47 protein-coding genes and 1 pseudogene are annotated in these 57,671 nt (G+C 41.8%); 22 read left to right on the top strand and 26 right to left on the bottom strand.

Annotation, left to right across the window (positions count from 1 at the left end):
- The first annotated feature begins 246 nt into the window (after positions 1-246).
- Together RMY64_RS08660 and RMY64_RS08655 are read left to right on the top strand one after the other, a co-directional pair.
- Complete coding sequence (locus tag RMY64_RS08660; protein WP_322699821.1) at positions 247-1,281, top strand: terpene synthase family protein; 1,035 nt, start codon at positions 247-249, stop codon at positions 1,279-1,281.
- A gap of 157 nt (positions 1,282-1,438) precedes the next feature.
- On the top strand, positions 1,439-2,836 hold the full coding sequence (locus RMY64_RS08655; RefSeq protein WP_322672062.1) for a cytochrome P450: 1,398 nt from the start codon (positions 1,439-1,441) through the stop codon (positions 2,834-2,836).
- Between the two features lie 98 nt (positions 2,837-2,934).
- Here the strand turns inward: RMY64_RS08655 and RMY64_RS08650 are convergent, their stop codons facing one another.
- Both RMY64_RS08650 and RMY64_RS08645 read right to left on the bottom strand, forming a co-directional pair.
- Positions 2,935-8,613 carry an AAA family ATPase gene (locus RMY64_RS08650; protein ID WP_322672004.1) on the bottom strand — a complete coding sequence of 1,893 codons (5,679 nt, stop codon included), beginning with the start codon at positions 8,611-8,613 and terminating at the stop codon, positions 2,935-2,937.
- A 386-nt stretch (positions 8,614-8,999) separates the two neighbouring features.
- The gene (locus tag RMY64_RS08645; RefSeq protein ID WP_322672005.1) at positions 9,000-9,647 is read right to left on the bottom strand and encodes a response regulator; all 648 of its coding nucleotides are present in this window, start codon (positions 9,645-9,647) and stop codon (positions 9,000-9,002) included.
- Between the two features lie 234 nt (positions 9,648-9,881).
- On the opposite strand from RMY64_RS08645, the gene lipA reads away from it, so the two are divergent.
- Both lipA and RMY64_RS08635 read left to right on the top strand, forming a co-directional pair.
- A complete protein-coding gene (gene lipA / locus RMY64_RS08640; protein ID WP_322672006.1) occupies positions 9,882-10,802 on the top strand; it encodes a lipoyl synthase in 921 nt (306 codons plus the stop codon).
- A 225-nt stretch (positions 10,803-11,027) separates the two neighbouring features.
- Positions 11,028-11,177: a photosystem I protein PsaX gene (locus RMY64_RS08635; protein WP_322669294.1), complete on the top strand. Its 150-nt coding sequence runs from the start codon at positions 11,028-11,030 to the stop codon at positions 11,175-11,177.
- A gap of 21 nt (positions 11,178-11,198) precedes the next feature.
- On the opposite strand, the gene RMY64_RS08630 is transcribed toward RMY64_RS08635, so the two are convergent.
- Entirely contained in the window at positions 11,199-12,065 is an 867-nt protein-coding gene (locus RMY64_RS08630) for a branched-chain amino acid ABC transporter permease (RefSeq protein WP_322672007.1), read from the bottom strand.
- A gap of 206 nt (positions 12,066-12,271) precedes the next feature.
- Between RMY64_RS08630 and hrmK the strand changes: the two genes are divergently transcribed.
- Together hrmK and larE are read left to right on the top strand one after the other, a co-directional pair.
- Positions 12,272-14,098 (top strand): hybrid histidine kinase/response regulator HrmK, encoded by a 1,827-nt coding sequence (gene hrmK / locus RMY64_RS08625; protein ID WP_322672008.1) that lies wholly within the window; start codon positions 12,272-12,274, stop codon positions 14,096-14,098.
- 240 nt (positions 14,099-14,338) lie between these two features.
- The gene (gene larE, locus RMY64_RS08620) at positions 14,339-15,169 is read left to right on the top strand and encodes an ATP-dependent sacrificial sulfur transferase LarE (RefSeq protein WP_322699820.1); all 831 of its coding nucleotides are present in this window, start codon (positions 14,339-14,341) and stop codon (positions 15,167-15,169) included.
- Positions 15,170-15,194: 25 nt separating this feature from the next.
- Here larE and RMY64_RS08615 read toward each other — a convergent pair whose 3' ends face one another.
- Both RMY64_RS08615 and RMY64_RS08610 read right to left on the bottom strand, forming a co-directional pair.
- Positions 15,195-15,551: a DUF4864 domain-containing protein gene (locus tag RMY64_RS08615; protein WP_322699819.1), complete on the bottom strand. Its 357-nt coding sequence runs from the start codon at positions 15,549-15,551 to the stop codon at positions 15,195-15,197.
- A 66-nt stretch (positions 15,552-15,617) separates the two neighbouring features.
- On the bottom strand, positions 15,618-16,673 hold the full coding sequence (locus tag RMY64_RS08610) for an SGNH/GDSL hydrolase family protein (protein WP_322699818.1): 1,056 nt from the start codon (positions 16,671-16,673) through the stop codon (positions 15,618-15,620).
- Positions 16,674-17,548: 875 nt separating this feature from the next.
- Between RMY64_RS08610 and RMY64_RS08605 the strand changes: the two genes are divergently transcribed.
- Complete coding sequence (locus tag RMY64_RS08605) at positions 17,549-17,743, top strand: hypothetical protein (protein ID WP_094342069.1); 195 nt, start codon at positions 17,549-17,551, stop codon at positions 17,741-17,743.
- 97 nt (positions 17,744-17,840) lie between these two features.
- Here the strand turns inward: RMY64_RS08605 and RMY64_RS08600 are convergent, their stop codons facing one another.
- Positions 17,841-18,728, bottom strand: a complete 888-nt coding sequence (locus tag RMY64_RS08600; protein ID WP_322672010.1) for a site-specific DNA-methyltransferase — start codon at positions 18,726-18,728, stop codon at positions 17,841-17,843.
- A 357-nt stretch (positions 18,729-19,085) separates the two neighbouring features.
- Between RMY64_RS08600 and RMY64_RS08595 the strand changes: the two genes are divergently transcribed.
- Positions 19,086-19,619, top strand: a complete 534-nt coding sequence (locus tag RMY64_RS08595; RefSeq protein WP_322699817.1) for a tetratricopeptide repeat protein — start codon at positions 19,086-19,088, stop codon at positions 19,617-19,619.
- Positions 19,620-19,781: 162 nt separating this feature from the next.
- Here RMY64_RS08595 and RMY64_RS08590 read toward each other — a convergent pair whose 3' ends face one another.
- The 3 genes from RMY64_RS08590 to psaA all read right to left on the bottom strand — a co-directional run bounded on the left by RMY64_RS08590 (position 19,782) and on the right by psaA (position 25,034).
- Positions 19,782-20,252 carry an REP-associated tyrosine transposase gene (locus RMY64_RS08590; protein ID WP_322672011.1) on the bottom strand — a complete coding sequence of 157 codons (471 nt, stop codon included), beginning with the start codon at positions 20,250-20,252 and terminating at the stop codon, positions 19,782-19,784.
- Positions 20,253-20,423: 171 nt separating this feature from the next.
- Positions 20,424-22,655, bottom strand: coding sequence for a photosystem I core protein PsaB (psaB, locus tag RMY64_RS08585; protein WP_322672012.1), 2,232 nt, complete (start codon positions 22,653-22,655; stop codon positions 20,424-20,426).
- A 120-nt stretch (positions 22,656-22,775) separates the two neighbouring features.
- Positions 22,776-25,034, bottom strand: a complete 2,259-nt coding sequence (psaA, locus tag RMY64_RS08580; protein ID WP_322699816.1) for a photosystem I core protein PsaA — start codon at positions 25,032-25,034, stop codon at positions 22,776-22,778.
- 533 nt (positions 25,035-25,567) lie between these two features.
- On the opposite strand from psaA, the gene RMY64_RS08575 reads away from it, so the two are divergent.
- Entirely contained in the window at positions 25,568-27,238 is a 1,671-nt protein-coding gene (locus RMY64_RS08575) for a hypothetical protein (RefSeq protein ID WP_322690118.1), read from the top strand.
- 363 nt (positions 27,239-27,601) lie between these two features.
- Here RMY64_RS08575 and glsA read toward each other — a convergent pair whose 3' ends face one another.
- The 4 genes from glsA to RMY64_RS08555 form a co-directional block, all read right to left on the bottom strand.
- Positions 27,602-28,516 (bottom strand): glutaminase A, encoded by a 915-nt coding sequence (glsA, locus tag RMY64_RS08570; RefSeq protein WP_322699815.1) that lies wholly within the window; start codon positions 28,514-28,516, stop codon positions 27,602-27,604.
- 196 nt (positions 28,517-28,712) lie between these two features.
- Positions 28,713-28,901 carry a hypothetical protein gene (locus tag RMY64_RS08565; RefSeq protein WP_322672015.1) on the bottom strand — a complete coding sequence of 63 codons (189 nt, stop codon included), beginning with the start codon at positions 28,899-28,901 and terminating at the stop codon, positions 28,713-28,715.
- Positions 28,898-29,098, bottom strand: a complete 201-nt coding sequence (locus tag RMY64_RS08560; RefSeq protein WP_322699814.1) for a hypothetical protein — start codon at positions 29,096-29,098, stop codon at positions 28,898-28,900. The genes RMY64_RS08565 and RMY64_RS08560 overlap by 4 nt, the downstream gene beginning before the upstream one ends.
- A 9-nt stretch (positions 29,099-29,107) precedes the next feature.
- Positions 29,108-29,263: a hypothetical protein gene (locus RMY64_RS08555; protein WP_322672017.1), complete on the bottom strand. Its 156-nt coding sequence runs from the start codon at positions 29,261-29,263 to the stop codon at positions 29,108-29,110.
- Between the two features lie 135 nt (positions 29,264-29,398).
- Between RMY64_RS08555 and RMY64_RS08550 the strand changes: the two genes are divergently transcribed.
- The 4 genes and pseudogenes from RMY64_RS08550 to RMY64_RS08535 all read left to right on the top strand — a co-directional run bounded on the left by RMY64_RS08550 (position 29,399) and on the right by RMY64_RS08535 (position 33,206).
- Positions 29,399-30,913: a thioredoxin-like domain-containing protein gene (locus RMY64_RS08550; RefSeq protein WP_322699813.1), complete on the top strand. Its 1,515-nt coding sequence runs from the start codon at positions 29,399-29,401 to the stop codon at positions 30,911-30,913.
- Between the two features lie 92 nt (positions 30,914-31,005).
- Positions 31,006-31,575, top strand: a pseudogene (locus RMY64_RS08545) (HAD family hydrolase); the annotation flags it as partial.
- Between the two features lie 120 nt (positions 31,576-31,695).
- On the top strand, positions 31,696-32,046 hold the full coding sequence (locus RMY64_RS08540; protein ID WP_322699839.1) for a DUF952 domain-containing protein: 351 nt from the start codon (positions 31,696-31,698) through the stop codon (positions 32,044-32,046).
- A 242-nt stretch (positions 32,047-32,288) separates the two neighbouring features.
- Entirely contained in the window at positions 32,289-33,206 is a 918-nt protein-coding gene (locus tag RMY64_RS08535) for an RluA family pseudouridine synthase (RefSeq protein WP_322699838.1), read from the top strand.
- Positions 33,207-33,402: 196 nt separating this feature from the next.
- Here the strand turns inward: RMY64_RS08535 and RMY64_RS08530 are convergent, their stop codons facing one another.
- The 3 genes from RMY64_RS08530 to RMY64_RS08520 form a co-directional block, all read right to left on the bottom strand.
- The gene (locus RMY64_RS08530; protein WP_322672019.1) at positions 33,403-34,170 is read right to left on the bottom strand and encodes a phycobilisome rod-core linker polypeptide; all 768 of its coding nucleotides are present in this window, start codon (positions 34,168-34,170) and stop codon (positions 33,403-33,405) included.
- A 459-nt stretch (positions 34,171-34,629) separates the two neighbouring features.
- Complete coding sequence (locus RMY64_RS08525) at positions 34,630-35,172, bottom strand: hypothetical protein (protein ID WP_322672020.1); 543 nt, start codon at positions 35,170-35,172, stop codon at positions 34,630-34,632.
- The gene (locus RMY64_RS08520) at positions 35,173-35,778 is read right to left on the bottom strand and encodes a phycobiliprotein lyase (RefSeq protein ID WP_409882169.1); all 606 of its coding nucleotides are present in this window, start codon (positions 35,776-35,778) and stop codon (positions 35,173-35,175) included.
- Positions 35,779-36,080: 302 nt separating this feature from the next.
- Between RMY64_RS08520 and RMY64_RS08515 the strand changes: the two genes are divergently transcribed.
- The 4 genes from RMY64_RS08515 to RMY64_RS08500 all read left to right on the top strand — a co-directional run bounded on the left by RMY64_RS08515 (position 36,081) and on the right by RMY64_RS08500 (position 38,453).
- Positions 36,081-36,251 carry an NblA/ycf18 family protein gene (locus tag RMY64_RS08515; RefSeq protein WP_242060871.1) on the top strand — a complete coding sequence of 57 codons (171 nt, stop codon included), beginning with the start codon at positions 36,081-36,083 and terminating at the stop codon, positions 36,249-36,251.
- A gap of 278 nt (positions 36,252-36,529) precedes the next feature.
- Positions 36,530-37,087 carry a bleomycin hydrolase gene (locus tag RMY64_RS08510; RefSeq protein ID WP_322672021.1) on the top strand — a complete coding sequence of 186 codons (558 nt, stop codon included), beginning with the start codon at positions 36,530-36,532 and terminating at the stop codon, positions 37,085-37,087.
- A 78-nt stretch (positions 37,088-37,165) separates the two neighbouring features.
- Entirely contained in the window at positions 37,166-37,660 is a 495-nt protein-coding gene (locus tag RMY64_RS08505) for a bleomycin hydrolase (protein WP_322672022.1), read from the top strand.
- Between the two features lie 190 nt (positions 37,661-37,850).
- On the top strand, positions 37,851-38,453 hold the full coding sequence (locus RMY64_RS08500) for a HEAT repeat domain-containing protein (protein WP_322672023.1): 603 nt from the start codon (positions 37,851-37,853) through the stop codon (positions 38,451-38,453).
- Between the two features lie 47 nt (positions 38,454-38,500).
- On the opposite strand, the gene RMY64_RS08495 is transcribed toward RMY64_RS08500, so the two are convergent.
- Together RMY64_RS08495 and RMY64_RS08490 are read right to left on the bottom strand one after the other, a co-directional pair.
- The gene (locus tag RMY64_RS08495; protein WP_322672024.1) at positions 38,501-39,409 is read right to left on the bottom strand and encodes a HEAT repeat domain-containing protein; all 909 of its coding nucleotides are present in this window, start codon (positions 39,407-39,409) and stop codon (positions 38,501-38,503) included.
- Positions 39,410-39,441: 32 nt separating this feature from the next.
- Positions 39,442-39,681 (bottom strand): hypothetical protein, encoded by a 240-nt coding sequence (locus RMY64_RS08490; protein WP_322672025.1) that lies wholly within the window; start codon positions 39,679-39,681, stop codon positions 39,442-39,444.
- Positions 39,682-39,967: 286 nt separating this feature from the next.
- Here RMY64_RS08490 and RMY64_RS08485 point away from each other — a divergent pair, with 286 nt between their 5' ends.
- Entirely contained in the window at positions 39,968-41,239 is a 1,272-nt protein-coding gene (locus RMY64_RS08485; RefSeq protein WP_322699812.1) for a HEAT repeat domain-containing protein, read from the top strand.
- Between the two features lie 32 nt (positions 41,240-41,271).
- Here the strand turns inward: RMY64_RS08485 and RMY64_RS08480 are convergent, their stop codons facing one another.
- The 4 genes from RMY64_RS08480 to RMY64_RS08465 all read right to left on the bottom strand — a co-directional run bounded on the left by RMY64_RS08480 (position 41,272) and on the right by RMY64_RS08465 (position 45,751).
- The gene (locus RMY64_RS08480; RefSeq protein WP_322684928.1) at positions 41,272-41,832 is read right to left on the bottom strand and encodes a sugar O-acetyltransferase; all 561 of its coding nucleotides are present in this window, start codon (positions 41,830-41,832) and stop codon (positions 41,272-41,274) included.
- A gap of 257 nt (positions 41,833-42,089) precedes the next feature.
- Entirely contained in the window at positions 42,090-43,532 is a 1,443-nt protein-coding gene (gene glgA, locus RMY64_RS08475) for a glycogen synthase GlgA (protein WP_322699811.1), read from the bottom strand.
- Positions 43,533-43,666: 134 nt separating this feature from the next.
- Positions 43,667-44,638: a hydroxymethylbilane synthase gene (gene hemC / locus RMY64_RS08470; RefSeq protein WP_322672029.1), complete on the bottom strand. Its 972-nt coding sequence runs from the start codon at positions 44,636-44,638 to the stop codon at positions 43,667-43,669.
- A gap of 378 nt (positions 44,639-45,016) precedes the next feature.
- Positions 45,017-45,751, bottom strand: a complete 735-nt coding sequence (locus RMY64_RS08465; RefSeq protein ID WP_322699810.1) for a phycobilisome rod-core linker polypeptide — start codon at positions 45,749-45,751, stop codon at positions 45,017-45,019.
- An 804-nt stretch (positions 45,752-46,555) separates the two neighbouring features.
- On the opposite strand from RMY64_RS08465, the gene RMY64_RS08460 reads away from it, so the two are divergent.
- Positions 46,556-47,527, top strand: coding sequence for a YegS/Rv2252/BmrU family lipid kinase (locus tag RMY64_RS08460; protein ID WP_322684931.1), 972 nt, complete (start codon positions 46,556-46,558; stop codon positions 47,525-47,527).
- Between the two features lie 107 nt (positions 47,528-47,634).
- Complete coding sequence (locus RMY64_RS08455) at positions 47,635-49,200, top strand: metallophosphoesterase (protein ID WP_322699809.1); 1,566 nt, start codon at positions 47,635-47,637, stop codon at positions 49,198-49,200.
- 88 nt (positions 49,201-49,288) lie between these two features.
- On the opposite strand, the gene RMY64_RS08450 is transcribed toward RMY64_RS08455, so the two are convergent.
- From RMY64_RS08450 to RMY64_RS08435, 4 genes are all read right to left on the bottom strand, one after another.
- Positions 49,289-49,696, bottom strand: coding sequence for a hypothetical protein (locus tag RMY64_RS08450; RefSeq protein WP_322672032.1), 408 nt, complete (start codon positions 49,694-49,696; stop codon positions 49,289-49,291).
- A 344-nt stretch (positions 49,697-50,040) separates the two neighbouring features.
- Positions 50,041-50,475, bottom strand: coding sequence for a CAAD domain-containing protein (locus tag RMY64_RS08445; protein WP_322691797.1), 435 nt, complete (start codon positions 50,473-50,475; stop codon positions 50,041-50,043).
- 184 nt (positions 50,476-50,659) lie between these two features.
- The gene (locus RMY64_RS08440) at positions 50,660-51,121 is read right to left on the bottom strand and encodes a BON domain-containing protein (protein ID WP_292741746.1); all 462 of its coding nucleotides are present in this window, start codon (positions 51,119-51,121) and stop codon (positions 50,660-50,662) included.
- Positions 51,122-51,263: 142 nt separating this feature from the next.
- Positions 51,264-52,544 carry a general stress protein gene (locus tag RMY64_RS08435; protein WP_322699808.1) on the bottom strand — a complete coding sequence of 427 codons (1,281 nt, stop codon included), beginning with the start codon at positions 52,542-52,544 and terminating at the stop codon, positions 51,264-51,266.
- Positions 52,545-53,074: 530 nt separating this feature from the next.
- Between RMY64_RS08435 and RMY64_RS08430 the strand changes: the two genes are divergently transcribed.
- Together RMY64_RS08430 and RMY64_RS08425 are read left to right on the top strand one after the other, a co-directional pair.
- Positions 53,075-56,197, top strand: a complete 3,123-nt coding sequence (locus RMY64_RS08430; RefSeq protein WP_416212136.1) for an MFS transporter — start codon at positions 53,075-53,077, stop codon at positions 56,195-56,197.
- Between the two features lie 474 nt (positions 56,198-56,671).
- A partial coding sequence (locus tag RMY64_RS08425) for a calcium-binding protein (protein ID WP_322699806.1) occupies positions 56,672-57,671 on the top strand: 1,000 nt, incomplete at its 3' end.

The following is a 57,671-nucleotide window of genomic DNA, read 5'->3' as shown; positions in this document are numbered from 1 at the left end:
TTTTAGACAATTACGGTATATTTACGGTTATTTTTTTTTAAAACATAGAACAATATTGTTTAACTTTAAAAATACTCATGTAGATTTACACACTACTAACAGTACGGTGACGTAAATACGATCTACACACTGTATATATATGGTGTTACAGTGAGTTATTTTCAAAAGTTTTTATAGGCTCTCTATGAGTCTATTGATTTTATTATCCTGTACTTTATGTTAGTTACTTCTAACTAATATATTTCTATGAAGGAATTACTTTCCTCCGATTTATACTGTCCATTTTCATCCCATATCAATAAGCATATTGATGTTTTAGAAGAGTATGCTCTTGAATGGGTAACTCGCTTTAACCTACTGGCAAATGAATCAGTTTATCGACGTTTCACCAAGTCAAATTTTTTCAAGCTCGTAGCAGGTGCTTATCCTTACTGCAATCTAGAAAAAATAAAGATTGCCAGTGATTTGTTCAGTTGGCTGTTTATTTGGGATGACCAATGTGATATGTCAGATTTAGGCCAACAACCTGAAGCACTTAAGCTTTTTCACCAAAGATTTATTGAAGTACTAAATGGAGCAGAACTTACAAGCAAGGATATACACCTTAGCTATGCTTTAAGTGACCTACGACAACGGATGCTCCAAATAGGGAGCATAAAATGGTTCGATCACTTTGTTTTTAGCTTTGAGGAATACTTCGCTGGATGTGTACAGGAAGCAAGTAACCGCGCACAGGAAATAATACCGGATATTGATACTTATATCAGAATACGAAACTTAAGTTCAGCGGGGGATCTTACCGTAGTATTGATTGAATTTTGCGATCAATTGCTGATTCCTGATATTTTACGACAGCACGAGATTTTCAAAAAACTCAAGGAGAAGACAATTAATATTCTTGCCTGGTGTAATGATATCTTTTCGTATTCTAGAGAAATGGCAAGTGGTGATGTTCACAATTTAGTATTAGTATTGTACTATCAACAGCGACTACCTCTAGAAATAGCGATTAAGCGTGCAGTCGATATCCACGATCGAGAAGTACGAGAACTGATCGAACTAGAAGCATGTCTGCCATCTTTTGGAGAAGAAGTAGATGCTGAACTTACAAAGTATATTTCAGGAATGTATGCCTGGATACGGGGCAATCTAGATTGGTATTTTAATTCCGATCGCTATCAAACTATAGAAAGACTGGAGTTAGTAGAAACTTTAGAGCTAGATAAATCTCAAAGCAATATGCAAGTACTTTCAAACATGAAAGTTTTACTACCATCATAAGTAAAAATATACTATCTCAGAGAATATTTTTCACGATGCTCCCAACGATTTTTTTAAAGGTGTTGGGAGCATCTAGAATTTTACTGCTTCAAAGTTAATCAATATTACCCCATAACTAACAATACAAAAATAACGCAATTTCAGTATGAAAAATCAAATGCAACTACCTAATCCACTAAAAACTCCCCCTTTGCTCCAGAAAATCCAGTGGGTTGCAGACCCCGTTAGTTTTATGGAAAATGCAGCTCAGCAATATCCTGACATTTTTACTGCTGAGGTAATTGGTTTTGGGGAGACTGTGGTTTTTGTGAACCATCCTCAAGCAATTAAGGAAATTTTCACTAACGATCGGAAGAAGTTTTTATTCGTTGGCAGAGGGAACAAAATATTTGAACCCTTAGCCGGGGAATATTCACTCCTCATGCTGAACGGTGAACACCATAAACGGCGGCGAAAACTCACAATGCCTTCCTTTCATGGCGACAGAATGCGAGCCTACGGCTCTTTGATTTCTAATCTCACCGAACAAGTCTTTAGCCAGTTACCACTAAATCAGCCCTTCTTAGCTCGTACTGCAATGCAGGAAATTTCTCTGCAAATTATTTTACAAGCTATTTTTGGCTTGCATAAGGGAGGACGTTACGACAAAATCAAGCGCTTAATGGCGTTGCTTTTGGATCTCTTTAGCTCACCCTTTACTTCTAGCTTCCTTTTTTTCCCCTTCCTGCAACAAGATTTAGGAGCTTGGAGTCCTTGGGGATGGTTTCTGCGTCAACGGCAACAAATTTATGAATTGCTTTACGCTGAAATTGCCCAACGCCGGGAAGAACCTAATCCAGATCGCATCGATATTTTATCCTTGCTGATGTTAGCGCGGGATGAAGCGGGTAATCCGATGACAGATCAAGAGTTGCGTGATGATTTGATGACACTGATGGTAGCAGGACATGAAACAGTGGCAACAGCAATGGCTTGGGGATTGTATTGGATTCATCATTTACCGAAAGTCCGAGATAAATTGCTTCAAGAACTTGATTCCCTCGGTGATTCCCCAGATCCCATGAGCATTTTCCAACTACCTTATCTCACAGCTGTTTGTAATGAAACATTGCGAATTCACCCGATCGCAATGTTCGCGTTCCCCAGGATAGTCCAAGAACCCTGTGAACTACTAGGACATCCTTTAGCTTCTGGAACATTACTGGTTCCCAGTATTTACCTGACTCATCAGCGTGAGGATTTATATCCGCAGCATCAGCAATTTAAACCAGAACGCTTTTTAGAACACGAATTTTCTACTTATGAATTTTTGCCCTTTGGTGGTGGAGTTCGTCGCTGTATAGGTGAAGCTTTGGCTATGTTTGAAATGAAGCTAGTATTAGCAAAAGTACTGTCAGGCTATCAACTTGCTCTAGCTGGTAAGCGGCCAGAGCATCCTCAACGTCGAGGTTTTGCACTTGCGCCTGCTAATGGGGTGAAGATGGTAGTTACAGGACGACATGTGCGTGAAGAGCCTCGAGTGAATATGACAACTACATCCACATCGGTCTTTTAATAATCTGTCAGAGCGATTTTAATAAAAATTATAAACGCAGCTTTTCACAAAAACTGCGTTTTTAGTACTCTTAGATTTGGACTCGATCAATTACTCATCTAACCCTCTAACTGTTGCATTGGTATCTCAATAGTAAACTCAGTCCCTTTTCCCGGTGTAGAATTACAGGTTAAACTACCTTTGTGTTTGTCCACGACAATCTGGTAGCTAATTGACAACCCTAAACCCGTACCACTTCCTACTGACTTGGTGGTAAAAAATGGGTCAAATATTTTCTGCTGCACGGCTTTTGTCATGCCAGAACCGTTATCAGTAATCCGAATTATTGCCGTATTAGAATTTGTTAGTTCAGTAAAAATGTGAATTTGTCGTACACGATGAGAAGTCGGTGACGTATCTATATCATTTGTTAATTCTTCTCGCTCGTTTATTAATGATGGATGAGCTATGATAAATAACTCTTCTAAAGCATCAATTGCATTACTCAGAATATTCATAAATACCTGATTTAGTTGGCCAGGGTAACAAATAACTTCCGGTAATTGTCCATATTTTTTGATGACTTCAATTTCTAGTAAATTGCTATTTGGTTTCAGTCGGTGCTGCAAAATCATTAAGGTGTTGTCTATTCCCTCATGAACATCTACAGGTTTCATTTCAGCTTCATCTAAGCGAGAAAAGTTACGTAAGCCCAAAACAATATTTCGGATACGCGAACTCCCTACTTTCATGGAATCTAGAATCTTGAGAAGGTCTTCTGATAAAAAATCTATGTCAATCTCCTCAGATTTCTCTTCAATTAAAGGGGATGGATGGGGATATTCTTGCTGATAAATAACTATCAAATCCAGCAACTCTTGGACATACTCGCTAGCATGATTGATATTGCCATGAATAAAGTTAATCGGGTTATTTATTTCATGAGCAATTCCCGCCACCATTTGTCCCAAAGAAGACATTTTTTCACTTTGAATTAATTGGATTTGGGTACTTTGCAATTCTTGTAAAGTTTGTTGTAAACATTGATTTTTGTCATTGAGTTCTTGGGTTCTTTCCTGAACCTTTCCCTCTAGGGTATGGTTGTATTCCTCCAAGCTTTCTTTAGCTTGTGCCAAGTTTTTATAAAGAATAGCATTCTCTAGGGATATTGCTGCTTGAGTGGTGAGAAGTTTGAGAACTTCTATGCGATCGCGTGTAAATGCTCCTGTTGTCAGACGATTTTCTAGGTAAAGAATCCCAATTAATTTACCTTGATTTAGAAGAGGTATAGACAATAAGCTCTTAGGTTCTTCACTAGTGATATAACTATCACTTGCTAGAAAAGAAACAGCTATTGGATCATCAATAACCAAGATTTCTCTAGAGCGTTTAACATAGTTAATCAAAGTAATGGGAACATCGTAGCTTGATTCAAGGCAAGTTGATGGAAACTCAGTATAGGTATGCTCAAAATTTGAACTTGAACAAACTGCTGTGACAGTTAATGCTAAGTTATCACCTTCACTCAAAATTAAAGCGCATTTAGAAGCTCCTGCATTCTCCATAACAACTTCCATTAAAGTAGAAAGTAGTCGCTCAAGCTCGATTTCTCCAGAGAGTGCGTGAGATGCTTTAATGAATGCGGCTAAATCCAGAGAATCAGAAATACTTGTCTTCGAGCCAATAACAGTTTGTTGATTACTTAGAGTAGATAAAGATGATATAGATATGCTATTGAAAGAAGCGCTTTCCTCGCTAGCAGGGATACTCAGTTTTTGTTGCTGGGATATAGGAGTGAGTAATTGGGGATAGCGTTTTACTAAATCGTCAACTTTGGCTTTTGCTCCCCAATTAACGTATCCATAATAGGCATCAATTAAGTAGGTTTGGGCAATTTTCTGCTTGCCCCATTTTAGATAAAATTTAGCTGCAAGTTCCTGAGCTAAAGCTACTTCATTCTTGTAGTCATGCTCTTCAGCTAGGGAGATAGCACGGTCGTATTCTTCCATTGCTTCAAAATATTTCCCTTCAACTCGATACCTTTCTGCTTCTACCAAATAAAATTTATGGCAATTATTCATTGGGGCATGATATGCCCAATATTGCATCTTTTCCTGATTAGCTTGCACCCGATCGAGAATACGCTTTTGCTCTGAATCAGGTGCATCGGCGTACACCGCCAGTTTGGCCAGAGAATCGTAAAAATAGAAAACAGGAACAACTAGTTGTCCTGTACCACTATCTAAGTACTTTTCAGCTAGGGTGGCATTTTCAGCTGCTTGAGGGAACTGCTGAAACAAGTAGCATAAATGTAGTTTATGGAAATATAGATATAAAAGTCCGATTCCATCCTTGGCTTCCAAATGCAGTGGCAGCATTTTCTCCTCATCATAGGCTGCACCAATTAAACGACAAGGATTTTCTACAAACCCCAGTAAATTTAAGACACTTTGTTGATAGATACAATTCCAGTTAAACGCTCTTTCTTGCTTGATTTGCTTCAAAGCATTGCTGTAGTTTGCTATCTCGCGTTCCAGCCCTGTAAGTTCTCTACCAATAGAATAACAACAGAAGCAATAAAACTGAAGAAATAAAGCTGCAAATTCTAAATCTCCTGTTTCTATCGCTAGAGAGTAAGCTTCTAGTACAGTATTTAATGTTTCCTTAGGATGCTCCTTCCAATGACGGATACCTGCATGAAATACCTCCATAACTTTTGCTTCAACTTCTTTAGCATTGTACTTAGCCACCAAACTTAAAGCCAGTTTGCCAAAATCATAGCCAGACTGAATATCTCCCTTTTCACTACAGAGGATCGTTCCGTAAAGAACGTATGCAAAGGCAGACAAGGGGGCATTGCCATATTTGAGCGATAAGTTGATTTGTTTAAGAACAATCAGGAAAAAAAGTTCAGGAGTAACTGCATAGGCAAAAAAAAGCGCATTCGATAGAATCCGCATAACTACCAATGTTTGTTCTGCCGTCATTTCTGGCAGATCAATTAAATCCTCAATCCGCTTTTCATTTAAATTTAATGTTAGTTCAGCGATCGCTAGCTGAATATCTGACTGACTAGGATTTTCAGGCAACTCAACTTCCAACAATTTTAGAACACTTAGTGCAGTCCTGACAGATTCTAGTGCTTGGTTTTGCGCTCCATAAGCTTTAATTTTGACTTCATAAACTTTTACTTTTTCTAGCAGTGTTTTTGCTCGTGCCAACACTACTTCTACTAATTGCTCCATTTGCCTAAAGTCGCCAGCTAGATACGCAGCCTCTGCTCCTGTCTCATACAAAGCTAGGATTAGTTGATATTTAGTCTCCCAACTATCACTTGCGAGCAATTGGATGCCGATAGTTAAATACTTAACAGCGGCGGGATAAGCTGTTGATGCTAAAGCCTTACGTCCAGCAATTAGATTCATCTGGGCCAGTTCATCTCGTTTAGCTTGAGGGGAGATGAATTCTACTGCGATATTAAACTGATTGACAAGCTCAAAAATCTTTTCTTCCTGTTTTGCAACAGGAATATTGTTCAATAACAGTAGCCCAATTTTTAAGTGAATTGGCTTTTTTTGTTCTTCAGGAATTAAAGAATAAGCGGCTTGCTGCACTCTATCATGGACAAATTTATACTTGGGTAGCTGTAAATTAGAATTTGAACATTGTGTAGATTCTATTCCATGAACAATGAATTCTTGATTAGTATTATCTTTTGAAAAAATGCTGTAATTTTCAGATTGTGGTAAAATTAGCCCATCAAGTAACGCTTGCCACAAGTCTGATGCTGTATCTACTACAGATTTTTCATTAACGATCGCCAGAGTTTTTAAGTCAAATTGATTTCCAATACAGGCAGCTAGTTTCAAAACTTTTTGGGTATATATTGGCAATTTTTCTATTTGCAGGGCGATAAATTCTACTACATCATCTGTAAGAGCTAAATCTTTGATTTTTGAAATATCATACTGCCAATGACCAGCATCAAAATTTAATACAATTAGCCCATCATCATGTAAAGTTTTGAGAAATTGAACAGAAAAGAAGGGGTTGCCTTTAGTTTTAGCAAACACCATCTGGGTGAGAGGAACAGCAACCAATTCTGGACAATGAAGTGTCTCAGCAATTAGATGATTTAAATCGCCTTGATTTAAAGGTGCTAAAGTAATTGTATTAATGATTACTCCTGCTTTTTGAATCTCCTGTAATGTCAAAGAAAGCGGATGTGCCTTGGAAATTTCATTATCTCGATAGGAACCAACTAATAAGAAACCCCCTTTTGTTTCACGCATCTGTTCTGTCTCTTCTGAAATAGAAGACAACATACTTTCACACATTAATAACTGAATTAATTTCAAAGAAGCTGTATCTGCCCATTGCAAGTCATCGAGAAAGATAACTAGGGGATGTTCTTTAGTTGTAAAGATTTGGATGAATTTTTGAAACAATAAATTGAAACGATTTTTGGCAGCGCTGCCAGAGAGTTCTGTAACCTGAGGTTGTTTACCAATAATCTGTTCGAGTTCAGGAATGACATCAATAATCACCTGTGTTTGTGTACCTAATTCCCGCAGAATTTTGGATTTCCATTGTTGAATTTGAGCATCAGTTTCTGAGAGCAGTTGCCCAATTAAGTCCCGAAAGGCTTGCACTAATCCTGACAAAGGAATGTCACGTTGAAACTGGTCAAATTTTCCTTTGATGAAGTAACTACGCTGCCGCACAATAGGTTTGTGGACTTCATTAACCACGGCAGTTTTGCCAATGCCAGAGAAACCTGCGACTAATATCATTTCTGTTGCCCCGTCTGTCACACGCTTAAAAGCAGCAAGTAGAGTTTCAACTTCACTTTGGCGACCATAGAGTTTTTCAGGGATTACAAAACGGTCAGAGATGTCTCTCACGCCGAGTTTAAAGGGTGCAATATTTCCTGTTTCTTGCCACTGGCTTTGGCACACCTCCAAGTCATGCTTTAACCCCAAAGCACTCTGATAGCGGTCTTCGGCATTTTTTGCCATCAGCTTGCTGATGATGTCAGACAAAATTAGCGGAATATCGGAGTTAATCCGACTGGCTCTTGGCGGTTGTTTGGCAATGTGAGAGTAAACTAACTCCGTCGGATCTTTGCTGGTGAAAGGTAACTGTCCGGTGAGGAGCTGAAAGAAGGTGACACCGAGGGAATAAAAATCAGTGCGGTAGTCAATACCTCGGTTCATCCTTCCAGTTTGTTCTGGGGAAATGTAAGCCAGGGTACCTTCTAAGATGTTGGGATTCGTGAGAAATTGAATTTCTCTTGGCAAAAGGGTGGCAATACTAAAGTCGATGAGTTTGATTTCATTTGTGCTAGGGTTGATGAGGATGTTGGCAGGCTTGATATCTTTGTGAATGATGCGATCGCGATGCAGTCTTTCCAGGGTAGAAGCAATTTTAATCGCAATGTGGAAAAACTCGTTCAGGGAAAGCCAGTTTTCCTTTTTTACTTTGTCATCTATTTGCCAGTTTTGGAGGGAAATGCCACCAAAGTCTTCCATCACTAAAACATAGCTGTTACGGTAATTTTCTAAGCTATAGGTTTTGACTATGCCAGGAAAATCGAGGTTTTTGGTGATGATATATTGATTTCGGAACTGAGCTATTTCTGCAAAGGTAGGATATTCATTCCGCATCAATTTGAGAACGACTGATTTTTGGTCTTCTTCTCTAATACCTCGATAAACTAGAGTTTTACTGCCTGAGTAGATTTGTTCAGTAATGCGATAACCAGGAAACGAATATAATGTATCTAATACTACTAACATTGCGGACTATGCTCATAATTATTGTTTCTATGGCTTATTATTCCCGCGCAAAGACTATCCTCATCATGAAAGAGGATTTTTTTGTTTAATTTGTATTAGAAAATGTGACTTGTAATATATTTTTATTACTAAATATCTGAATCTTAAACTGTATGTTTTCTCATCAAGTGAAGTACATATCGAAATCTCAACACAACCCTTCTTTGAACTTACTAAGAGGGAAGATAAAGTACAGCTTTACCGAGCTTAGGTCAAGCTGTACCTCACTAAATAATGATGATTTATCAACATAAGTGTTTTTGAACTAACTATTTTTATCCGCTTTTAATCGGACACCAGTATAGATGGTGTATTTTTGGCTGCGATAATAATAACGAGCACAAATACTACTTGATTTTTTGTTTAATAAAAGTCACAACCTGAGTAAGCTGTTTCTTCAAACCATCAATTTCTGCTTGCATTTTGACAATTTTCTCATTCAATGCATTAATTTCTGCCTCGGAGACTCCTCCAGTACTGGGGGTTGTGATGCTGGGGGCTGTGACGCTATTTGCAACGCTAGGAGCTACTACCGTACCATTGGCGACACCAGAGGTTGCTACTGTGCCATTTTTGACAGCAACCGCTGCTCCTACTGCCACTAGTTCTGGGCGTGGCTGTTTTGCCTTGGCCATAGCTAGCTTAATTGCACCAATTAGTTGTTTCTGATCGAAAGGTTTGCCCAGAAATTCAAAATATTCAAATGGTTCTGTGATTTTCTCAGTCACCTCTTCTTTGCGACCAGACATGATCACTAAAGGAATTTTCCTTAACTCTGGATCGGCTTGAACTTTCTGGAAAACTTCCCAGCCACTCATTTTAGGTAACAGAAAATCCAGCATAATCAGGCTGAGTTTTTCCTGAAGGATGAAATTTAGTCCTTCCACACCGTCTTTTGCTTCTAGTACCTCAAAATTGCCCGGAGGCAACATTTCTCGTACTTTTACCCTGACAACTGTAGTGTCATCGATAACTAAAATCTTGTTGCTTGCCACGACTGTTTGCTCTAACAGAAACTATAAGTGTAAATAGCGGCTTTGCCGATTGTCCTTGAGAATCCTCCCACTATATACATAATTTCTAGCAATTGGGGGATAGTATATTTCGGTATAAATGACATTGTTAGAGGTGTTTTGCAAAACTTTTGCTCGTGCTCTTTTAAATTTGTGTCATTGTGATATTTAATCAACCGACCACTACATCTATATCCGCATCTTGCTTGGATGTTTATGATTTCGTCACAACAAGCCGAACTAAAGTCTGAAATTAAGGCAATGCCTAGCTGGTTACGTCGCCCGATTGGTAAAGCCAGTGAAATCTCTACCGTACAACGCATTATTAAGCAGCGCCAAATTCACACGATTTGTGAAGAAGGACGCTGCCCTAACCGAGGGGAGTGCTATGCCCAAAAAACTGCAACTTTTTTGCTAATGGGGCCTACATGCACACGCTCTTGTGCTTTCTGTCAAGTAGATAAAGGTCATGCACCAATGCCTCTTGATTTAGAGGAACCTGAAAAGGTTGCCCAGGCGGTGCAGCTTTTGGGATTGCGTTATGTGGTGCTGACTTCTGTAGCCCGTGATGACTTGCCCGATCGGGGCGCAGGGCACTTTGTAAAGACGATCGCGACTATTCGCCAATTGAATCCAGAGACTCAAATAGAAGTGCTGACCCCAGATTTTTGGGGTGGTGCTGGTGTTGGAGAAGAAGGTCAACGCCAGCGGATAGCGATGATTGTCAAAGCCAAACCAGCTTGTTTCAATCACAATATTGAGACAGTGCGGCGGTTAACTGGGCCAGTGCGCCGGGGAGCCAAGTACGATCGCTCGCTCTTGGTGCTGGCTATGGTTAAAGAAATCGATTCGACAATTCCCACCAAATCAGGTTTGATGCTGGGACACGGAGAAACAGTTGATGAAGTTATCGAAGCAATGGCTGATTTAAGGGCTGTGGGATGCGATCGCTTGACTATCGGGCAGTATATGCGTCCTTCTTTAGAACATTTGCCAGTCCAAAAATATTGGACTCCAGAGGAATTCGATCGGCTTGGCAGATTAGCATGGGAAATGGGATTCAACCATGTTCGTTCTGGGCCTCTGGTTCGCAGTTCTTACCATGCTGGAGAGGAGGGAGTAGGGATTGGGGAGTAGGGAGTGGGGGGAGCAGGGGGGCAGAGGGGCAGGGGGACAAGTTTCTCCTTTGTCTCCCCCCTCTTCCTTGTCTCTTCTCCATGCCCAATGCCCAATGCCCAATGCCCAATTCCCAATTCCCAATGCCCAATTCCCAACTTCACACAAATATTCTTAAAGAATTTGAGTATTTGGTACACCAGTTTGGTATTTCTTTAAAAGTCATGACATTAGGAGAATCGGATTATGACCTCTAAAACAACGAAGAATCCTACAGATTTACCAGTTGCCGACAGTGGAGCTAAACCTCCCTACGCCTATCGCACAGGCTGGGCAATATTCTTGTTAGCTATCAATTTCCTGGTAGCAGCCTGGTATTTCCACATTATTGAATAATTAGAAGTGGAGTGGTGCTGCTCAAATCGTTCCTTTGAATAAACCTTTGGGGCGAATGAGCAGCACCAAAATCATGATTAACAGTGCTACACCTTGTTTGTATTGTGAACCCAGCCAAGGAGTGCTGATTTCCTGGACGATGCCAATGATAAAAGCTGCTGCGATCGCACCGTAGGGATTGCCAATTCCACCAAGTATTACTGAGGCAAATAATGGTAATATTAAGAACCAACCCATGTTCGGACGCACAGCTGTAATTAACCCATACATACTGCCGCCCAATGACGTAATCGTGCCAGCAATTACCCAAGTCCAAAAAATAACTCGGTCAACATTGATACCTGAAACTCTAGCTAAGTCCAGATCGTCGGCAACTGCTCGCATCGCCTTACCAATTTTGGTATTTTGCAGCAGATAATGCAGCGCCAAAATTGCTAGCACCGCCAACCCTAATACCAATAATTGATTTTGCGGTATCTTTAAACCCAAAATATCTAAAGCCGGAGTAACAGGTAAATTATAATTTTGGTTCCTGCCACCCCAGATAAAAATAATCCCATTGCGAATGAATAAGGCAAGTCCGATAGAAATAATAATCAGCGTAGTAGAAGTAGCACGGATAGAGCGCATCTTTGACCACAGTAACTTTTCCGATAACAGCATTGCTGCTACCGTTCCCGCCGCCGCTAGGATCATCGACAGCCAAATATTGACTCCAATGGTGTTTATCAGCCAAGTTAGATAGGCTCCTAAAGTGAGAAAGTCACCATGAGCAAAGTTTGATAGCCGTAAAATTCCATAAGTAAGAGTCAGTCCGACTGCGGCTAGAGCAATAATGCTCCCCACCGCAATCCCATTCACGATTAGTTGGGCGAATTGTGCATCCATAAGTTTTCAGTTGCGTTGAAAAAATTTTAGGTTAGGTTCATACAATAATTTTTTTTTGGACTAGCTGCTAAACTCGACATCATAAGTTATGGTTTATAACAACATAAGTTATCGTTTATAAATAAAAAAGAATTGTCCGTTAATATACATAAAATCCTGTTGGGATTTTTATGCGTAGCTAAACTTGTTCAGCGGTCTAGTTGACCATGCAGCAGTATTCAAGCTTACCAGACCAGAAATCACTGATAGATGCAACGCCAAAACTTAAACTTTTGACAACAATTGAGCAACTTCGCGCGCAGCTGTGGCTGGAGAGCAGCTTAAACCAGTTGCAAAGTCGCCTTAATGATTGCTTGCTTTCTGCTTGTAACACTGTCCCACAGCCAGAAGCAGCACAAGCGGAAATTTTCCAAACCGTGGTTAACGAGATTAACAGTGCTATTCACAGCAGTAATCTGGCACTTACAGAATGTGCCGTAGGCATCGCTATGTGTCAACCACAAGAAACTGTTGCCACAGTTTGCTATGTTTCTGGTTCTCCATCCCCAAATTCACCACCTTTATTTCTAGAAGTGCTGACAGCAGAAAAAAAGCTGCTGTTGAGATTGCAAGAAGTCATAAAAATTGAAGATTTACAACAGCTTGAGAATCAGCAACTACCGAGTGTTTGGCGGTTGGCGGATGATTCTGGCAGCGTTATCGGCTGGCTAATTCTTGCCACAGCGCCCCTAAGTTCTCATCATGAGTCGTTCATAGAATCGCAAGCTCAACTCAGATCGCAATTGATAACAAGGTCTGCCAAATGCTGTACTACAGCCTTGGTACAACTTAGACACATCCTGTCTTGGCCGCAACGGTGTCAACAGTTAAGTAATTCTAATCAAGAATTGGAGCGCACCAATCAACTGAAAAATCAGTTTCTGGCAAACACCAGCCACGAAATTCGTACACCGCTTAGTTCCATTATTGGGTTTACCCATCTGCTTTTAGCTCCAGGGTACGAACCAACTAAAGAACGGCAGCAAGAGTATTTAAATATCATTCAGTCTAGCGGTAAACACTTACTAGCTCTGATTAACGATATTTTGGATCTCTCTAAAATTGAAGCAAATCAGCTAGAAGTACAGTGGGAAACAGTAGATGTCCCACTGTTGTGTAACAATGTTCTGGCATTGGTGAAAGAGAAAGCTGCTAATAAAAGTTTGAAACTGTGCCTAGAACTTGAACCCGATATTAAAACCTTAGTAGCTGACCCCTTACGACTCAAGCAAATGTTGTTGAATTTACTCTTCAACGCCCTAAAGTTTACAAGTATTGGAAGTGTTGGCTTACAGATTGCTTCCAAAGGTGTATTTGTGCATTTTACAGTTTGGGATACTGGCACTGGCATTTCCCAGGAAGACCAAGTTCAACTGTTTCAGCCATATTTCCAAATTGCCAAGGCCGTAGCAGATGGTATTGAAGGTACTGGTTTGGGTTTAGCAGTGACTCAGAAACTCGCCCAAATTCACGGTGGTTGGGTGAAAGTTGAATCTGAAATAGATCGTGGCTCCCGTTTTACTCTTGTACTTCCTCTTAAGCAAGAGATGGCAGTGAGGGTAGATGAGGAAGCAGGAGAAACAAATTTTCCCTCATTTCCTCTGCCTTTGACACCTAGTTCCTCTGTAGAAATTTTGCTGGTAGAAAATGATTTACCCAATGCTGATTTGATGCAAATTTATCTACAAAAATTGGGATATCAAGTAACTTGGGTTAAGAATGCTGACGAGATGTGGGAAGCCCTAACACAGTTAGATCCAGCGGTAATTTTAATGGATGTTTGTTTGGCAGATGGAAATGGTCTTAACTTGGTACAACAACTGCGAGAACATCAGCAATATCGGACGATTCCGGTAATTGTTCAAACAGCAATGGCGATGAAAGGCGATCGCGAAACCTGTCTAGCTGCTGGAGTAAATGACTATATTTCTAAACCAATTGATTTACCACTTTTAGCCAGTCTGGTGGCTAAGTACAGCAAACCGCCAATATAGAGAGGCAGGGGGAGACGAGAAAGCAGGGGAGCAGGGAGATGAGGAGATGAGGGGACAAGGGGACAAGGGGACAAGGAGATAAACAAAACTCTTAACTCTTAACTCTTAACTCCTAACTCAGCACGGGCTAAACGCCCCGCTGACGCTAACAGCACTCCTAACGCCCAATGCCCAATGCTCCATAACTAATGACTACAATATAAATGATTGGGTGCTGTAAGGTTTTGGCAGGATTGGGAAATGATGCTGACAGAAAAATTTGAGCAATTAAGAGCCTTATTTACAGAAATGGAGCAGGCGTTGATTGCCTACTCTGGGGGCGTTGATAGCACTTTGGTTGCCAAAATTGCTTATGATGTGTTGGGCGATCGCGCTTTGGCTGTCACGGCTGTTTCTCCTTCACTGTTACCAGAAGAATTGGAAGACGCCAAAATTCAAGCTGCAACAATTGGGATTTCTCATAAAATCGTCCAGACTGACGAGATGGAAAATCCCAATTACACTTCTAACCCGGTTAACCGCTGTTATTTTTGCAAAAGTGAGTTGCACGACACTCTCAAACCTTTAGCTTTAGAGTTGGGTTATCCTTACGTGGTGGATGGGGTGAATGCTGATGATTTGCATGATTATCGCCCAGGAATTCAGGCGGCTAAAGAAAGAGGGGCGCGATCGCCTTTAGCAGAAGTGGGTGTCACCAAAGTTGAAGTTCGCCAACTTTCGCAACAACTCGGTTTACCTTGGTGGGATAAACCTGCTCAACCTTGCCTCAGTTCCCGGTTTCCTTACGGTGAAGAAATTACTGTCGCTAAGTTGCAACGAGTTGGTAGAGGAGAAATTTATCTGCGAAAGCTAGGCTGGCAGAATTTGCGCGTGCGATCCCAAGGGGATACAGCACGTATTGAATTACCACCAGAACAAATCAAAGAGTTTGTATTAACTAACGATTTACAAACACTAGTTTCGGCATTTCAAGATTTTGGATTTATCTACGTAACCTTAGATTTAGAAGGTTATCGTAGCGGTAAGTTAAATCAGGTTTTAAATAGGGAAGCCTTGGGCGTTAAAGTATAGGATTTTAGTTCTATAAATATAGAGTTTATTTACCTTTTAGAGAAACTAGAAAGCAACCGTTAATTCTCCAGATATTATTAGGCTGTTTTTCCATAAAATATAAAGCCCTCAAGGGGACTCCATCAGGAGCAAGTAGCAGCACTGGTTGAGTTATGTTTCCCTGGATGGTTGTTATGTTCTCAAAAAATACAGAACGAGGACGGTATACTGCTGGATAGCTTGTCTTTACCATCTGCATAAAATTTTCTGGTGTTCCGAATTGCGCCTGAATCGCCGGACTAGCAAAGGCAAAAGCGCCTTGGGCATCATCTTTTTTAAAGGCTGCTAATTGGTATTCAATTACAGAACGTATGTTGATGGCATCAGTATCGCTAACTTCCATAAATTTAAAAATTGCGTAGGCGCAGCCCATCGTAGACATCGCTTTAAGTGTCAGCAAAGCGATCGCTCAATTCTCACGCTGAGTGAGTGTGTATTCTATCTGCTGTAGTGCCGTTCGCCACACATCATATCCCTCTTGAGACAGGTGCAAGCCATCTGTGGTCAACTCTGGGCGCAAATTGCCTTCCATATCCGTAAACCAGCTATAAATATTGAGATAATTAGCACCTTCTTGTTTAGCGATCGCGGTTAGTTGGATGTTGAGGTGACGAATACGGCTATTGGAAATTTTTGGTAGACGAGTAGGCAAAATTGATTGGACAATGATTTGAGCTTTGGGGTGAGTCTGGCGTAAACGCCGGACAATCCGGCGATAATTATGCAAAATTGTTTCATCACTAGCGCCTTTTCGTAGGTCGTTAATCCCAGCCATAATGTAAATAACATCTGGTCGTGTTGCTGAAAATGCCCCTAATCTTTTTAAAACGCCACTAGAAGTATCTCCAGATATGCCTTGATTGAGCCACAATTTACCAGCAGGCAGTTTTTCTCTGGGAAACCACATGCTCAAAGAATCACCAACTAAAATACTTAGATGATTGGCACCTTGACCTTGAGCGATCGCTCTAGCTTCTAAAGCTAATAAACTTTTCCAGTCGTCATAAGTTAGTTGACGTTTCTTGATCGACTCCCACAATGATTGCAAATTATCACTATCTACGCGTGTATAAATCTGACCTGTTTTCAGAGCTGCCAATCTTTGGTAGTAAAGTTGATTTCCAGATGTCAATAAGAGGCTAGTTGCTTGGGTGCTGGGGTTAAGTGATGACTCTGTTGATACTGGTAATCCCTGAGTGCTGAATTCTTGTACGCTAGGGACGTTTTTTTCACTTACTATTGGCTGCGAACTTTTTAGGGGTTGGAACGCTTGAGAGCTGAGTTCGGGTAAGGAAAGGTCGACGCTCTTGATAATTTTTGTACTGACTATTGTCTGCGAACCTTGTTTTAAATCCCACAGGAATCTAGAACTTTGTGGCAGGACAATCGACAGATGTGGAAGAGCCGATGCTGGTATTGCTAATCCTGTTAACAAGCCTGCTGCCAACAGATAAGGGTCCCTCATCGCTTTCTCTCTCCTCTACTCACTGCTTTTCCTTATGACGGCATTAATTGGCTGTATTCAGGAAAATTTTACTTCGGTTAAGTTATTATTCTTATTTACGCTGTATAGTTCTGTAAAGCGTGTTCATGAGATTATATTTGACAATTTACGATCTCTTTAAAGTAGGGTTTTCCCGGTGGTATACAAGTCTTATTTGTGCGAATACTTCTACTTAAAGCACTGTTTTCATCAGCCACTCGCTTTTTCTAACTCAGTTATCACAAATATAACTAGGTTTGCAAACTGGCGATTAGTGAGTTATTTTAGAGGATCTAAGAACAGAGGTTTTTGCTTTTGATGTTGCTAATATGTGAAATAAACAGCAGATTTTAGGTTTCTAGATTTCAGCTAATTGTCGCGATCGCGTGAGAGTTGGCTAGACCGAGAAAGCTACGGTAATACGTATACATTTTCGTTTTGTCAAGCACAAGTGAAAGTGTGGTCACTAAAAGAAGCTTCTGACCATTGTGGGGTAATTTGCAGCAGAGTTACAAGCTATGCGCGTCGTCAGAAAACGACAACAGTTGACTTTCCTGCTATATCTAAATTAGCTCGTATCTTTAATCTGACGATTGAGAACTTAGTAGAAATTTTGGAAAAAATAGCCAAAATTTTAACTTTTGAGAATATTGATATCATACGATAACGTGTCCTCAATGAGCAAGTATCAGGTTTGCCATACTGAGAATTTGATAACTCACTACACGTAATTTAAAATTTCTGTTTACTCATTGAAGTATGAGTTGAAACACACTTAAATTAAGTTTAGCTCTAGAGAATAACCTCATTGAAAGTGCTAAGATTTAGGCTGAATCATTAGTGTTTCCTTTTCTTCTGTGGCTAGAGCTAGTACAGCGATTGGTGTCAGTCCCATTATTAAAGAGATTGTGCAAAAACAGGCACATTCCACACGTTTGACCCTGAAAGAAGTTATTCTGATGGGGATGTTAGCTATTGATAAACTAGATGATCGAGGTCGTCAAGAGCTAGCCGATCGAGTTCATCAAATGCAAGTGAATGGAGAAATTTAATTGAGTAGCTATGAGTTAAGAGTTATAAGCGATGCCCTGAGCCTGCCGAAGGGTTATCAATTTTAACTTCTCACTCCTGACTCTTTACTTAATTTGGTTATTGGCTAAATCGATAACGACTTCCCATTACATAATTTTCATTAATTTCAAAAGATATCCATCGGCGTTGCAGAGTTTCAGCAACAAAGCCGGTTGTATTAGAACCTGCAAATGGATCTAATACCATATCACCTTGATCAGTTAAAAATTTGATGAAGAACTCGGCGAACCCTTGAGGAAAGCGTGCTGGATGGGGTTTAATTTCTGCTGTTTTGCAGCGTCGTAAATAAGCGCTATTCGATTCAGTATTAGCAATTTCTAGCAAATTCGGCGGAATTGCACCTTGGTTATCCTTTTGAAATTTATCAGAAATATCATGTCCACTAGGACGTATTTTTGCTTTATAGCCATTTTTGAGTAATTGTTTCATACTTTGGCTATATGGCTTTAATACTTTTCTGTTATCTGCTTTAGGATTCGGTGTTTTAGACAACCACCAAACTGTATTTACTGAGTCTTTCACACGAATTCGCCTAATTGTCACCCACTCAGCAGGGGTTGGCAGTCGAGCCGGATTATAGTGGTAAAATTCTTGAGCGAGAAAGAAACCTACTTCTTTGCATAATTTGACTAAAAGTTCGTATTGGTAGATACTCCGCACGGGATTACCAGGTAAGTAAGCGCCGCCTAAATCTAGTACGAATGAGCCATTATCTGCGAGAACTCTTTTAAATTCGGATGCAAAAGGTAGAAACCACTCAATATATTTTTCAGCAGTTTCGTTACCGTATTCTTTTTTTCGTGTCAGAGCAAATGGAGGTGATGTGAGGATAAGATTAATACTGTTGTTTTCAATAGATTTTATTAGTTCTAGGCTATCACCTAGATATATTGCGCCGTGATTTTGGGTGTAATATGATTTTAAATTTATTTGTTGTGAGTTCAAGAGTTATAAAATTATCCCGGCTTTGGGGACTTCCAAATCAAAAATAGTATCCAATAATCTCTTGTGGGGTGGGCATCTTGCCCGCCCTTGGTTATTGGCAAGATGCCTACCCCACAAAAGCATTAAGATTATCCAGCATATAATGTCAAGTCAGCAGTAGCCAGTATTTATATCAGCATAATATCAAAAATTTGGTACATCACATTAGTATAATACCGACAATGCTACAAAAAATTTTTACTCTCAGAAAAAATTCTATTCAATCAAGAAATCGGTGTGATTTATATGACAAGCAACTTAAACAATCACAAGTCTAAATACTTCTTAATACCTTATATAGGTGCAGCAATTATAGGAGTGAGTATAATCCCGTTTGCCTATACTACTGTGAAATCTTCTATTTCTCTATCAAACTATATTGAGTCAAGTAATGCTCACAGGGCTTCTGGAAATTATAAAGCAGCTTTCGACAAGCTAAACACAGCTATTAAGCTAGATTCTAAAAATCCATATTTATACATTGAGCGGGCTGAAGTTCGTGATAAATTAGGCCATGAGTCAGGAGTTATAGAAGATTGCAATAAAGCAATTGAGCTTGACCCTAAAAGCCCTTTGGCTTATGACTATCGCGCTATATTCCGGCGCAAATTAGGAGATAAACAAGGAGCATTACAAGACTTAAACATAGCAGTGAAGCTTGCACCTATATCTAGTACTTCCCATAGCAATCGAGGTGTTGCTCGCTCCGATTTAGGTGATACAGAGGGAGCTTTACAAGACTATAATAAAGCGATTCAGTTAAACGCAAAAAATGCTGCTGCCTACGATAATCGGGCTTTGGTTCGCTATGAATTAGGAGATAATCAAGGTGCAATTAAAGATTGGCAGTAAGTTGCTAACCTTTATTTACAACAAGAGAATACAAAACAATATGCAGAGGCAATAGAGAAAATTAAATTGATTCAATAGTCAATTCTAGACTGGCATTTAAGGCTACAAAGGGGCGGGCAAGATGCCCACCCCACAAGAGAAGAGAGAATGTGATAAGTGAGATTATTCAGGGAGTTGCCAAAAGAAGGGGTAATTTTCTGAGCTTGATGACAACCCTGCTTTTACAGGATTTTGTCTGATATATTCCCAATATTGTTGAAACTCTTCATCGTTCCTAACAATACGCTCATATCTTTCATCTTGCCAAACTGTTCCTATATGTTTCATCACTTTGGGAATTTGTTTAGCACTATAACCTTTAATACTTTTCATAATGCTACTCAATGACCAAAACTCATTTTCTGATTTGAGTAATGGCTGAATGAGCAGATGCACATGATTTGTCATGACCACAAGGACAAATATTCGATATCTGTTTTTATCAAAAAACAAGCAAGAATTAAAAACTATTTCTCTAGCTTCTAGGCTAAGTTCTAACTTTTCCCAAGTATTAAAAGTAATGAAATAAACCGCCCCATCTAACTCCCAATGAGGTAATCTTCTCCAAAAAATTTTCAACTTTGGCTCTTGCATTCAGAATACAAAACTATTTGTAATTTTTCTGTAACTTTTCTTTATTGTGGGGTGGGCATCTTGCCCGCCCCTTCTCTATTGTTCCCATCCTCTTCACCTAAAACCCAAAAAAAATCCCCCACCTTGCGGCAGGGGATTTTTATTACTTATCTACAAAACTAGCAGTCGAAATTAACCGAACTTACCAGCAGTAGAAGCAATCAAGAATGCTGCGTAAGTCACGATGTAGCCAACAGTGAAGTGAGCTAAACCAACTACACGACCTTGAACGATGGACAGAGCCACGGGCTTGTCTTTCCAGCGAACTAAGTTAGCTAGAGGAGTGCGTTCGTGTGCCCAAACAAGGGTTTCAATCAACTCTTGCCAGTAACCTCTCCAGGAGATTAAGAACATGAAGCCAGTAGCCCAAACTAGGTGTCCAAATAAGAACATCCAAGCCCAGACAGACAGGTTATTTACGCCGTAAGGGTTGTAACCGTTAATCAACTGAGCAGAGTTAGCCCAGAGGTAATCGCGGAACCAGCCCATGAGATATGTAGAGTTCTCATTGAACTGAGCTACGTTGCCTTGCCAAATACCCAGATGTTTCCAATGCCAGTAGAACGTAACCCAACCAAGGGTATTGAGCATCCAGAACGCAGCGAGGTAGAAGGAATCCCAACCGGAGATGTCGCAAGTACCGCCACGACCGGGGCCGTCACAAGGGAAGGCATAGCCGAAGTCCTTTTTATCGGGCATCAGCTTAGAACCACGGGCATCCAAAGCACCTTTGACCAAGATCAAGGTGGTGGTGTGCAGACCTAAAGCGATCGCATGGTGAACCAAGAAGTCGCCAGGGCCAATTGTTAAGAACAGGGAGTTAGTACCAGCATTGATGGCATCTAACCAGCCTGGCAACCAAACGTTAGCGTAGTTGGGCCATGCTGTGTAAGCAATACTATCGGGGTTAGATAGCAAAGCATCTAAACCGTACAGTACTTTACCGTTTGCAGCTTGAACGAATTGAGCAAACACTGGCTCAATCAAGATTTGCTTTTCAGGAGTACCGAAAGCAACCACTACATCATTGTGGACGTACAAGCTGAGGGTATGGAAGCCTAAGAAAAGGGATACCCAGCTAAGGTGGGAGATAATCGCTTCTTTATGCTTCAATACGCGCTCAAGAACGTTGCCCTTGTTTTGTTCTGGGTCGTAATCACGTACCCAGAATATTGCTCCGTGAGCAAAAGCACCAAGTATCAAGAAACCAGCAATATATTGATGGTGCGTGTACAGCGCTGCCTGAGTTGTATAGTCCTTAGCAATAAATGCATAAGGAGGCATGGCGTACATATGCTGTGCCACCAAAGAGGTGATGGTTCCCAGAGCAGCTAGGTGAATACCTAACTGGAAGTGCAGTGAATTGTTATAGGTGTCATACAACCCTTGGTGAGGCAGGTTGAACTGACCTTCACTGTTGGTACCTGGTACTAACCCAGCTTTGGAGTTCAGCATTTCTTTGATGCTGTGACCAATTCCGAAGTTAGTCCGATACTGATGACCGGCAACAATGAAGATAACTGCGATCGCCAAGTGGTGATGAGCCATGTCAGTCAGCCACAAAGCTTCTGTCTGAGGATGGAAGCCACCCAAGAAACTTAGAATTGCAGTTCCTGCACCTTGAGATGTCCCAAAGATATGTCCAGGAGTGTCAGGGTTTTGAGAGTAAACACCCCAGTTGCCTGTAAAGAATGGTGTCAAACCTGCTGGGTGGGGTGGGGTATTCAAGAAGTTATCCCAACCTACGTGCTGACCGCGAGATTCGGGGACAGCAACGTGAATTAAGTGACCAGCCCAAGCCAGAGAACTAACACCAAAGAGACCTGCTAGGTGGTGGTTTAGGCGATGTTCAGCGCTCTTAAACCATGCCAAGCTAGGACGATACTTGGGTTGCAAGTGCAGCCAACCAGCAAACAACAGTACGGCTGCCAGTATTAACAGGAATACTGAACCGTTGTATAGTTCGCCGTTCGTCCGCATTCCGATGGTATACCACCAATGGTAAAGACCAGAGTAGGTAATGTTTACCGGATTGCTAGCGCCAGCTTGGGTAAAAGCTTCGATCGCTGGTTTACCAAAGTGGGGGTCCCAAATCGCGTGGGCGATGGGACGGATATGAAGGGGATCTTTAATCCACTGTTCAAAGTTACCTTGCCAGGCTACATGGAACAGGAGGCTGGATGCCCACAGGAAGATGATTGCCAAGTGACCGAAGTGAGTTGCGAAAATCTTTTGGTAAAGATTTTCCTCTGTGATGCCATCATGGGTTTCAAAATCGTTGCCTGTAGCGATCGCATACCATATCCGACGAGTCGTCGGGTCCTGTGCGAGATCCTGGCTAAATTTCGGAAATTTTGTCGCCATAGGTTTAATAAATCCTCTGACCTTTAGCCATCAAATACCAGCGTCTAGAGTCCTGAGTTCTGAGTACCAAGTTTTGAGTATTTTCTCAGCACTTAGCACTCAGCACTCCACAACTGATTGCTACCCTACTGAAAGGATGTGTGCATGGAAGAATGCCCAGGTTGTGGCAATTCCTCCCAAGAGGTAGTGAGCTACCCCTACAGCCCGACCCTGAATAATGCTCAGAGCGCGAGGCTGAATTGCTGGTGCTACCTTCAGTTTGTTATGCGCCCAAACAATGGACTCAATTAATTCTTGCCAGTAGCCGCGACCACTGAACAGGAACATCAAGCTGAATGCCCAGACAAAGTGAGCGCCTAAGAAGAGTAGACCATAGGCAGATAGCGCGCTGCCATAGGAATTGATGACTTGTGTAGCTTGTGCCCACAAGAAGTCTCGCAACCAACCGTTGATGGTAATGGCACTTTGGGCAAAGTTACCACCAGTGATGTGAGTCACAGCACCATCTGCATCTACGGTTCCCCAGACATCTGATTGCATCTTCCAGCTGAAGTGGAAAATTGCGATGGATATTGTGTTGTACATCCAGAAAAGTCCGAGGAACACATGATCCCAACCAGACACTTGACAGGTACCGCCACGACCAGGACCGTCACAAGGGAAACGGAAGCCTAGATTTGCCTTGTCTGGAATCAGACGAGAGCTGCGGGCAAACAGAAATCCTTTTAACAGAATTAGGACAGTGACGTGGATCTGGAATGCGTGAATGTGGTGGATCATGAAATCCGCTGTACCTAAAGCAATGGGCATCATTGCCACTTTGCCACCTACCGCTAAGATTCCACCGCCAAACGCATAGCTAACTGGTTCTAAGGCATTGGGAGCAGTGCCACCAGGAGCTAAGGTGTGGATGTTTTGTACCCACTGGGCAAAAACTGGTTGCAATTGGATTGCTGTATCCGAAAACATATCTTGGGGACGACCCAAGGCACGCATCGTGTCATTGTGGATGTACAACCCAAAGCTATGGAAGCCAAGGAATATACACACCCAGTTTAGGTGAGAGATGATTGCATCTCGATGACGAAGTACCCGATCCAAGAGGTTGTTTTGATTAACCACAGGATCGTAATCCCGCACCATGAAGATACTAGCGTGAGCCGCACCACCTACGATTAAGAAGGCTCCAATCCACATATGGTGGGTGAATATGCACAACTGTGTAGCATAGTCGGTTGACAGGTACGGGTACGGAGGCATCGCGTACATGTGATGCGCGATGATGATGGTCAGCGAACCCAAGAAGGCCAGGTTAGTTCCTAACTGAGCGTGCCAGGATGAGGTCAAGTTTTCGTAGAGACCTTTGTGACCTTCACCGGTGAAAGGACCTTTGTGGTTTTCTAGGATCTCTTTAATGCTGTGACCGATACCCCAGTTAGTACGGTACTGGTGACCAGCAACGATAAAGAGAACTGCGATCGCTAAGTGGTGATGGGAAATGTCCGTCATCCATAGGCTGCCTGTTACTGGGTTCAGACCGCCCTTGAAGGTGAGGAAGTCAGCATACTGACCCCAGTTCAAGGTGAAGAAAGGTGCTAAACCAGCAGCAAAGCCGGGATACAGCTCGGTCAACAAGTCTTTGTTCAAGATGAACTCGTGGGGCAAGGGGATGTCTTTGAGAGCAACGCCTGCATCCAAAAGCTTGTTGGTCGGTGCGGACACGTGGATTAAATGACCTGCCCATCCCAAGGAACCACAACCTAGCAATACTTGCAAGTGGTGATTCAGCATCGACTCCACATTCTGGAACCATTCCAATTTGGGAGCGCGTTTGTGGTAGTGGAACCAGCCGGCAAATAGGAATAAGCCTGCTAGTACCAAGCCACCGATCGCTGTGCAGTAAAGCTGGAAGGAGTTGGTAATACCCCAGCCACGCCATACATAGAACAAACCAGAGGTGATTTGAATACCGTGGAAACCACCGCCAACATCACCATTTAAAATGTCTTGTCCAACAATGGGCCAAACGACTTGGGCACTTGGTCTAACGTTTAGAGGGTCGCTTAACCAAGCTTCGTAGTTAGAAAACTTCGCCCCGTGAAAAATCATCCCGCTCAACCAGATTGTCACTACAGCCAAGTGGCCGAAGTGGGCTGAGAATATCTTGCGGGAGATGTCTTCTAAATCGCTTGTATGTGTATCAAAATCATGGGCGAGTGCGTGCAGGTTCCAAATCCATGTGGTGGTTTTGGGACCTCTGGCTAAGGATCTGTCAAAGTGCCCTGGTTGTGACCATCTCTCGAAAGACGTTGGAACCGGGTCGTTATCGACGATTACTCTTGCCTTCTTTTCCTCTCGCTCCGGAGGACTTATTGTCATTCGACCTCCTCTCTTGATAAGGAATGAGGAATCATGAATACCACAAAGTTAACCATTACCGCAAATTCCATTTTGCTGAAGCCGCGATGAAGACCTATGTGGATTGTTGTTTCTCGTTGAATTATAAAGTCTTCACTTGTACATTGTTAGAGATATTTTAACAATAATTCAAACTTGCTCAAATATTGCTGAAATTCATGCCTTAACTGGCTTTTAACTTCAAAGTTTTTGTCCAAAAGTCAATAGTTTAGCTATTTAATTTACAAACAATAACAATTCGTAAAATTTATGATTTGACTGTATGTAACCGATGTCCCAACTTTTACTGCGATTACTCATGAACATTTATGTCATATTTCAATTTTTGCAAGTAAAACGTTGTAAAGAATATGACTTATTTTAAAATTTCATGAGATACAAAGGAAAACTTATGGGATGTGAGGCAGATTTCACCTTTTGGGCTATAGTTCCAGATGGACAGTTTGAGCCAAAATAATCTGTCAATTGTTGAAGACTATCACTGGGTGCAACGCATGAACTCGTGGCAGAAAAGGGTGTTAGAGAAGCTCCTCCCTCAGAGGTTTCCGATTCTCAGGTGGGTAATGATATTAGTGCTGGTATTAAGCTTGACCAGTTGCGGCGAGAAAGCCGACAGCCAGGAAGTATCTACTGGTTATAAAGAAAACTCCCCCAAGATTTCTCAAATTTCAAAGCAATTTTCGGAAGTTTCCCCTCCATCTGTTATTCAAGAACTGCGTCCAACTTTGGAAGTTTATCAGCCCCAAGTAACAATTGTTACTCCAAAATTTGATGAAGTTCTTCAAGACAATAAAGTTACAGCCAGTTTTCAGGTTAAGGATCTACCGATATTTAAAGACCCACAATTACAATTGGGGCCACATTTACACGTAATTCTGGATAATCAACCTTATATACCTGTTTACGACCTGAATCAGCCCTTAGTTTTGCCAGACTTGTCTCCAGGTAGTCATACCTTGCGTGTCTTTGCCTCTCGTCCCTGGCATGAAAGCTTTAAGAATGAAGGCGCTTATGCCCAAACAACATTTCACGTCTTCACTAAAACCGACGACAACACCCCAGATCCTAAATTACCCCTGCTAACTTATAGTCGTCCTCAAAGTAGCTACGGGGCAGAACCAATCTTACTGGACTTTTACTTAACTAACGCTCCTCTGCACCTTGTTGGTAAGGAAAACCCCAACGACGAGTTCAGTGATTGGCGCATCCGCTCCACTATTAATGGTGAAAGCTTTATTTTCGATCGCTGGCAGGCAGTTTATCTTAAAGGCTTCCGTCCAGGGAAAAACTGGATAAAGCTAGAATTTCTCGATAATCAGGGAAATGCTGTCAAAAATGCTTTCAATACCACAGTTAGATTGATTGACTACCAGCCAAAGGGTAAAGACACTTTGTCGAGAATTGTCAGAGGAGAACTCACAGCAGATGAGGTGCGCCCTATTGTAGACCCGAATTATAAACTTGCACCTAAACCCACACCCACACCTTCTGTAGAAAAAACACCCCCAACACAGCCTAAGGTAGAAAAACAGCCGCTTCCAGAAACTGAAATTCCAGAACAATCCAAAATACAGCCAGAACAACCAAAATTAGAAGTTCCCACAGCTACACCAACTCCCAGCTTGTCCCCAACACCACCAGAAATTATTGAGTCTCCAGCACCAGAACCACAGCCAGAGGTAATACCAACTCCCGAATCAACACCGTTACCTGAAAAAGTAACGCCTCAGCCAACAAAACCTAGATTTGGTGGATTTTTTAATCGTGGGGCTGGTAAAGTTCCTACCCCAGAAGCACCAGTTGCACCATCTCCTAGTTTGCCACCCACACTGCCAGAGATTATTGAGTCTCCGACACCAGAAATTATTACGCCAACACCAGAATCACAGCCGGAGGTAATACCAACTCCCGAATCAACGCCGTTACCCGAAAAAGTTACGCCTCAGCCAACAAAATCTAGATTTGGCGGATTTTTCAACCGTCGAACGACCAAGACACCTACTCCCCAAGTAACAGTTGCCCCATCTCCTAGTTTGCCACCAACGCTGCCAGAGATTATTGAGTCTCCAGCACCCGAAATTATTACGCCAACACTAGAACCACAGGCAGAGGTAACGCCAACACCTTCTGCTGAATTACCCGAAAAACAAGTGCAACAGCCATAAAAAACAAGATTTAGTTATACCTTGAAGGCTGGTAGAGGCAGCAGAGAAGTGAAATAAATCACTTTTCTTCTGCGTCATCGGACTCAGAAATATGTGTTAGAAAATTTCCAAATTTTTGCTTTTACTGAATAACTGGGAATTCTAAGTAAGTATTGACTCTTATTTTACTTAGGATTAATCTGGCTTTCCAGATTCAAGATGCAAATTTTCCATCAGTTTCCGGTGATATCGCCGTCGTACAATTGAGCCGAAAAGGGTGGTTCTCAAAAATATACCAAGCTTTTTTGACGAGTCGAACCATTACCCATCCTGTCGAAGTGCTGACAAGAATTTATCATTTCTCTGCCTATTCAAAAACAGGATTTAGCCAAAAATACTCAGCTGCAACTCTTGTGCTAAAGCCTCAACAAAAGCAAGACCCGCTACCGGATTTCCTACACCATCCAAAGCTGGACTATAACAAGCGATCGCTCCCTCACCTGGTACTATTGCTACAAGCCCACCACCAATTCCTGATTTCATTGGTAAACCAATTCTGACTGCAAACTCGGCAGAAGCTTGATAAAGTCCACAAGTTAACATCACAGCATTGACAATCCGGCGGTTTTGTGCTGATAAATAGCTATTTTCACAAGCTAGCAGTTTTCCTAACAAGGCTAAATCTTCAACTTGCCCAGAAATAGAGCATATTTGCTCGTATGTGTCAAGTGCTGTTTCAATATTTTCGAGATGACCGGCTTCGGCGAGATAATTAGCGATCGCTTCATTGGCTGTTGAACGGGTTAATCTTACTGAAGCCAGCATCACCTCATCTAAGCTTAGTTGACAACCTGCTAATTGGTTGAGCCATTGACAAAATAAGAGAGTGCGTTGATTAGCGCTCTGTCCTGGTAACTTCTCAGACAGGGTAATTGCCCCACTATTAATCATCGGGTTGCGGGGATGGGCGCGATCGCTAATTAATTGTTCTAAAGAATTGAAGGATGCATCTGATGGTTCCACCCCAACCCAACTAAAAATCGTTTCTGCTCCTAAATGTTCTAGCAGATAAAGTAGAGAAAATGTCTTAATCACACTCATTAGCGGGAACACACAAGCTGTATCCCCAAAGCTGATGGTGTGTCCAGATTCACAGCAGATATGAACTGCAAACCAACCAGGATTAGCTAAAGCTAATTGCGGAATGCGATCGATAACTCGTCCCTGTTTAGCCTGGGTTTTAGCTTGTTGTACCCAGACTGACAAATCCTTAGTAGTTAGTTTGTCAAGTCCTTTCAAAGTGTAAATTTTCTAAAAGTTCATTTGTTAAATTGCAATTAACCCTATATTTTGAAGTTAATCAATACTTTGGTGGCGATGGGAACCAAGTTTTTAAGAGATTAAGAGGTCGGGTGCAACGCTAAAAACATTTCTAATTTATGTGGTTCCTGAAAGTTAGAAATTCGTAGTTCTCAAGACTAGCCAGTTTTTAGCTTTAAACTTGTTGGCGTTTTAACTCTTGTATCAATACTTGGCAGCGCTTACTGGCTTCTCTTGCCTGTTGCCTAAACTGTTTAGCTTGCTCTTGGTTAGTTAAATATACTTCAGATGCTTTTTGCCTGAGTTCAACAGCTTGTTTACTGAGTTCTTGAATACGAGTCTTTAATTCTTCAATTGTTTTCATCTTTGCTCCTGTTCTGAAATCACAATTTCCAAATTTTCGGCTTCTTCATAAAGTATATCTGCTCTACTAGCCAGCAAGCTAGCATCATCAAAATCATTGTTTGCTATTGCTCTGTCATGAGCGAGGTACAACTCATCAATGATTTTTTGCAATTGTGCGTAAGCTTGGAATAATACATTGCGGGTTTCTGACTTCATATTTACTGTTTAAATATCTAATTCTCCTGTAATTAAACTTAAATTTGGTTTTGTGTAAGCTTCTAGTAAGTAGATATAAATATAAAATAGTTCGTCATTGCGTTCGCCTTTGGTGTTCCCGAAGGGTACGAAGTGAAGCAATCGCAAAGACTGAGATTGCTTCACTTCGTTTCGCTCGCAATGACATCTTACATTTAATTGTGTCTACTTACTTAGCAACACACGGTAATATATCATTATTTTTCATCGGCCTATTTCAGAAAATTAGTATAAATATCCTCTAAGAACAAAGTGTACTTTATGATTCCCCGTGTCAGAGCGCCCGAATTACCGCAAAATTACTCTTGGCTCAACACCGATAAACCTTTGTCTCTTAAACAATTTAAGGGTAGAGTCATAATTTTAGATTTTTGGACATACTGCTGTGTCAATTGTCTGCATATTTTGCCAAACCTGAAATATTTAGAACAAAAATATAAAGATAGTCTTACCATTATCGGCGTTCACTCTGCTAAATTTGACAACGAAAAGGAAACAGAAAATATTCGCCAAGCTATCCTACGCTACGACATCGAACATCCAGTTGTAGTTGACAGAGGTTTTCGGATTTGGGAAGAGTATGCTGTGCGTGCTTGGCCTACATTAATAATTATCGATCCAGAAAGTTACGCGATCGCCCAGATTTCTGGTGAAGGAAACCGTGACACTTTAGATGAGTTGATTCAAAAGTTAATTCAGCAACACCAAGACAAAGGCACAATTAATTTCCAAGAAATCAGCTTAACTTTAGAAAAACAGCGCCAACCATTAATCACACCTTTAGCTTTTCCTGGTAAAGTTCTAGCTACTCAAATGGGTTTATTCATTGCTGATTCTGGACATCACCGCCTAGTTATGAGTAGTTTCGACGGAGAAATTCTACATTTAATTGGTACTGGAAAATCTGGGTTAACCGATGGTTCGTTTAGCGAAGCACAATTTTTTGCACCACAAGGAATGGCTTATGATGCCGAAAATCAGATTCTTTATGTTACTGATACAGAAAATCATGCGCTGCGGCGAGTTGATTTCAAGCACCAAATCGTTGAAACTATTGCGGGAACTGGCGAACAAAGCCGTAATATCAATCCTCATGGCGGTGCTGGTTTAGAAACCGCGCTAAATTCTCCTTGGGATTTAGTGAAAGTAGGAAATACTCTATTTATTGCAATGGCTGGGCCGCATCAAATTTGGCAAATGGACTTAGAAACTGGCATCATTAAAACTTATGCTGGTACTGGTGCAGAAGCGTGTATTGATGGTTCACTTACTGAATCTGCTTTTGCTCAACCTAGCGGTATCACCACAGATGGAAAAGAATTATATATTGCTGACAGTGAAGTTAGTTCAATTCGTGGTGTGGGAATTGTCGAACTGTATCAAGTAAGAACTGTTTGCGGTAGTGGGGGTTTGTTCGGTTTTGGCGATGTAGATGGACAAGGTGAAGATGTCCGTTTACAACACTGTTTAGGAGTGGAATACGCGCAGAATTTTTTGTGGGTGGCAGATACTTATAACCATAAAATTAAATTAGTTAGCCCTAATGGGAATTGTCAAACAGTTTTGGGAGATGGTACTGCTGGTTTACAAGATGGTCAAGGTAAGAACACTCGGTTTTTTGAACCTTCGGGATTGAGTGCTATAAATTCATATCTATATATTGCTGATACAAATAACCACGCCATCCGCCGCGTAGATTTGAATACTTTTGAAGTAATAACGCTTAAATTTCCGGGTTTATGCGCACCGGATATTTGTATTCCGCCTAATTTATAGAAGAATTATCTTCCTTAAAGGCAGAAATCAAAAATTTGTATTTTGTCGTCTGGGTATGAAATTTTAAAGAATAATATTTAGCGATCGCTAGTATGAAATTAGTCGTTTTTGATATTGATGGTACACTAACCAATACCAACAAAATTGATGAAAATTGTTTTGTACGTGCTTTTGCTTTGGAATTTGGCATTTCTGGTATAAATACAAATTGGTCTGAATACGCATACACTACAGATTCGGGAATTACCCAGCAAATTTTCAAAGAAAAATTAGAACGTCTTCCTTCAAATGAAGAGATAGTTAGACTCAAAACACGTTTTGTTAGCCTACTCCAGGAAGCATTTATTAACAAGCAAGACTTATTCAGCGAAATTTCTGGTTCTGCAAATGTATTAGCTAAATTACAGCTAAATCCTGATTGGTGTGTTGCGATCGCAACTGGTGGTTGGTGTGAATCTGCCAAATTAAAACTTCAAAAAGCTAATTTACAAATAGAAAGTATTCCATTGGCTTCAGCTAATGATGCACTTTCACGAGACGATATTATTAAGACAGCTATTATCAAAGCGAAGAATGTTTATCAAATTGAAAAATTTCAGAAAGTTGTTTTTGTAGGTGATGGTGTTTGGGATGTCAAAGCAGCCTATCGATTGAATATTGCTTTTATTGGAGTAGCTGATACTAAATTAAAAAATATAGGTGCTAGCAAAGTAATTAAAGACTTTACAAATTTAGAAGATTTCCTGAAAATATTACAATATGCAGTAATTCCTAAATTTTCTATGAACACTATTCTCCACATTACCAAACGCCAACAATGGGAACAAGCAAAAAATATCGGTAGATATTGCGCTGATTCTTTAGACAGTGAAGGTTTTATACATTGTTCAAAGTCCACGCAAATACTCAAGGTTGCAAAAAGATTTTTTTATAATCAAAAAGAATTGGTACTACTTTTTATTGATTCTGATAAAGTCCAAACTGAAATTCGTTATGAAGAAGCTGAAGTTGGCGAATTGTTTCCTCATATTTATGGTGAATTAAATATTGATGCTGTGTATCAGGTGATTGATTTTGAAGCTGGGGAAGATGGTTTATTTGATTTGCCGCAAGAAGTTATAGATTTAGAATAACGAATTAGCTTGTCTGCGACACGCTATGCGAATGGCAAGGATGCAGAAGAAGAAAGACGAGAAGCCATTTAAAGCATTCCGCGCTTTACTTAAAGAAGGGGAATTAATAATCTAGAGCAATTGTGACCGAATTTAATTTACAAATCCAAGAAAATAGCGATCGCTTTGCCAACACCAAGGGCGATCGCTTGTCAACTCCACATGAAGATGCTACACCTAGCTTGCTTCCCCTTAAGAGTACGATACACTGCGTCAACACCAAAGGCGATCGCCTCGACCGTTACCTTTCCCAAGAATTACCAGACTTGTCCCGTTCCCGCATCCAACAGTTAATCGAACAGGGTAATGTCCAACTTAACGATCGAGTTTGCACATCCAAGAAGATCAATGTCAAGGTAGGCGATCGCATCACTCTTGAAATACCAGAAGTTCAACCTTTAGAACTGCAAGCCGAAGACATCCCTTTAGATATCCTTTATGAAGACGACCAGTTACTTATTCTTAATAAACCCGCAGGTTTAGTTGTCCATCCTGCGCCCGGTCATCCAGATGGTACTTTAGTAAATGCCCTATTGGCTCACTGTCCCAATTTACCAGGAATTGGCGGAGTCCAACGTCCAGGAATTGTCCATCGATTGGATAAGGATACTACGGGTGCGATCGCGATCGCTAAAACAGATATTGCCCATCATCATCTACAAGCACAACTGAAAGCAAAAACTGCACGACGAGAATACTTGGGCATAGTTTACGGTGCGCCAAAAACTGAAAGTGGCACTATCGACTTGCCCATTGGTCGCCATCCCCAAGACCGCAAAAAAATGGCTGTTATGCCTGTCGAACAAGGCGGGCGAGTCGCCGTCACTCACTGGAAAATATTAGAACGCCTTGGTAACTTCACCTTAATTCACTTTCAATTAGAAACTGGACGCACCCATCAAATTCGCGTCCACAGCAGCAAAATCGGTCATCCCATTGTCGGCGATCCAGTTTATAGTTCTGGCCATTCAGTGGGTGTAAATTTACCTGGTCAAGCACTACACGCTTGGCGACTCAAATTGCAGCATCCCTTATCTGAGGAGTTGATTGAGGTGACAGCGACTCCTCCCGCCCACTTCACAAAACTTTTAGAGATACTAAAAAGACGAACTACACTTTAACGCCCAATGCCCAATGCCCAATGCCCAATGCCCAATGCCCAATCCCCAATGCCCATTAACAACTAGCGTGCATAAGACATGGAATAGAGTCTGTTTCACTTAGTTATATCTAAATAAAACTCCTACATAACCCAAGACTTATGCACGCTATAAAACGATCGAATGGATGTACTAGCCAGCCACCGACCACAAATCGTTATTTAATTCCTGACAGTTGCCGATAAGGTACAGACTTTTCGATATCAATATTGTATGGCGAGATCCGTTGTGGAGCATTGCCAGTTGCATTGATACTTTGTGCTAAACCCAAGAATAAAGCTGGATCGCCAGCCTTGGGCTTTTGCTCTTGTGGGAGGAATCTGCGTACTTCGACCTGCCAAATGATTTGGGGGAAACCCAGTTTGGCACGGTGATAATCTTCGTATCGTGGAGATTTGATGTTGAATGGCAACTCACCCTCAGATTGGGATGGGAGTATCCGACGGCGCTGATAAGGCACTGTGGAGTATCCAAAATTGCTCAGGTACTCTTCAGTATTGAGCACTTCATCAATAAAGCCTACAATACCCTTGGTAGCGACTACAATTGACCAGGCGATTTTTTCCCGCTCGTTGTATGGATCGCGTCCTAGAACCCGCTGAATTACTTGCTCAACAAAACGATAGTTATTGTTGAGGTCGTAGAAGCTTTTCTTAAAGGTATTGGAAAGCACCAACCCACGAATAAAGTCCCGTACTGTAATTTGTCCATTACGGAGTTGAGACTCTAAATATGTTTCGCGATCGGCAGCAAAGGCATAGAAGAAAATTTGACGATATGCTGCTTCTATCAGATCGCCTAAATCTGACGGAGAAAGTATATTGTCAGTAGTGAAAATCCTGGGTTGTTCATCACCAGGTACTTCATACGCAGCTACACGCTGGTTTTGACTTGAAGGGCTATATTCTAACAGAGGAAGTGGCACTCTAAAGCCTCCATGTTCTTAATTAAAGTTAACAACTTTTAATCACATATTAAGGGAGTAGTTGTATCAGAACTTCAGATTCTGATAAAATTTCACGAAACTTAACTAAGGGAAATTTAAGTATTCGTAGTATAAATGATTAGTTTGCTGGATTCAACCCATAGCTAATCAAGAAAAATAGGTAATCAGACTTCCAGCTTAATGACTACGTAAATGACTAAAAAATTTTATTCACATATTTTAGATTAGGAGATTCAGTTTCACCTTTTTGAACTGAAGCAATAATTTTTAACATTTAGCAAAAGAAATTAATAGGATATAGGAGATTGGGCATTGGGCATGGGGCATTGGGAATGGGGCATTGGGCGTTAGGAGTGCTGAGTTAGGAGTTAAGAGTTTTGTTTATCTCCTTGTCCCCTTGTCCCCTCATCTCCCCTGCCCCCTGCCTCCCTCGGCGACTCAGCGACCTATCCAAAATTCCAGGGGATCTATGGTTGATTTACAGTAAGGCCAGCTACGCAAAGTTGCTTCCATTCCTGCCTCCCAGTAGGGTGGTTCCAATCCCAGTCCTAAGCATAAATGAGATAGGATGCTAGCAAACTGCTCGTTGTGACCAAACTCTCCTAGATGGGCATGGGCGTATTCATGGACGACTACACCAAACCAGTCTTTAGGTGCAACTCGACCAACATCTACCAGAATAGTGATTGGGTTTGTGAGAATGTTGCACAGCCCATCTATGCCAAAAGATTGAGCTATGGGGACTGCAAAAATTTGGATGTGGCGACGCTCTTGGGGATGAAAACACTGATGACAAACTTCTAGATAGGTGTTGATCTGAGCGTTCACAGCGTTAATATTTTCACCGATCCAAGTGCAAATGGGAATGCGATCGCGCAGGTTATCAAACACATTCACCATACCCGGTTCTAGGGCAAGCCCCTGTACCAGACGCAGATAATCTTGCCCACGAGTAAAAGCATCGCTCTGCTTAAGAATCATTCACCAGCCCAAAACTGAATAAAATTGTCTTTTTTCCAAAATATCCGCTCCTTGTCTTTGTGTGACTTCTTCTGAGCTAGAAGCCTCAACAGAATCAATGCGGCTTTCGCTACAAAACGATGCGGTGCTAAAGCCGCCAAACCTTTTGACTGTACTGGTTCTTAGTCGCATATTTGGGCTGGCGAACCAGAATCGCTCAATGGAACTCATTGTTTCATATTCGGTTGTCAATACTAGTCCATCTTCATCATCCATGTGAAAAAGACCAACTACAGGCACTATTTCCGCATAACCTCTTTCACGGAGTAATTTGCCTTGCCTTGGATTATCGCCATCAGGCACGATCGCAAATATGGTTTTCCCCTGATGATTCTCCTCATCTTCTCGATCCCAGGCCATTGTCCCTAGCCAACGCACACGCGAACCACCGACACAAAGGCTGGGGTCAATCTCATGATAGCGGCACAATTCAATGATTTCGGGATGATTGGCATCGAGAGTTTCTACCTGTATATCCGATTCTCCTATCTCTGAGCGCTTGAACGCCAGATGATGAGTTGCACGTTGCGATCGCCACTTACCAGCACTTAGCTGAAAAAATTCCATTGCGTCTATCAATCTTCTGACTCCTACTTATTACTCCTGCGGATGATGTTTTACGAGGTCTTTGTTTTTAGAGTAGTTGGTATATAAACATTCTAAACATTACAGCGATTAGTGGTCAGCTTCAATAAACACCCTAGAAAGGGAGGGACAAATATGTTGTCATGTAATTGTAAACTTTTATGAGTCTGATTTCTTATAGCTTGACAATGTAGACATTTTAATATCCAAGTGCTAAACTAGTAGGAAGCGATCGTCTTCCACTAACAACAAATACTTTTCGATTCAATCAATCACAGGAGTGAATGATGGACTTTCCAGTCGAATTAACTTTAGAGCAACAGTTTCGCTTACAAAATTTGAAAGATCAGGTAAAAAATTTGAGTCAACAAGAGGCTCAAGAATTTTTACTAGAAGTTTTACGGCAGATGATGGTGAAAGATAATTTGGTCAAACATTTGTTAAAACAAGCTTGATCGACTAAAAAACAAAATTATTTCTTTAAGACTTACGCAATGGGAGAGTTCCATCAAAATGCGTAAGTCTTAATTTTTTTGCTCAATTTCGGCTAAAACTTGATTTCTCGATCGGGAAAGCAAATTCCAGGTAAATATTACAGATTATTACTTTCTCTCTCATAGTAAAGACTAGGGTACTATCGATCCCCTATGTTTTTGTTTGGCTACTCGCAGTTAACCTGCTTGAAAACACGCCAAAAATAATATCCGCCATTTGTGAATATTAAGGAGAACTCATGGTTCTTGATGCTTTTTCCAGAGCTGTAATTTCAGCTGATGCTAAAACCGCTCCTATCGGTGGTGCTGACTTAGCAGCCCTTAAGTCTTTCATCGCTGAAGGCAACAAGCGCCTTGATGCAGTGAATGCGATCGCCAGCAACGCTAGCTGTGCGGTTTCTGATGCCATTGCTGGGATTGCTTGTGAAAACACAGGTTTGATTCAATCTGGTGGTAACTTGTACCCCACTCGTCGGATGGCTGCTTGCTTGCGCGATGCTGAAATCGTTCTGCGCTATGTAACTTATGCATTGTTGGCTGGTGATTCTTCCGTATTGGACGATCGCGCTTTGAACGGTTTGAAAGAAACTTACACAGCTTTGGGCGTACCCACTGGATCTTCTGTACGGGCTTTCCAAATCCTGAAAGCGATCAGCGTTGCTCACATCACCAACACCAACACTGAAGCTAACGCTGGCAAAAGATTCCGCAAACAAGAAGTTGTTCAAGGCGACTGCTCTGCTCTAGCTGCTGAAGCTGCTAGCTATTTCGATCGCGTTATTTCTGCTCTGAGCTAATCGCTCATGGTTAAAGGCTATTAGCCAAGCAAACTGAAATTAAAACTCGATCAAATCTAATCTGGAGTATAAAAAGCAATGAAATCAGTTATCACTACAGTTATTGGATCTGCTGATGCAGCAGGTCGTTTTCCAACCACCTCCGATCTAGAATCCGTTCAAGGTAGTATTCAACGTGCTAATGCTCGTTTAGAAGCTGCTGAAAAGCTAGCTTCTGGTATCGATGCTGTAGCTAAGGAAGGTTATGATGCTGCATTCAAGAAATATCCTTTCCTGAGCCAAGAAGGTGAAGCTGGCGACACTCAAGTTAAGAAAGACAAGTGCCTGCGCGACATCAAGCACTACCTACGCTTGATCAACTACAGCTTAGTTGTGGGCGGTACTGGCCCTCTGGATGAGTGGGGTATTGCAGGTGCTCGCGAAGTTTATCGCTCTTTGAATCTGCCCACCGCTCCCTACGTTACCGCATTGACTTATACTCGCGATCGCGCTTGCGCTCCTCGCGACTTGTCTCCTCAAGCGTTGGTTGAGTTCCGCAATCTCCTCGACTACGTAATCAACTCTCTTTCATAGTCATAGGGATTGACTAGACATAGACGAGCGATCGTCATACTCTAAAACTTAGGGACTCTCAGTCTGTTGCTTTGCCTGTATCAGGTTGGGTGATTGACCAAGAGTCCCTCTGTTGTTAATAATTCGTAATTCGTAATTCGTAATTCGTAATTATCGAACTTGGGGGATTTAAACAGGGAAATTTTCTTTTATGACAATAGATTCTCTATTTGCACAATTAAAACATCCCAATCCCAATTTGCGGGAACGAGCTATGTGGGAACTGGCTGATGTCCGTGATGAAAATACCATTCCTCGGCTGATGGGTATTTTAGATGAAGAAGATGTCACCTATCGTCGAGCTGCGGTAAAAGCACTGGGTGCTATTGGGACAGATGCTGTACCGCTACTGGTAGAGTCATTAGTAAATAGTGATAATGCAACCATTCGGGGTAGTTGTGCTAAAGCTCTAGCACAGGTTGCTGCTAATCATCCCGATGTTCCCTTCCCGAATGAGGGCTTACAGGGATTGCAAACAGCGCTTAATGACCCAAATCCAGTTGTTTATATTGCATCCGTAATGGCACTGGGTGAGATTGGATCTCCTGCCTTTGAGATTTTGACTGAAGCTCTGAAAACAATAGATAATGTGGCGGTAGCTGTGGCGATCGTCAATGCACTCGGTTCGATGGGCGATATCCGTGGGGTGGAAGTGCTGACGGCATTGACAAATGATGAATCTGTCGATCCGTATGTTCGAGAGTCAGCAGTGAGCGCTTTGCCCCGATTAGATCAAGTGATTAAATATAACTGAGAGTAGCGATCGCTAATTATGCGCTCAAATGGAAAATGTCCATCGCCTTATTCCCAAGCTTCCTCTTCTAACTGCCTCTCAATTTGAGAAATTGCCAACTTCATCACCGCCTGAACCCCCGCTTCTTCTTCCTCAGTTAATGCAGCTTGCAGGGGTTCTAAAGCAGCACCATCGCCAATTTTCATCAATGCCAGAGCTGCTGCTTTTCGGGTTTCCCAATCGGGATGATGTAGTAATTCAACAAGGCTAGGAATTGCGGAACGATAAGTCAGGCTACCCAAAGCTGCTGCGGCTTCACACCTGACAATTTCAGATGGATCGTTGAGGGCGTTCATTAAAATATTAAATGCTCCTTCTTGAGTGCCTTCTTGAGCAATTTTAGCGATCGCACCCACCACCGCAGCCCGAACTTCAGCGGAGTCGGAGTTAATCTCTCGATATAAATGCTCCTTCGCCTCTGCACCAATAAATCCTAACGCCCATACGGCATGACCTTTGGCACTTTCTGGATACTCGGTTGACGCTAAGATTTTCAGCAATGCTGGTACAGCTGCCTCACCTATTTTGGCAAGCCCCCCCACCGACGAGGTTTTGACCACCATATCTTCATCATTTAACAGGGCATTGACCAAAGTCGGAACTGCGATCGGGTCAGCAATCAGTGTCAAGGTTTTAGCGCTGGCTCTCCGCACAACTGGGTTGGGATGATTTGCCACAGCTTCCATCAATAAAGGGGTCGCTGGTTTGCCGATTTTACCCAAAGCCTCTGCAAAACTCAACCTAACCATGCCTCGTGAGTCTCCCATACTCTCAACCATCCGCTTTACTAGCTCTTGGTCATCCGAGTTGAAGGTGTTTAAGCTTAATTGCTCACTCACTACTGCAAATAAAGCGTCAGTTTCTGCATGGGACAGATTTAACGAATCTGTCCCGGATTGAGTTTCGGAGTTGAGCATATAATCTCTAGCTAAATTATCAAGACAAATGACTAGTTGCTGCCATTCAGCGCAGCTTGCTGATTACGGAGTTCCTGGAGGGCAGAATCAATCTTGGCAAGCTCAGGCTCCAGGTTTGCCATAACGCTTACTTTCTTCAACTTAGCCCGTTTTGCCGTTTCCGTAGTTTCTTGAACTAGACGTTCCCGATATTGCTCAAGTTCTGCAATCACTTCTGCTACATCTTGAGCGGTTACGTTATCGGTTGTTGTGAGTTCTGAAGTTTCATCCATAAGTTTTGTTTCCTAAATATGTGTTTATATGAATGATGTGCGATGGTGTTCCCAAAAATGTTTGTATTTGGTTATTCGTTAAAGAGAGACAACTAACTAATAGCTGACAAATGTATATGTTTCGATCTTCTCAGATCGCGTTACCACTGGTAAAGCTTTTTGATGTAAATCTTCAAAAGTCTAACTCAACTACATTATTTTCTAATGCCCAATAACTAGTACCCAGTCCCTAGTACGATAGTAAAAGTGACTTCAAAGCAATTATCCAAGAGCAATTTACAGATCAATGGATAAACGTTTTTTTAAAATGTTTGGCTTAACAGAAGAAGAAGCGATCGCAATTATCGATACACCATTAGAACAACTCGAAGACGCTTCTGATAAGTATATTGCTGTTTCCCATTTAATTAACTTCCCGACTGAGCAATCGATCGCGGCTTTGGTGCGGGCGATTGAAAACAGTAACCCTGATGAGTTAGACCACCGCATTGTCCGACGCAAAGCTGTGGAAAGTCTGGGGCGATTGCAGGCACAATCAGCTTTACCTGTAATTAGGCAATGTCTTAAAGATGATGATATTTATACTGTTGAAAATACCGTATGGGCGATCGGAGAAATCGGGACTAAAGATCCAGAAATTCTCGAAGAGGTGGCGCAACTCCTGGATAAACCAGGTCAAATCTATCGAGTCATTATTCACACTTTAGCTAACGCTGACTATCAACCGTCCCTTGAACGTGTACGAAAATTTACTTTATCTGAGGATGAACCTACTCGTAGTGCGGCGATCGCTACAGTTTGTCGATTCACGGGTGACTACTCCCAAATTACTGAGGTAATGGCGCTACTGCAAAGTTCTAGCGTCAATGCACGACGCGGTTGCATTCAAGATTTGATTGATTCTTGCTACTACAAAGCCATCCCAGAAATCGCTCGTTGTCCAGTATCTCTGGTATTTCGGTTACGAGCATTGCGGATGCTTTTGGATGCAGGCGTTCCCAGTGGTAAAATTACTTTTACAGAAATTCAACCTTACTTAGAGCAAGTACTCTACGATCGTCCCAACGACCTCGATCTAGTACATGAGTATGACGCCACCCCTGTTCTGGATTTTGTGATTAACGAACTCTACGAAACCGATTTTGGACGTTGCTATTTAGCGACAAAAACCTTACTAGATATCTATGCACAAGAAGCACCAGCAGCATTGTTAACAACTTATAGCGATAAAGCATATAACGACTATGGCGCTCATTATCATGTGATGAAACTTTTCGGTTGGCTGAAATATGCACCCGCCTACGATTTATTAATAGAAAACCTGCACAACCGCGAACCCCAGTTTCAGAAATCTCGTGCTGCGTGTGCGATCGCTCTTGGTGAATTGGGTGATTCACGAGCAATTCCTGAAATCAAAATTTGCCTGAATACACCGATTTGGGATTTGAAATACGCTTGTTTATTAGCGCTAGACCGCTTAGGAGATTCGTCTGGGCGGGAAATTTGTACTGGCGATCGTGATTGGTTAATTAGGGCGAAAGCAACAAGTACTCAATAGTTAGAAGTTAGAATTCAAAAGTTATATTGAACCTAGATATCCGTTATTTCCCGGATAACACGGCAGGGGTTGCCAGCAGCTAACACCCCGGCAGGAATGTCGTGGGTGACTACGCTACCCGCGCCGATGACGCACCCCGAACCGATTGTCACGCCCGGACAAATGACAGCCCCGCCGCCAACCCACACGTCAGAGCCGATCTCAACCGACTTGCCGAACTCCTGCTGGCGGCGCAACTTTGCGTTAAGCGGGTGGGTGGCAGTATAAATCTGCACCCCTGGGCCAAACAATGTGTAATCTCCGATTTTGACCTGGCAGACATCGAGTACGACGCAGTTGAAGTTGAAAAAGCACTTCTTCCCGATCAGTATGTTGAACCCGTAGTCGCAGAAGAATGGCGACTGTATCCACACGTCCTCGCCTCCTGCGCCCAACAGTTCTTGGAGGATGCGCTGACGCTCCTCGTGTTGGGAAAAGCGCATGGCATTGAGGTCTTGACACAAGTCCCGCGCCCGGTCGCGAGCGCGGACTAGTTCAGGGTCAAGCTTGTTATACAGCTCTCCTGCCAACATCTTCTCGCGTTCACTAAGCACAATGACGCCTCTTTACAGCAGATTGCAGGTTCATGAAGTACAATACTAAACCAGATTTCAATTTCAGTAAACCGAAAAGTTTTGCGTTAGCGTACCCCTTTGGGGCAGCGTCTCTTACAGAAGCTCACCGTACCCCTTTGGGGATCTTGCTATGCGTAGCGTCTCGTAGAGAAGGTATCGCCCGAATCCATAACTAGCAAATTGAGTTATTTAAAGTTAGGAGTAGAAACGCACATCTGTACGCCTCTACTGGCGGTTTAGGACTTACTACTGGTGACTGCTTCGTTTAAAACTAACTTTGGTTCTGGTGTCTCCTCTTCTTCTTCTGGCAAACCGAAAATTGACCTGTACAACTTCACGTACTGCTTGGCAGATTGATACCAGCTAAAATCTTGACTCATGCCACGTTGCTGTAGTTCTTGCCATTGCGGTTTGAAACGGAAGCCTTCCCAAGCTCGGATCATAGAGGTGAAAAGGTCTAACGGTTCATAGCGATCGAAGCAATAACCAGTACCAGCAGCATTTTCAGGGTCGTGATGAGTTACGGTGTCAACTAATCCACCTGTGCGACGGACAATCGGCACAGAACCGTAACGCAAAGCCATCATTTGGCTAATACCGCATGGTTCAAAACGGCTAGGCATCAAGAAGGCATCAGTACCAGCGTAGATCCGGCGAGACAAGGCATCGTTATACAGTAAGTAAGTTGCCATGCGTCCGGGGAAACGGGATGCTAATTGCCACATCTGAGTTTCATAGTAGCGATCGCCTGTCCCCAACAGCACAAACTGGGCATCTGTATAAGATAGAAAGCGATCGAGGATTTGCAATATCAAATCAATCCCTTTTTGTTCTACTAATCGGGTAACAATCCCAATAAAAAAGGCTTTGGAATTGACTTCTAATCCTACTTCTTGTTGCAAAGCAATTTTATTGGCTTTGCGTTTTTCTAAAGTATCAGCAGTAAAGGTTTGCTCAATGTATTTGTCATTTTCTGGGTTATAAACTTCGGTATCAATACCGTTGATAATTCCAGATAATTTACCGCTAATAAAAGACAGCAAACCTTCTAATGTTTCACCGTAAGTAGCTGTCTTGATTTGATCGGCATAGGTAGGCGAAACTGTATTTACCTTATTGGCAAATTGTACCGCCGCCGCCATGACGTTGTGTCCTTGCATATACCAGGGACACCAAGTAATTTTTTCTAAATACCAACGCCACGGCCCTTGATAAGCCAGATTATGGATGGTAAACACTGTGGTGATATCAGGATCTTGGTGCATCCATACGGGAATCATTCCTGTATGCCAATCGTGACAATGGATAATATCTGGCTTCCAGTAATTCCAGGCGAACTCGGCTGCACCATTAGCAAACAATGTGAACCGCCAATCTTCATCATCTCCAGAATAGATGCGGCGCGGCATGAAGGCCGGATGTCCAAATAAGTACAAGGGAACATCAGTACCAGGCAGAACACTTTCATACACTGCAAAGTGCTGGAACATCGCATCTCCCCACCAAATGGGTTCATAGGGAATTTCCATTTTGTCTGGCAGGAAGCCGTAGTAAGGCAAGAATATCCGCACATCATGCCCCATTTCTCTCAGGACTTTGGGTAATGCCCCGACAACATCACCCATTCCTCCTACTTTCGCAACTGGTGCTGCCTCTGCTGCAACAAATAGAATCCGCATGGTAATTTTTGCTTCCCTGAGTCAATATTGTCAAATTAACTTTTTGAAATCCCGACCAACGCGACAAGTCGCGTCTGGCACATCAGTGCAACGGCGATCAATTATTATCTAATCACATCGGCTTGCCCAATTGCTTAGGAACCGCGCTGAATCACCGCAAAAATTTCTGATAAAATTTCTTGCGCGCCCTGTTTTCGCAACAGTTCTGCTAGTTCTGTGCCTAGTGCTTCGGCGTTATTGGCAAGTCCGGTGACGGTATCTTTGACAAACTTTTGACCATCTACACTGGCGACTATCCCGGTTAAAGTTAAATTATCACCAGATATTTCTGTATTTACACCGATAGGTACTTGACATCCACCCTCTAGAGAACGGAGAAAAGATCGTTCGGCAAGACAGCGATCGCGTGTTTCAGTATGTTCAATTGCTTTGAGTAGAGATAGCACTTCACTATCATCAGCACGGCATTCTATCCCCAAAGCTCCTTGTCCAACCGCGTGGAGGGAGATTTCTTTGGGGAGAATTTGATGAACGCGATCGCCCATTCCCAATCTCTCTAATCCTGCTGCTGCCAAAATCAAAGCATCGTATTCACCTGCATCCAGTTTTGCCAACCGTGTAATTAAGTTTCCTCGCACATCCTTAAAGGTAAAGTGAGGGAAATGATGGCGTAACTGTGCTAACCGCCGTAGAGAAGATGTACCAATTACCGCACCTTCTGGCAACGTATCGATTTGTTTATCTTTGTGCTTTTCATGCACCACTAATGCATCTGCTGGGTTTTCTCGTTCAGTAATTGCTGCTAACGTTAACCCTTCTGGTAAGTGAGTCGGCAGATCCTTAAGAGAATGAACTGCAAAGTCAATCTCTTGATCGATCATTCCGAGTTCAAGTTCTTTAGTAAAAAGTCCTTTATCGCCAATCTTAGCTAATGCTACATCCAAGATTTTATCGCCTTGGGTAGACATGGTGTGGACTTCAAAAGTGATATCAGGAAAGCTTTTCTGTAGTTGCTCTTGTACCCAGTAGGTCTGAACCAGAGCAAGTTGGCTTTTACGTGAGCCGATCCGAATAGTGCGTGGGGGACTAGAAACAACTGAAGTCATAAAACAATATATCAAAGGAGGCGATAAATTCACTCTCATCTAGACTACCGTAGTCAGGGACTCATGCGAATTTTGGGTTTTAGATTTTGGATTTTGGATTACAATTCTTTACCAAAAGCTTGTTTGTGGAATCTCAAATATATAGAAGGGGATGGGGAATGGGGATGGTGGGGCCCCCTCTGGGGATAAGGGGTAATGGGGAATGGGGAAAAGGAATTTTCATTGCTCCTTGTAAGCGGACTTTAGCTAACTATTGAGTCCGTTGTTGAAGGCAGTGTTCTAGTTCAGCGTTGAGTGTTTGTAGCTGTTTGTAAAGTTCTGACTGTTGGATGTAGCGATCGCCATTGTGAGCGATCGCTACATCTCAAGTTTCAGCTACTACCCACCAAATTTTGGGAAATAACCAAATGTGGTCAGCAAACTAAACAAGACAATCAGTGCCAGTGTTGAAGCTAATAGCAATAACACCACATCTCTGTTAGAACTGCGTAAGAAGGTTTGTAAATTAAAAGGCTCAACCTGCTTTCTCCTCATGGGAAGCAGCAATTTATTGCGATAATCTTCGCCATAACGAGCTATTCTGGCAAATGGTAATTCTCCTAAAGAGCGTCCTTGTAAAATCCGTCGCCGTTGATAGGGGACTGTATTGTAACCAAAGTTACTCATATACTCCTCACTATCCACCAAATCGTCGATAAACTTGTGCAGTCCTTTACTAGCTAGCACAATCGACCAGGCTAGTTTTTCGCCTTCATTGTAAACCTCACGACCCAATAAACGCTGTACGCATATCTGCACAAAGCGGTAATTGTTGTTGCTTTCGTAATTGAGTCGCCGGAATGCATCAGATATTGCTAACCCTCGAATGAAATCCCTAGTTGTAATTTGACCAGTTCTCAGTTGGGATTCTAGACAGATTTGGCGGTTGCTATCTAGCATCTGTTGTTTGTGGACAATCTGGCGATAAGCTGCCTTAATCAAGGCATCCATTTCTAGTGATGATTGCAGATATTCGGTTGTATGAATTCTAGGTTGCTCGTCGCCAAGAATCTCATATCCAGATACACGATGATTTCGAGATGAGGGGGAATAGCTTAACAAAGGAATAGACATATTAGAGCTATAAATTTGCAGGGATTGGGAATTATGTATGAGCCAAAACAGTTCTGCTAGCGAGGCGTTGAGTCAGTACCGAGTTCTGAAGATTCCCAACTCAGCACTCCTGAAAGGCATTTAATTTTGCTCTTGTCTCCCTTATCCCCAGTTATTAGCCCTTTGAGTTGTAATTCCGGCAAAACTGATTAGTAGTATGCCAAGTTGAAGTTTGTAGTAAGGACTTCAGTCCTTATTTTCTAAGCACTAAAGTGCTTACTACAAACCCTCAAGATTAACTTAGACATTGTACTAGTAGGCTGTAGTGGAATTTTGTCTACCTTTAATAAGTTGCTCAAGCAACTTGTCTGATTAATGGAGATAGTAGCTAGATTTACGTATTGATGAGAGCGCAACTGAAGAGATGCCTAAAGTTTAATTCAATTGCCCTTCGCTACTAAACAGATAAACTTGCGATCGCTGATTTAACTTTGCTGAAACAACGACTCAAGAACAGTAATTTGCTCACTTCCCATAATATAGGAATTTCCTAAAGCCTGTCTATATACAATTCTGATGATGGCTTTAAATTTTTCTACCGATTAACCAAACATCCTTCTGGTTGAGTGAGTAATGTGAAACAGACGGTTAAAAATAGAGTTCTTTGGGAAGGTCTTAAGAACGATTAAAGGTTCTTGCCTTTTCTTGGTGCTATGATGCGATCGTCTAAAAAACTCAGCCCGAAAAGAGAAGTTGAAAATTTCTAGGAATGCTAAGAATAATTTGTTATCTTCATTAGTTATCCAAGCTTAGTTATTATACCTTATGAATCGTTCCGCCTGTCTGATTTTCAATCCTGTTGCGGGTCAGGGCGACCCAGATACAGAGCTAGCAGAAATTCGGGCAATATTAGAGCCAGAGATCGATCTAGATATTTATTTTACAACTGAAGAAATCGATGCCGACCAACTGGCATATCAAGCTATAGAGCGAGGAGTAGATGCAATCATTGCTTCCGGGGGGGATGGTACTCTCTCAATAGCGGCGGCGGCGGTAGTGGGAACTGATATCCCATTTGGGATCGTTTCCAGAGGAACAGCGAACGCTTTTGCCACAGCTTTAGGAATTCCTGACACGATCGCAGGTGCGTGTCAGACAATTTTGCAGGGAGCAACCACCCATGTAGACGTAGCCTATTGCAACGATCGCCCAATGGTACTTTTGGCAGGTATTGGCTTTGAAGCTGAAACTGTAGAATTGGCAGATCGAGACGCCAAAAATCGCTTTGGGATGATGGCCTACGTTTTGGCAGGAATCCAGCAATTAAGAAATTTAAAAAACTTTGATGTTGAAATTGAAACTGAAGATAGGATAATTAAAACTAGTGCCAGTGCAGTAACGGTAGCAAATGCCGCGCCTCCCACTTCAGTTTTGGCTCAAGGCCCAGCAGGTCTGGTTTATGATGATGGGTTACTAGATTTAACAATTGTAGCTCCAACTAACAAAGCAGGAGCGATCGCTGCCACGTTTCATCTATTTCAAACGGCTTCCACAGGTAACGCCGTTGAACGAGATGATATAGGTTTCCTGCGAGCCAAACAATTTAAAATTACTACAGAGCCACCACAAAAAGTTGTTCTAGATGGTGAAATAGTAGGCACAACACCTGTAGAAATTAAGTGTGTACCAGCAGGCTTAAGAATTTTCGTGCCATTAGTAGAAGAAGTTGAGCCGACCGAAAAACTAGAGGGACTCCCTAATCTGATTATTGAGATGAAAGATACAGCAGAAGAATGAGGGTATGGGGCATGGGGATTGAATCTTCAATTTTGAATTTTGAATTTTGAATTTTGAATTGATTTCTCCCTGCTCCCCTTCAATTGAAAACTCAGGAGTAGGTTGCATTGAAACTTGTATCCGATCCAACGATCGCTAATAAAATTCGGAAAATGAATCAGCGGGTACGATGGCAAGATCCGTTAATTGTGGAACGGGATATTGACCAAACTCGGCTGGTTTTGGAAGATGGTCAAACAGACAATTCTGAGTTCTCATTTTTAGTTGTCGGTGATAGTGGTTCCGGCAGGCATCGGGGACACAATCCCCAACGACAAGTAGCTGAACTTATGCTGCCCCATCACAACGAATCCCGTTTTATGCTGCATACGGGAGATGTGATTTATTTAGTGGGATCGAGTGAATACTACCAGCAAAACTTCATCCAGCCTTACCGAGAGTTTATCTCCGGCATAGAGCATCGCAAACGGATTGCTTACGACCAGATGGTTTTTAAGCTGCCCATTTTACCAGTGCCGGGAAATCACGATTACTATAACTTGCCGATTTTATTGAGCTTGGCATCCCTAACAACATTACCCATTCGCCAGCTGTTGCGATCGCGGTTAGACCTAGATGTGGGTTTACATGGCTCAAGATGCGGTGACGCTTACGCAAAGGCATTTCTTGACTATCTAAAGGCGTTTCAGCTTCCAGGAGAGTTAGCCAGCCACTTAGATCGGTATTACACAGCCAAGACAGATACAGGTCGTTGTCTTTCCTATCAACCTGGGGAATTTACCCGCCTTCCTAATCGCTATTACACATTTCGTTACGGCGGTATTGATTTCTTTGCTTTGGATTCTAATACCTTTAACGATCCACCACCGCTACCGAAAACAAAAAAAGGTAACGCCGATCGCAAACTCCTAGAAAAACGTCGCGAAGATTTAGAGCAAGAAAAACTGCAAATTATTGAAACCTCAGCCAAACTTCGACCGGAAGACCCCAGTGAAGCCGATCAATTAGACGACTTCCATGCCAAGATGTCACAAATTGAAGAAATTATTGTTGATATCGATAAGCAACTAGCCACTAATAAAACAACGCTGACTGACACTGAACAACTGGATTGGCTCAAGCAAAGATTAATTGAATCTTGGAATAATTCTGAAGTTCGAGGAAGGATAATTTATTTCCATCATCCTCCTTATGTAACTGAGGCGACGAAGTGGCAACAAGCACAAACTCTAATTGTTCGCGATCGCCTGCGTGGGGTACTGGATGCGGTAGCTAAAGAAATCGGTTCTTTAAATCAGAGTCGTCCTTTGGTAGATTTAGTAATAAATGGTCACGCACACTGCCTAGAACACCTAGAAACAATGGATACGGGACACGCTGATTCTCATATCCACTGGATTGTTTGTGGCGGTAGCGGGTTTAGTTTGCGACGCCAGCGAATTGAGGGAGCAGATTTGATGGAGGAGAATAGATTAGTGGCGCGATCGCATCTCTTCATCGGTCGCAACGGTCAAGGTTCTCAGAAGCGACGACCTTATTCAGGTTTACGTATTGATGTTAAAGGCGATAAACAGCCCAAGTTTATTGTCCGTCCTTTGGTTGCCGAATGGTATCAGCAGCAATGGCATAATCGCGAACTTGAGCCGTTGATTATCGAACCACACACAATCTAAAAAAAATTAGAGACGCAATAATTGCGTCTCTAGAAAACACCTATTTAGCCTTCTTACGTGTAATTGCACCCAGCAAAAGAGTTGTTAATTAAATTATTCCTGGGCCTCTACCGCGGCTGTCACCCTTATCTGTCAACTTGCCTTCCTCATCCTGATTAACTTCTCCAAGTTCTTCGATCCGCTGTTGCTTCTCTTCTGCGGCTTGCTGGCGTGCATCACCCGGTTCTTCGTAATACATTTCCGGTTCAATTGCATAGTTATTAGACAAACCTTCATTATCTATGGTATAGCCGTCAGTGGTACGTATACTTTCGGAATCGGTTTGATCGTCAGTAGGTGCTTCTGCTTCCCGTTCTTCCGTGGGAGTTTTTTTGAACTTATCTCCTTCTCTTTCCATTCTAGCGGCGGTTTCAGCAGGGATAATGCCGCGATCGTAATTATTGACTTCCGCTCTATCAGATGAATCTGTATCTCTCTTAACTGCTTCATTAGCCATAATTTATGTCCTCGTTAAAGAATCTATTAAATAACTTCAGAAACTAGATTAGGCTGTTTCTCATCTCCAAGCTACTATCTTGAGAAGTGACTTAAATTTAAAAATAATGTTATATTCTCTATCTTTTGATGTATCTAAAACACTAAGGTTGAGTCCGGTTAAATACTGTGAATTAATATTTCTTGGTAGAACAAGAGTTTTAGTTGAAGCCAACTTAACATAAAAAGGGCAATTAGAAACTGCAACTATACAAGGCTTTACCTAAGCCGGCAGAACCGGACAAGAGTTTGCGTAGCTGCAAATTCTATTTGCCCGTGTAAACTCTTGTTTAATAGACAAAAAATTTACTCGCCCACGAATTGGTTTTTCAGTGATTGAATTTCATCGGCTAATTCTTGGCGAGTTGAAGCCTTCAGTAGATAACGGAAAACAAACCAACTGGTGTAACTAATTCCAACTAACTCAAAAAGTGGTGATAGTAGGGGAATATCATTGATTGCAGCTAGTACCGTCAGTACTACTCTAGCTGTAATAATCGCTGCCAAAATTAAAGCAACGCTTATTAGAGGCTGCTTATAGTCCCGAAAAAAGTCACTTAAGTATTGGGGCAGTTGCTCTAAAAATTGAGAAATTTGTCTGCTAATTTGCTGCCATTGAGATTCAGGTTCGGATGCTGGGGGTAACTTTGGCAAGTTTGCAGTATCAGTACCTTCAAGTGCTAGCGTACCTTGTGATAAGGAAGCATCGATCGATTCACGTTGCTGTTGTTCGGTTTCCATAGTTTTTATGTTTGGTAACTACAAGACTTTGTATAACTGTGAGCATCAATAAATATAGTTATTAAGGTTGTCAGTTATCAATTATTAGTGGTCAGTTAAACTTATTACTGACCACTCAGGTTTAGCAGGAGCAGTTAAATCGGTTTATCTCTACCTGCTCACTTGGGTTTATTAGTTAGTTGCCTTAGTTAGTTACTTTGGCAACAGTTGCTTTCACAACTACACTATTCACACCTTTAATTTCCTTAGCTAATTTTTCAATTTTAGCCAATTCCTGCTGATTGGTGACAGTTCCAGCCACAGTCACAACACCACCATCTGCGGCATTAACTGTTAGTTGACTCTTGGGGATATTAGCCTCTAATTTGGAGCGAACTTCACTTTCTAAGTCAGCTTTAGCTCTTTTTGTATCGCCACCAGTAGTATTATTGCGCTGTTCGCGAGCGCGAATATCCTCATTGAGTTGTCTTCTACGAACTTCACTTTGTGCATCTTTTTGAGAAGCTTCTGTTGTTTTCGCAGTTGGTGTTTGGGGAGCCTCATTAGGATTGTTGGGTGCAGATTCACTTGTTTTAGAAGCGTTATCACAAGCGGCAACACCAAACACTAAAAGGCAACTAATTACGAAAGGGGTTAGCTTTTTCATTGGTTTAATTCTGAATCCGAAAATGAAATCTATTGATCTTTACGGCAAAGATGAGGAGCAAGTTTTTTTAGTCAGGAGCAAAGTTTTCAAATTATTGCTCCTGCAATTTTGTCTAATTAGTGTGAGTGAAAACTACTTTAGGTTAAAGTACTTCATCACGACGATCGACAATAACTACAGCAGGATCGTTTCTATGAGGCTCTGTTGAGTAATTGGGGCGAATCGGATCGACTACTGCTGCGTCATTATGCGTTACTCGGTCGGAACCTGGGCGATATTCACTAATCTCAGTAGCATCATAGATTGCAAATTCTTCAATACCTCGACGCTTAAGAATCGCTTCAGCTTGGTGGATTTCAGCTTCCGTACCATCAAGAATTACTAAGTAGTCGCCTCTTTGGAAGCGATCGCCATAAACTCGCGCCCTGTCTTCAGGAATTCCCAAGCCAACAAGTGCGCCTACAATACTACCGGCTGCTGCACCGATCGCACCACCAGCTAATGTTGTCGCCAAAGCTGTTGCAACTGCGCCACCAGCAATTACAGGCCCGATTCCAGGAATTGCTAGAGTTCCAAGTCCAACTAATAAGCCGGTCAAGCCACCCAGAACACCGCCTGTAGCTGCTCCAGTTTTTGCGCCATCGTCTGCTTTATTACCAGTACCAACGTTTCTGTCTACATCTACACCACCGATCCCATGACCGTCTGTATTTTTGGCAATGATGGAGACTTGATTCAAGGAAAAACCTGCATCTCGTAATTCTGTAATTGCTGCTTCTGCATCTCGACGATGAGAAAATACCCCGATCGCACGTTTGGAAACACCACTATAACCCGCAGTCGCAGCTGGAGTCACATAACCAGTGGCTGGATTTGTCGCATCTGGGTGGTCGTAAATGCCAAACTCTTCCACACCCTGATGATTTAAAATTGATTCTGCTCTAAGTATTTCTGAATCTGTACCATCAATAATGACTAAATAGTGTCCTCGTCTAACACGTTCGTCATAAACTCTAGCTCGTTCTTCAGGAATTCCTAGACCAATTAATGCACCAAGTAAACTACCAGCTACTGCACCAATACCAACGCCAGCGAGAGTTGTAGCTAGGGTAGTTGCTGCGGCTCCAGCCAACATGATTGGCCCGATTCCAGGGATTGCTAAAGTGCCAAGACCAACTAATAAGCCAGTCAATCCGCCCAAAGCACCGCCTGTAGCTGCTCCGACTTTAGCACCTTCGTCAGATTGATCGCCAACGCGATCGCTCACATCCGCACCAGCAATATCGTCTCTGTCACCATCTTGGGTAATAACAGAAACTCTGTTCATGTCAAAGCCAACTTTTTTTAATTCATGTAGGGCGTGTTCAACATCTCGACGATGAGAAAATACACCTACAGCACGTTTATGTACACCGACTACCATTATTCTTTCTCCTCAGCAAACAAAAATCAATTATTTACTAATTCATAGCTCGTAGTAACCATTATTTATACATGTTTCTATTTAATTTTCATCAATCGCTTGGAAGAATTTTTATCTCTATCATTAGATATAGGTAGTTTTATCTAAAGTTAGTAACTAAATCTCTACTAAAAAATATATTTTATTTTCTAAAGTTTTTATAACAATTATTCTCTGTTTTCAATATTTCAATAAAATTGATACTAAAATACATTATTTTCTCAGATTTGCTAGTGTAACCCACCCGCTCATAACCTTCTATATCAGTAGATACAGTTTTATGAGATTTATTTTTGCCTAATATTGACTCATAAATTGTTAACTAAATTATAAGTTTTTTTGAAACAAAAAATAAATATTTATTTCTTTTAAATACGACTTTTGGCTAACCAACTTATTACTAAAGAAAGTGCCAGCTTACATAAATGATAATTAAGCTGATAAATAAGCCTATGAATAGGTATTTAATTGAGTAAAAGTGAGAGAATATGATGTTTCAAGGTGTTCTAACTTTTTTTAAATGGAATTGGCTATCTTTTGGATCGGCGCCGATAACTTTAGCTCAGGAAGTACTAACTCCAGAAGAAGCATCAGTTGTTTTTTCTGGGCCTAAATTGTTGGTAGCACTGCTAGCTGGGGTTTTGATGGCATTTGCCTTTCAATTATTATTGACAAACTTTTCAGTCGCTGTCGGAATTTCATCTTGGGAAATAGGCTCAGATTCTGATGATGAGTCTGAAAGTTTGGGTAAGACAATTCGTAAAGGTCAAGCTAAAGTTGGTACTTGGGCATTAATAACCGTTAGCATTGCATTATTTATTGCTTGTTTTTTAGCAGTAAAACTTAGCCTAATCGAAAGCGCATTTTTAGGAGCAATTATTGGTGTAGTCATTTGGTCTACCTATTTTTCACTAGTAATTTGGTTGGGTTCATCAGCAGTAGGTTCTTTAATTGGTTCTATATCTAATACTGTTACTTCTGGTTTTCAAACTCTGATGGGCACGGCAACTGCTGGCATCGGTGCTAATACTGCAAAAAAACAGTTAGTTTCTACTGCTGAAGATATTACAGCCGCAGTCCGGCGGGAATTAACTTCAGGTTTTGATTCTGAAGGTATTAAAAATACTCTCCAAAGTTCTTTAAGTTCTCTGCAATTGCCAAAGCTGGATATCAAAGAAATTCGGAGTCAATTTGATCAACTTCTTAAAGATACAGATTTGCAATCTGTTGCTAATAGCGACCTATTGCAAAACGTTAATCGCCAAACATTTGTTGATTTAATCAGTAGCCGTAGCGATTTATCTCAAGAAGATATCAATAGCATTGCCGATCAATTTGAAGGTGCATGGCAACAAGCTTTAAATCGCAAAAATCCCACCGAACAAGTAATTAATTTACTCAAGTCTGCTACACCTGAAGAACTTAATTCCGATCGATTAGGTGAACGGCTGCAAGAATTGGTTACAATCGGAGGCGGTAATGGCAATGGTATAATCAAGCAAGCTATTACGTATGGCTTAAGTGCAGCTGCGCCAGCAGTTCTGGAACGGGTAAACCTTTCTAATATCGATGTGAACAAAATTACAACTCAGTTGCAAAAACTGAAAGAAAAAGTTCAAGATGTCGATGTCGAGCAAGTCACAGAACAATTTCAAAAGTTTAGAGAGGAAGCAACTGAGCAAGTATCTGCAAAATTACCCATATCACTGGAAAATGCAATTAAGGCCGATGTAGAAGACTACATATTGCATTCGTTTCCTTGGCACTTCAATCGAATTACCCTAATAGATGAATTTAAAGAAGTCATCTATGACGTAAATGCAGATCCAACAACTGTGAGACGAGAGTTGGAAGAAATCAATCAAGAATATTTCACCAACTTACTAAAGCAGCGCGGTGATATTAGCGAAGCTAGGGTAAAAGAAATTTCCGAACAAATGGAAAGCGATCGCCTGGAAGTTTTAGAAACTGTCAAACAGGTTCAAACAAGAGAAAAAGGGCAAGATTTCCGCAGCCGCATCGAAGATTATCTGCGTTCTACGGGTAAAGACGAACTTAATCCCGAAGGTATTGAACGAGACTTTGGCAACTTGCTAGACGATCCACAAGCTGGCTTTGAAGATTTAAATAGCCGCTTCGGACAATTTGACCGCGATACTTTTGTACAATTGCTCCAACAGCGTCAAGATATCAACGAAGAGGAAGCTAATAATATTGTTAGTCAACTCGAACGCAACCGCGATAATCTCTTGAATCGTGCTAGAGAATTGCAAGAACAAGCAAAAGCAAAAGCCGATGAACTGCGTCAAAGAGTTGAAGACTATCTGCAAAATACTAATAAAGACGAACTCAATCCTGAAGCGATCAAACGTGAGTTTAGAATTTTGCTAGACGATCCGCAAGCTGGAATTAGCCTCTTACGATCGCGCCTATCGCAATTTGACCGCGATACTTTAGTACAATTGCTCAGTCAGCGTCAAGATTTGAGCGAAGAACAGATAAATCAAACTCTCGATCAGCTTGAAGCAGTCCGAGATAGTATTTTGCAAGTACCGCAACAAGCGAAAGAACAGTACGAAAAAACTACAAAAGCGATCGCCGAATATCTTCGCAATACCAACTTGGAAGAACTTAATCCAGAAGGTATCAAAGCCGATTTGGAAAAATTACTCGACGATCCTCAAGCTGGAGCCTTAGCACTGCGCGATCGCTTGTCTAATGTCGATCGAGAAACCTTAGTAAAACTCGTGAGTCAACGCGGCGACTTGAGCCAAGAGCAGGTTAATCAAATCATCGATCGCGCTCAAGATGCCATTGGTGATATCCTGAGAGCGCCACGACGTTTAGCAAAGCGCACGACTCAACAAGCTTTAGATTTTGAAGCCAATCTCGAAGAATATCTGCGTAATACTAACAAAGAAGAACTCAATCCCGAAGGAATCAAACGCGATTTACAATTGCTGCTGTCTTCTCCCCGCGCTGGACTTGGGAGTTTAAGCGATCGCGCCGCGAAATTTGACCGTTCGACAATTGTGGCGCTATTATCCCAACGTGAGGATATCTCAGAAGAGGAAGCTAACCGAATTGTGGATCAAATTGATTCTGTTCGCAGCTCGATTGTCGAACAATTCCAACAGATTCAGCAGAGAGTGCAATCAGTGCTAGACGGAGTTTTTGCCAAAGTTCGCAACTATCTCAACTCCCTGAATCTTCCTGAACTCAACTATGAAGGCATTAAGCAAGACTTTGCAAAAGTCTTCGACGATCCCCAAGCTGGATTTGAAGCATTGCGCGATCGCCTCAGTGAATTCGATCGTGACACCTTAGTTGCTGTATTGAGTTCTCGTGAAGATATTTCCGAAGCGGATGCTAACCGCATTATTAACCAAATAGAATCGGCGCGAGATAGCGTATTGCATCGAGCCGAACGCATTCAGAAAGAAACTAAAAAACGCCTGAAAGCGATTCAAGAGCAAGCTAAAAAGCAAGCTGAAGAAACCAAGAAAACCGTTGCCAATGCTGCATGGTGGATATTTGGGACAGCGATTACTTCTCTTTTTGCCAGTGCGATCGCAGGTGCGATCGCTGTAACTGGCATAACTCTACCTGGATAAATAAAATATCTGCATAATCAGGAATTTTGAGAAATACAAAGTGGCATTCAGTCTTTATAAATGAATGCCACTTTTTTATAAATAAAAAAGTATCGCGATCTCAAGTCCCGTTAATTATTATTTCTTAAATATAGAAAAAAGTAAGCTTGAGGTAGTATCATACTTTTATTATTCTGAATACAGTAAAAATGTCCTAAAACCTATGCAATTCCGTAGAAGATAATCTGCTTATTTGCTAGCAGATTGCTGCTAGAAACTGTGAATTCATCAGGTACAAGGACATAACATGACTGTTGGCACAATCTATTTTGATGCCAATATCATCAATAGATCCAGTGTTTCTCAAATCTTTAGACTTAACAGCAAAGACCTAATTAAAACAGGTCTAATTTGTTATATCTTCCCACTCGTTATTTCTCCACTGGGGAAGTGACGAAGTAATTTTTTACCCTCTAAATTCAGGATAAATTCACTATGCCAACCATTAACGGTACTAATCAGCCTGACAATCTTGGTAATTCTTTTTCTGTTCTACCTGATATCATCAACGGATTTGACGGTAACGATATAATTAGGGGCGGAAGAGGCAACGATACGATTAATGGTGGTTCTGGCGACGATAGAATTAACGGCGGAAACGGTAATGATAGCCTTCTGGGCGGATCTGACAGCGATACGATTGACGGGGGAAGAGGCAACGATATAATTGACGGCGGATCTGGCAACAATACGATTGACGGCGGATTTGACGGTGACGATAAGATTCAAGGTGGTAATGGCAACGATAGGATTCAAAGCGGATCTGGCAACGATACAATCAACGGCGTATCTGGCAACGATCGGATTGACGGCGGATCTGGCGACGATACAATTAACGCTGGTTCTGGCAACGATACGATTAACGCTGGTTCTGGCAACGATACGATTAACGCCGGAGTGGGGAACAATATAATTAACGGTGTTTCTGGCAACGATACGATTAACACCGGATCTGGCGACGACACGATTAACGGTGGATTTGGCAACGATACGATTAACGCTGGTGATGGCAATAATACGATTGATGGTGGATATGACAACGATATAATTAACACCGGATCTGGCAACGATAGGATTCAAGGCGGATCTGGCAACGACACGATTAACGGCGGATCTGGGAACAATAGGATTGACGGCGGATCTGGCGACGATAAGATTGACGGTGGATTTGGCAACGATACGATTAACGCTGGTTCTGGCAACGATACGATTAACGCCGGAGCGGGGAACAATATAATTAGCGGTGTATCTGGCAACGATCGCATTAACACCGGATCTGGTGACGATACAATTATTGGCGGATTTGGCAATGATACGATTAACGCCGGTGATGGTAAAAATACGATTGACGGCGGATCTGACGACGATATCATTAATACTGGATCTGGCAACGATAAGATTGACGGCGGATCTGGCAACGATAAGATTGACGGCG

This window comes from Nostoc sp. DedQUE08 (assembly GCF_034530895.1).
Classification (GTDB): domain Bacteria; phylum Cyanobacteriota; class Cyanobacteriia; order Cyanobacteriales; family Nostocaceae; genus Nostoc.
The sequence above is the reverse complement of the archived record's forward strand: the minus strand, read 5'-3'. Positions and strand labels throughout refer to the sequence as shown.

Excerpts from the sequence above, each read along its gene's own strand:
- RMY64_RS08525 (WP_322672020.1), bottom strand. The coding sequence starts at position 35,172 with ATGATTCTTAAGCAGAGCGATGCTTTTACTCGTGGGCAAGATTATCTG.
- larE (WP_322699820.1), top strand. The coding sequence starts at position 14,339 with ATGATGCTGACAGAAAAATTTGAGCAATTAAGAGCCTTATTTACAGAA.
- RMY64_RS08490 (WP_322672025.1), bottom strand. The coding sequence starts at position 39,681 with ATGGATGAAACTTCAGAACTCACAACAACCGATAACGTAACCGCTCAA.
- RMY64_RS08540 (WP_322699839.1), top strand. The coding sequence starts at position 31,696 with ATGAACACTATTCTCCACATTACCAAACGCCAACAATGGGAACAAGCA.
- RMY64_RS08445 (WP_322691797.1), bottom strand. The coding sequence starts at position 50,475 with ATGGAAACCGAACAACAGCAACGTGAATCGATCGATGCTTCCTTATCA.
- RMY64_RS08505 (WP_322672022.1), top strand. The coding sequence starts at position 37,166 with ATGAAATCAGTTATCACTACAGTTATTGGATCTGCTGATGCAGCAGGT.
- psaA (WP_322699816.1), bottom strand. The coding sequence starts at position 25,034 with ATGACAATAAGTCCTCCGGAGCGAGAGGAAAAGAAGGCAAGAGTAATC.
- RMY64_RS08590 (WP_322672011.1), bottom strand. The coding sequence starts at position 20,252 with ATGCAAGAGCCAAAGTTGAAAATTTTTTGGAGAAGATTACCTCATTGG.
- RMY64_RS08650 (WP_322672004.1), bottom strand. The coding sequence starts at position 8,613 with ATGTTAGTAGTATTAGATACATTATATTCGTTTCCTGGTTATCGCATT.
- hemC (WP_322672029.1), bottom strand. The coding sequence starts at position 44,638 with ATGACTTCAGTTGTTTCTAGTCCCCCACGCACTATTCGGATCGGCTCA.
- RMY64_RS08610 (WP_322699818.1), bottom strand. The coding sequence starts at position 16,673 with ATGAGGGACCCTTATCTGTTGGCAGCAGGCTTGTTAACAGGATTAGCA.
- lipA (WP_322672006.1), top strand. The coding sequence starts at position 9,882 with ATGATTTCGTCACAACAAGCCGAACTAAAGTCTGAAATTAAGGCAATG.
- RMY64_RS08510 (WP_322672021.1), top strand. The coding sequence starts at position 36,530 with ATGGTTCTTGATGCTTTTTCCAGAGCTGTAATTTCAGCTGATGCTAAA.
- RMY64_RS08635 (WP_322669294.1), top strand. The coding sequence starts at position 11,028 with ATGACCTCTAAAACAACGAAGAATCCTACAGATTTACCAGTTGCCGAC.
- RMY64_RS08615 (WP_322699819.1), bottom strand. The coding sequence starts at position 15,551 with ATGGAAGTTAGCGATACTGATGCCATCAACATACGTTCTGTAATTGAA.
- RMY64_RS08550 (WP_322699813.1), top strand. The coding sequence starts at position 29,399 with ATGATTCCCCGTGTCAGAGCGCCCGAATTACCGCAAAATTACTCTTGG.
- RMY64_RS08575 (WP_322690118.1), top strand. The coding sequence starts at position 25,568 with ATGAACTCGTGGCAGAAAAGGGTGTTAGAGAAGCTCCTCCCTCAGAGG.
- RMY64_RS08465 (WP_322699810.1), bottom strand. The coding sequence starts at position 45,751 with ATGTCTATTCCTTTGTTAAGCTATTCCCCCTCATCTCGAAATCATCGT.
- RMY64_RS08520 (WP_409882169.1), bottom strand. The coding sequence starts at position 35,778 with ATGGAATTTTTTCAGCTAAGTGCTGGTAAGTGGCGATCGCAACGTGCA.
- RMY64_RS08435 (WP_322699808.1), bottom strand. The coding sequence starts at position 52,544 with ATGGTAGTCGGTGTACATAAACGTGCTGTAGGTGTATTTTCTCATCGT.
- RMY64_RS08440 (WP_292741746.1), bottom strand. The coding sequence starts at position 51,121 with ATGAAAAAGCTAACCCCTTTCGTAATTAGTTGCCTTTTAGTGTTTGGT.
- RMY64_RS08495 (WP_322672024.1), bottom strand. The coding sequence starts at position 39,409 with ATGCTCAACTCCGAAACTCAATCCGGGACAGATTCGTTAAATCTGTCC.
- RMY64_RS08560 (WP_322699814.1), bottom strand. The coding sequence starts at position 29,098 with ATGAAGTCAGAAACCCGCAATGTATTATTCCAAGCTTACGCACAATTG.
- RMY64_RS08660 (WP_322699821.1), top strand. The coding sequence starts at position 247 with ATGAAGGAATTACTTTCCTCCGATTTATACTGTCCATTTTCATCCCAT.
- psaB (WP_322672012.1), bottom strand. The coding sequence starts at position 22,655 with ATGGCGACAAAATTTCCGAAATTTAGCCAGGATCTCGCACAGGACCCG.
- RMY64_RS08450 (WP_322672032.1), bottom strand. The coding sequence starts at position 49,696 with ATGGCTAATGAAGCAGTTAAGAGAGATACAGATTCATCTGATAGAGCG.
- RMY64_RS08630 (WP_322672007.1), bottom strand. The coding sequence starts at position 12,065 with ATGGATGCACAATTCGCCCAACTAATCGTGAATGGGATTGCGGTGGGG.
- RMY64_RS08515 (WP_242060871.1), top strand. The coding sequence starts at position 36,081 with ATGATGGACTTTCCAGTCGAATTAACTTTAGAGCAACAGTTTCGCTTA.
- RMY64_RS08430 (WP_416212136.1), top strand. The coding sequence starts at position 53,075 with ATGTTTCAAGGTGTTCTAACTTTTTTTAAATGGAATTGGCTATCTTTT.
- RMY64_RS08655 (WP_322672062.1), top strand. The coding sequence starts at position 1,439 with ATGCAACTACCTAATCCACTAAAAACTCCCCCTTTGCTCCAGAAAATC.
- RMY64_RS08485 (WP_322699812.1), top strand. The coding sequence starts at position 39,968 with ATGGATAAACGTTTTTTTAAAATGTTTGGCTTAACAGAAGAAGAAGCG.
- RMY64_RS08500 (WP_322672023.1), top strand. The coding sequence starts at position 37,851 with ATGACAATAGATTCTCTATTTGCACAATTAAAACATCCCAATCCCAAT.
- RMY64_RS08565 (WP_322672015.1), bottom strand. The coding sequence starts at position 28,901 with ATGAAAACAATTGAAGAATTAAAGACTCGTATTCAAGAACTCAGTAAA.
- glgA (WP_322699811.1), bottom strand. The coding sequence starts at position 43,532 with ATGCGGATTCTATTTGTTGCAGCAGAGGCAGCACCAGTTGCGAAAGTA.
- hrmK (WP_322672008.1), top strand. The coding sequence starts at position 12,272 with ATGCAGCAGTATTCAAGCTTACCAGACCAGAAATCACTGATAGATGCA.
- RMY64_RS08460 (WP_322684931.1), top strand. The coding sequence starts at position 46,556 with ATGAATCGTTCCGCCTGTCTGATTTTCAATCCTGTTGCGGGTCAGGGC.